Source organism: Schnuerera sp. xch1 (genome assembly GCF_019931165.1).
Taxonomy (GTDB): domain Bacteria; phylum Bacillota; class Clostridia; order Tissierellales; family Tepidimicrobiaceae; genus JAIOUP01.
Genome location: NZ_JAIOUP010000003.1, coordinates 1 through 57,671, shown reverse-complemented (window position 1 = coordinate 57,671; position 57,671 = coordinate 1). Strand labels below are relative to the sequence as shown.

At 30.3% G+C, this 57,671-nt stretch carries 59 protein-coding genes, 1 tRNA gene and 3 pseudogenes (1 of these 63 running past the window's edge); 14 read left to right on the top strand and 49 right to left on the bottom strand.

Translation table 11 applies throughout. The features are described 5' to 3' along the window. The 6 genes and pseudogenes from K8M07_RS04265 to K8M07_RS04240 form a co-directional block, all read right to left on the bottom strand. Positions 1-957, bottom strand: partial view of a hypothetical protein gene (locus K8M07_RS04265; RefSeq protein WP_223376656.1) — the 5' portion only. 117 nt of this gene lie to the left of the window's left edge; only the first 957 of its 1,074 coding nucleotides appear in the window; its start codon is at positions 955-957; its stop codon lies beyond the left edge, outside the window. Positions 958-1,442: 485 nt separating this feature from the next. After that, on the bottom strand, positions 1,443-2,483 hold the full coding sequence (locus K8M07_RS04260) for a S66 peptidase family protein (protein WP_223376767.1): 1,041 nt from the start codon (positions 2,481-2,483) through the stop codon (positions 1,443-1,445). Between the two features lie 88 nt (positions 2,484-2,571). After that, positions 2,572-3,057 (bottom strand): pyridoxamine 5'-phosphate oxidase family protein, encoded by a 486-nt coding sequence (locus K8M07_RS04255; RefSeq protein ID WP_223376655.1) that lies wholly within the window; start codon positions 3,055-3,057, stop codon positions 2,572-2,574. Positions 3,058-3,478: 421 nt separating this feature from the next. Then, positions 3,479-3,918, bottom strand: a pseudogene (locus K8M07_RS12770) (VOC family protein). A gap of 187 nt (positions 3,919-4,105) precedes the next feature. Then, positions 4,106-4,276 carry a hypothetical protein gene (locus K8M07_RS04245; protein ID WP_223376653.1) on the bottom strand — a complete coding sequence of 57 codons (171 nt, stop codon included), beginning with the start codon at positions 4,274-4,276 and terminating at the stop codon, positions 4,106-4,108. A gap of 94 nt (positions 4,277-4,370) precedes the next feature. Beyond that, positions 4,371-4,724 carry a nuclear transport factor 2 family protein gene (locus K8M07_RS04240; protein ID WP_223376652.1) on the bottom strand — a complete coding sequence of 118 codons (354 nt, stop codon included), beginning with the start codon at positions 4,722-4,724 and terminating at the stop codon, positions 4,371-4,373. Between the two features lie 476 nt (positions 4,725-5,200). On the opposite strand from K8M07_RS04240, the gene K8M07_RS04235 reads away from it, so the two are divergent. After that, positions 5,201-6,217, top strand: coding sequence for a GIY-YIG nuclease family protein (locus K8M07_RS04235; protein WP_317845469.1), 1,017 nt, complete (start codon positions 5,201-5,203; stop codon positions 6,215-6,217). A 185-nt stretch (positions 6,218-6,402) separates the two neighbouring features. Here K8M07_RS04235 and K8M07_RS04230 read toward each other — a convergent pair whose 3' ends face one another. Next, the gene (locus K8M07_RS04230; protein ID WP_223376650.1) at positions 6,403-7,641 is read right to left on the bottom strand and encodes a DUF438 domain-containing protein; all 1,239 of its coding nucleotides are present in this window, start codon (positions 7,639-7,641) and stop codon (positions 6,403-6,405) included. Positions 7,642-7,947: 306 nt separating this feature from the next. On the opposite strand from K8M07_RS04230, the gene K8M07_RS04225 reads away from it, so the two are divergent. Next, a complete protein-coding gene (locus tag K8M07_RS04225) occupies positions 7,948-9,336 on the top strand; it encodes an MATE family efflux transporter (RefSeq protein ID WP_223376649.1) in 1,389 nt (462 codons plus the stop codon). 60 nt (positions 9,337-9,396) lie between these two features. Here the strand turns inward: K8M07_RS04225 and K8M07_RS04220 are convergent, their stop codons facing one another. The 11 genes and pseudogenes from K8M07_RS04220 to K8M07_RS04165 all read right to left on the bottom strand — a co-directional run bounded on the left by K8M07_RS04220 (position 9,397) and on the right by K8M07_RS04165 (position 17,880). Continuing rightward, complete coding sequence (locus tag K8M07_RS04220) at positions 9,397-10,035, bottom strand: TetR/AcrR family transcriptional regulator (protein ID WP_223376648.1); 639 nt, start codon at positions 10,033-10,035, stop codon at positions 9,397-9,399. 30 nt (positions 10,036-10,065) lie between these two features. Further along, entirely contained in the window at positions 10,066-11,298 is a 1,233-nt protein-coding gene (locus tag K8M07_RS04215; RefSeq protein WP_223376647.1) for an efflux RND transporter periplasmic adaptor subunit, read from the bottom strand. A 15-nt stretch (positions 11,299-11,313) separates the two neighbouring features. Further along, a complete protein-coding gene (locus tag K8M07_RS04210; protein WP_223376646.1) occupies positions 11,314-13,662 on the bottom strand; it encodes an ABC transporter permease in 2,349 nt (782 codons plus the stop codon). Further along, the gene (locus K8M07_RS04205) at positions 13,662-14,372 is read right to left on the bottom strand and encodes an ABC transporter ATP-binding protein (protein WP_223376645.1); all 711 of its coding nucleotides are present in this window, start codon (positions 14,370-14,372) and stop codon (positions 13,662-13,664) included. The genes K8M07_RS04210 and K8M07_RS04205 overlap by 1 nt, the downstream gene beginning before the upstream one ends. 189 nt (positions 14,373-14,561) lie before the next feature. Continuing rightward, positions 14,562-15,077, bottom strand: a complete 516-nt coding sequence (gene cobO, locus K8M07_RS04200) for a cob(I)yrinic acid a,c-diamide adenosyltransferase (RefSeq protein ID WP_223376644.1) — start codon at positions 15,075-15,077, stop codon at positions 14,562-14,564. 44 nt (positions 15,078-15,121) lie between these two features. Beyond that, positions 15,122-15,662: pseudogene (locus K8M07_RS12625) on the bottom strand (DNA alkylation repair protein). A gap of 99 nt (positions 15,663-15,761) precedes the next feature. Further along, positions 15,762-16,199: a hypothetical protein gene (locus K8M07_RS04185; protein ID WP_223376641.1), complete on the bottom strand. Its 438-nt coding sequence runs from the start codon at positions 16,197-16,199 to the stop codon at positions 15,762-15,764. Positions 16,200-16,282: 83 nt separating this feature from the next. Beyond that, positions 16,283-16,903: a signal peptidase II gene (locus tag K8M07_RS04180; protein WP_223376640.1), complete on the bottom strand. Its 621-nt coding sequence runs from the start codon at positions 16,901-16,903 to the stop codon at positions 16,283-16,285. Between the two features lie 15 nt (positions 16,904-16,918). Next, positions 16,919-17,119 carry a hypothetical protein gene (locus tag K8M07_RS04175; RefSeq protein WP_223376639.1) on the bottom strand — a complete coding sequence of 67 codons (201 nt, stop codon included), beginning with the start codon at positions 17,117-17,119 and terminating at the stop codon, positions 16,919-16,921. Between the two features lie 28 nt (positions 17,120-17,147). Next, on the bottom strand, positions 17,148-17,411 hold the full coding sequence (locus K8M07_RS04170; protein WP_411741952.1) for an SOS response-associated peptidase family protein: 264 nt from the start codon (positions 17,409-17,411) through the stop codon (positions 17,148-17,150). Positions 17,412-17,436: 25 nt separating this feature from the next. Next, entirely contained in the window at positions 17,437-17,880 is a 444-nt protein-coding gene (locus tag K8M07_RS04165; protein WP_223376637.1) for a GNAT family N-acetyltransferase, read from the bottom strand. Between the two features lie 240 nt (positions 17,881-18,120). On the opposite strand from K8M07_RS04165, the gene K8M07_RS04160 reads away from it, so the two are divergent. Then, a complete protein-coding gene (locus tag K8M07_RS04160; protein ID WP_223376636.1) occupies positions 18,121-18,747 on the top strand; it encodes a hypothetical protein in 627 nt (208 codons plus the stop codon). A gap of 101 nt (positions 18,748-18,848) precedes the next feature. Here the strand turns inward: K8M07_RS04160 and K8M07_RS04155 are convergent, their stop codons facing one another. From K8M07_RS04155 to K8M07_RS04145, 3 genes are all read right to left on the bottom strand, one after another. Then, positions 18,849-19,571: an NAD-dependent protein deacylase gene (locus K8M07_RS04155; protein ID WP_223376635.1), complete on the bottom strand. Its 723-nt coding sequence runs from the start codon at positions 19,569-19,571 to the stop codon at positions 18,849-18,851. A gap of 104 nt (positions 19,572-19,675) precedes the next feature. Next, complete coding sequence (locus K8M07_RS04150) at positions 19,676-21,019, bottom strand: B12-binding domain-containing radical SAM protein (protein WP_223376634.1); 1,344 nt, start codon at positions 21,017-21,019, stop codon at positions 19,676-19,678. Between the two features lie 37 nt (positions 21,020-21,056). Next, a complete protein-coding gene (locus tag K8M07_RS04145) occupies positions 21,057-21,995 on the bottom strand; it encodes a dipeptidase (protein WP_223376633.1) in 939 nt (312 codons plus the stop codon). Positions 21,996-22,487: 492 nt separating this feature from the next. Between K8M07_RS04145 and K8M07_RS04140 the strand changes: the two genes are divergently transcribed. Continuing rightward, positions 22,488-22,712 (top strand): hypothetical protein, encoded by a 225-nt coding sequence (locus K8M07_RS04140; RefSeq protein WP_223376632.1) that lies wholly within the window; start codon positions 22,488-22,490, stop codon positions 22,710-22,712. A 145-nt stretch (positions 22,713-22,857) separates the two neighbouring features. Here K8M07_RS04140 and K8M07_RS04135 read toward each other — a convergent pair whose 3' ends face one another. Continuing rightward, on the bottom strand, positions 22,858-23,535 hold the full coding sequence (locus tag K8M07_RS04135; RefSeq protein WP_223376631.1) for a hypothetical protein: 678 nt from the start codon (positions 23,533-23,535) through the stop codon (positions 22,858-22,860). Positions 23,536-23,794: 259 nt separating this feature from the next. Between K8M07_RS04135 and K8M07_RS04130 the strand changes: the two genes are divergently transcribed. Beyond that, a complete protein-coding gene (locus tag K8M07_RS04130; protein ID WP_223376630.1) occupies positions 23,795-24,442 on the top strand; it encodes an HAD family hydrolase in 648 nt (215 codons plus the stop codon). A 32-nt stretch (positions 24,443-24,474) separates the two neighbouring features. Here the strand turns inward: K8M07_RS04130 and K8M07_RS04125 are convergent, their stop codons facing one another. The 14 genes from K8M07_RS04125 to K8M07_RS04060 form a co-directional block, all read right to left on the bottom strand. Continuing rightward, positions 24,475-25,233, bottom strand: a complete 759-nt coding sequence (locus K8M07_RS04125) for an acyl-CoA dehydratase activase (RefSeq protein ID WP_223376629.1) — start codon at positions 25,231-25,233, stop codon at positions 24,475-24,477. A 19-nt stretch (positions 25,234-25,252) separates the two neighbouring features. Continuing rightward, positions 25,253-25,474, bottom strand: a complete 222-nt coding sequence (locus tag K8M07_RS04120) for a DUF3343 domain-containing protein (RefSeq protein ID WP_223376628.1) — start codon at positions 25,472-25,474, stop codon at positions 25,253-25,255. Continuing rightward, positions 25,475-26,734 (bottom strand): double-cubane-cluster-containing anaerobic reductase, encoded by a 1,260-nt coding sequence (locus K8M07_RS04115; RefSeq protein ID WP_223376627.1) that lies wholly within the window; start codon positions 26,732-26,734, stop codon positions 25,475-25,477. Between the two features lie 214 nt (positions 26,735-26,948). Further along, a complete protein-coding gene (gene msrA, locus K8M07_RS04110; RefSeq protein ID WP_263282448.1) occupies positions 26,949-27,437 on the bottom strand; it encodes a peptide-methionine (S)-S-oxide reductase MsrA in 489 nt (162 codons plus the stop codon). A gap of 10 nt (positions 27,438-27,447) precedes the next feature. Then, positions 27,448-28,440, bottom strand: a complete 993-nt coding sequence (locus K8M07_RS04105; protein ID WP_223376625.1) for an alpha/beta hydrolase — start codon at positions 28,438-28,440, stop codon at positions 27,448-27,450. A gap of 105 nt (positions 28,441-28,545) precedes the next feature. Beyond that, the gene (locus tag K8M07_RS04100) at positions 28,546-30,300 is read right to left on the bottom strand and encodes a DUF4153 domain-containing protein (RefSeq protein WP_223376624.1); all 1,755 of its coding nucleotides are present in this window, start codon (positions 30,298-30,300) and stop codon (positions 28,546-28,548) included. 92 nt (positions 30,301-30,392) lie between these two features. Beyond that, complete coding sequence (locus K8M07_RS04095) at positions 30,393-30,935, bottom strand: hypothetical protein (RefSeq protein ID WP_223376623.1); 543 nt, start codon at positions 30,933-30,935, stop codon at positions 30,393-30,395. Positions 30,936-31,032: 97 nt separating this feature from the next. After that, positions 31,033-31,200: a hypothetical protein gene (locus K8M07_RS04090; protein ID WP_223376622.1), complete on the bottom strand. Its 168-nt coding sequence runs from the start codon at positions 31,198-31,200 to the stop codon at positions 31,033-31,035. Between the two features lie 56 nt (positions 31,201-31,256). Continuing rightward, positions 31,257-32,099 carry a S1 RNA-binding domain-containing protein gene (locus K8M07_RS04085; RefSeq protein WP_223376621.1) on the bottom strand — a complete coding sequence of 281 codons (843 nt, stop codon included), beginning with the start codon at positions 32,097-32,099 and terminating at the stop codon, positions 31,257-31,259. A gap of 139 nt (positions 32,100-32,238) precedes the next feature. Continuing rightward, a complete protein-coding gene (locus K8M07_RS04080) occupies positions 32,239-33,336 on the bottom strand; it encodes an NADH:ubiquinone reductase (Na(+)-transporting) subunit F (RefSeq protein WP_223376620.1) in 1,098 nt (365 codons plus the stop codon). 10 nt (positions 33,337-33,346) lie between these two features. Next, positions 33,347-33,937, bottom strand: a complete 591-nt coding sequence (locus K8M07_RS04075) for an NADH:ubiquinone reductase (Na(+)-transporting) subunit E (protein WP_223376619.1) — start codon at positions 33,935-33,937, stop codon at positions 33,347-33,349. Beyond that, on the bottom strand, positions 33,934-34,560 hold the full coding sequence (locus K8M07_RS04070; RefSeq protein ID WP_223376618.1) for an NADH:ubiquinone reductase (Na(+)-transporting) subunit D: 627 nt from the start codon (positions 34,558-34,560) through the stop codon (positions 33,934-33,936). Before K8M07_RS04070 ends, K8M07_RS04075 begins: the two co-directional genes overlap by 4 nt. Next, a complete protein-coding gene (locus tag K8M07_RS04065) occupies positions 34,560-35,174 on the bottom strand; it encodes an FMN-binding protein (protein WP_223376617.1) in 615 nt (204 codons plus the stop codon). Before K8M07_RS04065 ends, K8M07_RS04070 begins: the two co-directional genes overlap by 1 nt. Continuing rightward, positions 35,171-36,145 (bottom strand): RnfABCDGE type electron transport complex subunit D, encoded by a 975-nt coding sequence (locus K8M07_RS04060; RefSeq protein WP_223376616.1) that lies wholly within the window; start codon positions 36,143-36,145, stop codon positions 35,171-35,173. The genes K8M07_RS04065 and K8M07_RS04060 overlap by 4 nt, the downstream gene beginning before the upstream one ends. Positions 36,146-36,404: 259 nt before the next feature. On the opposite strand from K8M07_RS04060, the gene rpsD reads away from it, so the two are divergent. After that, a complete protein-coding gene (gene rpsD, locus K8M07_RS04055; RefSeq protein ID WP_223376615.1) occupies positions 36,405-37,001 on the top strand; it encodes a 30S ribosomal protein S4 in 597 nt (198 codons plus the stop codon). A 47-nt stretch (positions 37,002-37,048) separates the two neighbouring features. Here rpsD and K8M07_RS04050 read toward each other — a convergent pair whose 3' ends face one another. Both K8M07_RS04050 and K8M07_RS12825 read right to left on the bottom strand, forming a co-directional pair. Then, positions 37,049-37,798 (bottom strand): peptidylprolyl isomerase, encoded by a 750-nt coding sequence (locus tag K8M07_RS04050; RefSeq protein ID WP_223376614.1) that lies wholly within the window; start codon positions 37,796-37,798, stop codon positions 37,049-37,051. 608 nt (positions 37,799-38,406) lie between these two features. Then, positions 38,407-38,562: pseudogene (locus tag K8M07_RS12825) on the bottom strand (IS110 family transposase); the annotation flags it as partial. 195 nt (positions 38,563-38,757) lie between these two features. On the opposite strand from K8M07_RS12825, the gene K8M07_RS04045 reads away from it, so the two are divergent. The 3 genes from K8M07_RS04045 (at position 38,758) to K8M07_RS04035 (ending at position 43,141) form a co-directional block, all read left to right on the top strand. Continuing rightward, on the top strand, positions 38,758-39,915 hold the full coding sequence (locus tag K8M07_RS04045; protein WP_223376613.1) for a saccharopine dehydrogenase family protein: 1,158 nt from the start codon (positions 38,758-38,760) through the stop codon (positions 39,913-39,915). 208 nt (positions 39,916-40,123) lie between these two features. Then, complete coding sequence (locus K8M07_RS04040) at positions 40,124-41,605, top strand: Na+/H+ antiporter NhaC family protein (RefSeq protein WP_223376612.1); 1,482 nt, start codon at positions 40,124-40,126, stop codon at positions 41,603-41,605. A 642-nt stretch (positions 41,606-42,247) separates the two neighbouring features. Continuing rightward, positions 42,248-43,141, top strand: a complete 894-nt coding sequence (locus K8M07_RS04035) for a peptidylprolyl isomerase (protein WP_223376611.1) — start codon at positions 42,248-42,250, stop codon at positions 43,139-43,141. Positions 43,142-43,196: 55 nt separating this feature from the next. On the opposite strand, the gene K8M07_RS04030 is transcribed toward K8M07_RS04035, so the two are convergent. From K8M07_RS04030 to K8M07_RS04020, 3 genes are all read right to left on the bottom strand, one after another. Beyond that, positions 43,197-43,688, bottom strand: coding sequence for a pyridoxamine 5'-phosphate oxidase family protein (locus K8M07_RS04030; protein ID WP_223376610.1), 492 nt, complete (start codon positions 43,686-43,688; stop codon positions 43,197-43,199). 115 nt (positions 43,689-43,803) lie between these two features. Further along, entirely contained in the window at positions 43,804-44,730 is a 927-nt protein-coding gene (locus K8M07_RS04025; RefSeq protein WP_223376609.1) for a pseudouridine-5'-phosphate glycosidase, read from the bottom strand. Then, complete coding sequence (locus K8M07_RS04020; protein ID WP_223376608.1) at positions 44,724-45,818, bottom strand: carbohydrate kinase; 1,095 nt, start codon at positions 45,816-45,818, stop codon at positions 44,724-44,726. The genes K8M07_RS04025 and K8M07_RS04020 overlap by 7 nt, the downstream gene beginning before the upstream one ends. Positions 45,819-45,965: 147 nt before the next feature. Here K8M07_RS04020 and K8M07_RS04015 point away from each other — a divergent pair, with 147 nt between their 5' ends. Further along, positions 45,966-46,343: a hypothetical protein gene (locus K8M07_RS04015; protein WP_223376607.1), complete on the top strand. Its 378-nt coding sequence runs from the start codon at positions 45,966-45,968 to the stop codon at positions 46,341-46,343. A gap of 28 nt (positions 46,344-46,371) precedes the next feature. Here K8M07_RS04015 and K8M07_RS04010 read toward each other — a convergent pair whose 3' ends face one another. Beyond that, the gene (locus K8M07_RS04010) at positions 46,372-46,860 is read right to left on the bottom strand and encodes a phosphatidylglycerophosphatase A (RefSeq protein ID WP_223376606.1); all 489 of its coding nucleotides are present in this window, start codon (positions 46,858-46,860) and stop codon (positions 46,372-46,374) included. A gap of 186 nt (positions 46,861-47,046) precedes the next feature. On the opposite strand from K8M07_RS04010, the gene K8M07_RS04005 reads away from it, so the two are divergent. Then, positions 47,047-47,122 (top strand) — tRNA-Val (locus K8M07_RS04005). Positions 47,123-47,160: 38 nt separating this feature from the next. Here the strand turns inward: K8M07_RS04005 and K8M07_RS04000 are convergent. Beyond that, positions 47,161-49,272: an MASE3 domain-containing sensor histidine kinase gene (locus tag K8M07_RS04000; RefSeq protein WP_223376605.1), complete on the bottom strand. Its 2,112-nt coding sequence runs from the start codon at positions 49,270-49,272 to the stop codon at positions 47,161-47,163. Positions 49,273-49,443: 171 nt separating this feature from the next. Beyond that, complete coding sequence (locus tag K8M07_RS03995; protein WP_223376604.1) at positions 49,444-49,713, bottom strand: hypothetical protein; 270 nt, start codon at positions 49,711-49,713, stop codon at positions 49,444-49,446. A 165-nt stretch (positions 49,714-49,878) separates the two neighbouring features. On the opposite strand from K8M07_RS03995, the gene K8M07_RS03990 reads away from it, so the two are divergent. Both K8M07_RS03990 and mnmH read left to right on the top strand, forming a co-directional pair. After that, complete coding sequence (locus K8M07_RS03990; RefSeq protein ID WP_223376603.1) at positions 49,879-51,438, top strand: FAD-dependent oxidoreductase; 1,560 nt, start codon at positions 49,879-49,881, stop codon at positions 51,436-51,438. A 159-nt stretch (positions 51,439-51,597) separates the two neighbouring features. Continuing rightward, positions 51,598-52,659: a tRNA 2-selenouridine(34) synthase MnmH gene (gene mnmH, locus K8M07_RS03985; protein ID WP_223376602.1), complete on the top strand. Its 1,062-nt coding sequence runs from the start codon at positions 51,598-51,600 to the stop codon at positions 52,657-52,659. Here the strand turns inward: mnmH and hsp18 are convergent. The 4 genes from hsp18 to K8M07_RS03965 form a co-directional block, all read right to left on the bottom strand. Next, positions 52,656-53,081 (bottom strand): heat shock protein Hsp18, encoded by a 426-nt coding sequence (hsp18, locus tag K8M07_RS03980; RefSeq protein WP_223376601.1) that lies wholly within the window; start codon positions 53,079-53,081, stop codon positions 52,656-52,658. The genes mnmH and hsp18 overlap by 4 nt on opposite strands. Positions 53,082-53,234: 153 nt before the next feature. Further along, positions 53,235-53,753, bottom strand: coding sequence for an adenine phosphoribosyltransferase (locus K8M07_RS03975; protein WP_223376600.1), 519 nt, complete (start codon positions 53,751-53,753; stop codon positions 53,235-53,237). 86 nt (positions 53,754-53,839) lie between these two features. Then, positions 53,840-55,972: a stalk domain-containing protein gene (locus K8M07_RS03970; protein ID WP_223376599.1), complete on the bottom strand. Its 2,133-nt coding sequence runs from the start codon at positions 55,970-55,972 to the stop codon at positions 53,840-53,842. 120 nt (positions 55,973-56,092) lie between these two features. Continuing rightward, positions 56,093-56,338, bottom strand: coding sequence for a DUF2164 domain-containing protein (locus K8M07_RS03965; protein WP_223376598.1), 246 nt, complete (start codon positions 56,336-56,338; stop codon positions 56,093-56,095). 184 nt (positions 56,339-56,522) lie between these two features. Here K8M07_RS03965 and K8M07_RS03960 point away from each other — a divergent pair, with 184 nt between their 5' ends. Further along, on the top strand, positions 56,523-56,885 hold the full coding sequence (locus K8M07_RS03960) for a YmaF family protein (RefSeq protein WP_223376597.1): 363 nt from the start codon (positions 56,523-56,525) through the stop codon (positions 56,883-56,885). Positions 56,886-57,072: 187 nt separating this feature from the next. Here K8M07_RS03960 and K8M07_RS03955 read toward each other — a convergent pair. Beyond that, positions 57,073-57,671, bottom strand: a 599-nt coding sequence (locus K8M07_RS03955) for a transposase (protein WP_223376596.1), incomplete at its 5' end; no start/stop codon positions are given.

Below are 57,671 nucleotides of genomic sequence, written 5' to 3'. Positions count from 1 at the left end.
TATTAACTTTCCAGTTTCTCTTAAAATTCCCATTGTTGCAATTAATGCATTATCATCTAAACCATTACGTGAAATCATAAAACATACATTTCTAAGGGCTTTTTGAAATAGGTATTTTTCTGTTGTATATACTTGTGTTTGTTTAACTTTATTACAATAGTTTTTGAATTCAAATACAACATACCTTGAATGAAACTCATTAATTAGAAATTCCCAAAATTCATTTCCTCTTTTTACTCTACATACTAAGTCATATCGATTTAATTCATCATCTGTCCTTAATTGTTTATTCCAACCGTTCAAATTTTCATCAAATAAATATTTTATAATTTCAGTACATTTATTTTCATACTCAGTAAAAGATTCTTTTCCACAAGTTATATTTTCAAGTTCATTCCAAAGTCTTTGGCTAGCATTGTCTATACACAATTTTTCTATAAGTATATTTCCCTTATTCTGTTGAAATAAATATTTTAAATCAATTTCTTCAGCTTTTTCTTTGTCTTCTACTTTAACAAGAATATCACTCATTAAATTATTAAACTTGTTGCGAAGTTCTTCATTATCATTTATTAAAGATAACAAATTACTGCTATCTAATACTTTTATATTGTAGGCATCTGATAATTGTGATTTAATACTGTTGTCCAAAGGCATTCCAACTATTAACATTTGATTTTTAATACCAAACTTTTCACCAATTATTTTGATCTTATTAATTGCTTTTTCAAGCATAATCTTATTAGGTTTTCTTGTTCTGTAATATTTGGTTTCAACTATAATTTTTTTATTATTATTGTCTGTTAACATTAGGTCAACTTCCCAATGCATATTTTCTTTTTTTAATATCACGTCTCTTTCAACTGTAATTCCTTTTATCTCAAAAATCTTAGCACATAATATTTCGAATTCAAAAGCCTTAATAAGAATTTCAGATGTATGAATATGTTTTTGCATCAGATTCCCCTCCCCTCAACTTTAGTTCTTTTCATTTCCAAATTGCGTATCACGTCCCATATTTGCGATGTCCCTGAACTGGACATCGAAGGCATAGACCTCTATATATTCCTTATTGTTTTATCGTATTTTCCTCTAACACCATACAATTTTCATCTTCCTAATAATTTATAATTTCTTTAAGTACAATCAAATCCTTAATATCTTTCTAATTTATCTATAGAGCTTTCTTAATATAATATTCATAAGGTTAATTAGCAATGAATTTATAATTATTATGAAATCAACATTGTACTCGGGTGCCATTTCAAATAAGATAAATAACAAATCATAAATTTGATGAGTTGCTATATTTTTATTATTTATATTAGTTTTTAATTCTTCAAACTCCTTTTCAAATAACTCTATTTTCTTATTAAGCCTCTATCACATAAAATATAAAAATGTATCTTTCCCGAATTAAAAACTAAACCCATTTAGTGAGGTTATATTACACCTGATTCAAGTATTGAAAAAGTTCGTGTATCACAATTTATTTCGGCCAATGCACCGTAAGGCAAACACATCATCGGTTGGTTATGTCCAAATGTCATGTTATATATTATAGGTAAATCTATTAAACCAAGCTCATTTATAACTACTTTAATAATTGCATTCTTATATTCCTCATAATATTTTCCCTGATATGGTTTCCCCCATAATATAGCTTTTGCATTTTGCAGAATTCCTTGACTTCCATAATTTCTTAACCAATATTCTATATAAGTAGGTTCCGGCATATCTTCCGAAGTTTCGAAAAATAGAAAGGAATCTTCAAAAGCATCAATGGATGGCCATAAGGAAGTCCCTTTCATCATTTCAAGCACTTCGATGCAACCACCAATTAAACGACCTTGCACATTTCCTTTTCCTTGTAAAAACTCATATCCTTGATTTACTTCCATTGTTTTAGCAATATATTTATTCTTTTCCAGCCATTCAATACGTTCGCCAGTCCACATATCTGCTGCTGGAATATTACCAATAATAGAATCTTGAAATAGCGTTTTTTTAAACCAGTATTTCGTATAATCAAATATTTTGATATTTTCCGCAAACTCCGCTAAAATTGAAGGACCATAAAAGCTTGAAAGATTGCCTTTTATACACATAAAATGTGCAATTGTGCTATCTGAATATCCTATAAATATTTTGGGGTTATTTCTAATAATGTCAAAATCAATATAAGGTAACATTCTAATACTTTCCTCCCCACCAATACATGAAAAAATTGCTTTTATAGATGGGTCTAAAAAGGCATTCATATAATCTTCTGCTCTTTTTTCAGGATGATTGTATAGATATTCAGAACCTTTTAATGTATGGGGCATTTCTATAACTTCTAATCCGAATTGTTCGTTTAAGCGTTTTTTACCAAGTTCGTATCTCCATCGTAAATCAGCATCTCCTGCACCGCCCCAAGAAAGACTTACAGTAGCTACTTTATCACCTTTTTTTAATCTTTGTGGTTTTACTAAGTTTAACATTTTAAACACCTCATTTTTCTCCTATAAAGTCCACGCATGGAGGCGCAGCCATGAACTATCTGTCCTGTAACGTTCGTTCTTGCTATCGTTATCTTTTAGCGTTGACGTATTCAATGGCTTCTTTGCCAGTTATGTGCTCAACATCAATTGCAATAATATGAGCTTGAGTACATCCGGTTATTTTCTTATGTTTGTCTTCTTCAGGTTGATCTTCTGAATACTTTTCAACTAAAGCCTCAAAAGCCTCTAGCCTTTCATCCCCTTCTGCAATTCGTGTTTTACCAAAAGCAATAGCACTCCGGAAATAAGTAGTATATTCTTCACTTGCTATCGTATCATCATCTATTACTGAAAATGATACCTTTGGGTTTTTCATAATAGCATCGATTTTATGTCCATCTTTAGCTGAATGGAAATAAATTTTTTCATTAAAATAGACATAGCTAAGTGGAACTGCGTAAGGATAATCTTCATCACCTAAGCACGCTAAAACACCATTTGTGCATCTTTTCATTATAGATATGGTCTTTTCCATTGATAATAATTGCTTACCTCTTCGCATTTTTCTAAACATTAAACCAACTCCTCACTTTCATCGTATGATAATAAAATATTGATATTATGTAAACGGCATAAATAGACATTGTCTACTATAAAATATTTGGCCAATATGAAATTTCATTAAACATTACGTGGAATAGATTTCTCTTTCGTGAAATTTAAAACTTCCAAATCGCTATTTCACATAACGTTCCGTATTTGCAACATGTTTGAGCCGAATTCCAGAGATAGGCTCACTGGTGAAGCTTTGTGTTCCCAGCAAAGGAATGTGGAACCAACGCCTTAACACTGACACCTAAATGCACTTTTTGCGCAAATATATTGTTTTAGGGAGTGATGATATCTTTTACCCCTATAATTCACCGTGTAGTATAAGGATTATCTACACTAGATTCTATTTGATCCCTTCGATAAACTGTGATTTAGTATAGGACTTACCTATTAAATACAAGCATACCGTTATCATCATATTCAAATTTCGGATCCCAAGCAACTTCCCAATAATAACCATCCAAATCAGCAAAATACACATGATACCCTCCCCCCAAAAAACATTTTGGGGTTTTTTAACTATTTTTGCACCAGCTTTTCTAGCTAATTCAATAACCTTATTAACATCTTCTTTTTTTCAACATTATATACTAATGTAATCCCAGCAAAACCATTTGCTATTTTTTGGAGTATTCTCCTTACTAATGTCTTTAGCTAACAACTCCAAAGGAAACAGTTCAAATTTTGTCTCAGGTGTATTAAAAAATACTGCATCAGGATTATTTCCTTTTTCATCAGTTTGAAATCCAAGTTCATCTCTATAAAATTTTACTGATTTCTCCATGCTTCTTAAACCTAAACAGATACATGTAATTTTGTTCATCTTAAATTCCTCTTCAAATAAAAAACTAACATCCTATATTCTATAAATAAATCATAGACAGCTCCTCAATACATATCCCCCTTTTCAGCGTTTTTTCAAACAAGACTCCCAAAGAACTGCTCTGATATCATCCTTTCATCTAACGTTCTGCGGGTTCCCGAAGTCTAGTTATTACATTCATATATTCTCAGATTTTGGGAACCCGCTGTTCTACGACGTATCGTGCTCCCAAACTCAGCAGCTCCACGGATGGAGCTGCCTCTTGAACAGAATGACATGATTGACTAAATATTAATTGTTCTGCATATATGTTGTTTTCTACCATATAATTTTTAAGTTTTTCTTCATATTGTTTCATATTCCACCTCCGTAAAATATGCACTATCAGGCAATAAAGCACTTCAGATAAATACTGGTCTTACTTAAATTATCATTACTGATATATATTTATATCAGTCAATAGGTAAATCGTGTTGCTTTAAGAAAGATAGTTTATCCCAGTAGCCCCTCTGAAATAAAATCTTATCATTTACTATTTGAAAAAAACCACAACCTCTCAAACCTAATGGATCTCGCCATTCCAAAATTACCCATTGCCCATCTTCAAAAATATTTTCTACAATACAAACCATTTTTGCTTGAGAAAACTCTTGTTCAAACATTTTCTTTATAGCCTCTTTCCCAATAACTGACTCATTAGCAACCTGATGGTTTATTGCACTATCATCATATAAATTTGCAATAGTTTCCGCATCTGCATTGTTAAAAGCATCAATCCATTGATAAAGTATTTCTTTTGGCTTCATGTAAATTATCTCCTTTATGTAATATTTTTGCTTCACATTATCGTTGCTACTACGAAGAAATACTAAAAATTCCTTTCGCCCGCACCAAGAATGGCGCGTCCTTTGCACGATATGTCGTAGAACTTCTTTTTCCCAAACCATGGTTCGGGAATATTTCTATATAATGTTTTTCTCTCTATCTATTACTTCCCAAAATCATTAGCAACCCATTAAAAAATATCATCTAATGGACTTTTTATATTTCTTACACTATTTTTTGATACATGAGTGTATATTTCACTTGTCTTTGAGCTGCTATGTCCTAATAATCCTTGCATACTCTATTAAATACTTTTTATATCATATATATTCTACATTTTCCCACAAACTCCTTCTTTTTTCTTTACACGATCTTCCTCATTATCTAATTCCAAATTCCTTTCACCATTTGACAGAATTCATATGATATGGAAAAATAATTATATTAATATAGGTTGGTGATAAAATTGAGTATTCCCGAGCATTTAATAGATAAAGTAAAATCTATACCTGAAAAACCAGGAGTTTATAAAATGAAGGATTCCCGGGGAAATATAATATATATAGGTAAGAGTAAATGTTTGAATAAAAGAGTTAAATCTTATTTCCAATTTAATCCTAAGTCCAATAAGATAAAAACAATGATTTTTAATATTCATGATATTGATTTTGTGGTTACTGATACTCATCTAGAAGCTCAGCTATTAGAATGTGAATTGATTAAAAAACTCAAACCAATCTACAATACTCAATTTAAAAATGATAAAAAATATGTGTACTTAAAGGTAGAAAACTATAATAAATCTAATGCTCTATCTGTAACCTTAGATAGAGAAAATGAGCATAGCTTTGGACCTTACAGAAGTAGAAATCTTCTTTTGAAATTTGTAGACCTTTTAAAAAATTTATATCCATTAAAAAGATATGGAGATTTATATAATTTTAATTACAGTCCTCTATTAATTAATATGAAGAAGGAAGATTTTGAAGAGAATAGACAATGTTTATTACAGATACTTTCTCAAACGAAGTATATGAATAATTTTATGCTAATAATAAAAGAAAAAATGAAAGAAGCTTCTTCATCACTACAATTTGAGAGAGCTTCTTATTATAAAGACATTTTGATGGCACTAGAATATTTATATAATCTTAATAAAAACAATATATTAAAAGATAGAAAAATACTAGTGGGCGATAAGATAGACGATGGATATAAATTGTTCTATATATCAGATGGAAATTTAGTCTTTAAAAGAAAATTTTATAACCTAACTGCAAAAAATGTTAATAAATTTCTATCTGAAGTTAAATCATTAAAAAATAATATCGATTGTCCTAAAAGTGAAAAAAACAATCTGGATTTTAAATTAATTATTAATAACGAATTAAGGACTAACCCTTTAATTTCTACTTTATTCATAAATGAAAGCTGTAATTTAAAATTATTTGTAAATAACTTGCAAAAAATTTAATAATAATTATTCCTCAATAATTTCAATATCATTTGTAAGCAATATATCAAAACCCGATTCATCCCCGCATATTAACATAGATGAGGTTTTTTCAACTAAAATCTAGTAAACAAAGCTTACAAATAAGTCTCGTTACTTAAAACAAAATTAGTTAAAATTTGTATTATCCCTTAGACATATGTTTTCTACCAATCTAGCAATCTCTTTTCCCCCTCTAACTTTTGTATCTCTGTTATATCCTGAGTTACTTCTAATACTCCTTTGTATTCTTCTTTTGAGTTTCTCAATGCAAAATATTGTATCAATATCTTTCTGCCTTTAATCTCTATCCAAAATGTAGCTGAGTCCCTGTTTCCATTCCTGAACTCCTCTACTATTTTATTTACTACATGTAAACTCTTTGGAGGATGGCAGTTTTCAACGTCACGGCCTATAACAGCAGGTGAACGTGGAAATATCCTATCCTTTGGTCTTGTGAAGTATCGAACCTTGTTATTCTCATCTACAGGTGAACGTGGAAATATCCTATCCTTTGGTCTTGTGAAGTATCGAACCTTGTTATTCTCATCTACAAATGTCAAATCTGCTGGTAATGCATTCATCAACAATAACAACTGCTCAAAATTCAATTCTCCAGTATCTGTTTTGAATTTCATTCCGCTAAATTCTTGTATGTCTATCCTTTCTCCTCTTCTTAGATTTGGAGTTTCAATAAATGGGAATCCATATTCTGTACTCTGTTTATTCATATCATCCCATTCATCATCGTCAATAACTTCCATAGCTGATGGGAACAGAATTAGATTCTCCTTTTTCACTATTCCAAGCATTGCAAAGAACAGCTTGCCAATTTCTACATTGAATTTTGGTATTGAAGAATCATCTGACTCTAATATAGCTATAACTCTATTGATTCTTTCCCTAGCTTCATCATGTAATGACCACATAATGCTCAAACCATTAAATTTATCCATCTTTTTCTCCATGTATGGAAATAAAATATTCTCTTCCTTTTGGTAATGTTGGTCAAATTCTTTAAGAGACTGAACGATAGTAAGTATCTTATCTTTTCTCTCTTCTACCTCCTTATTTAATATAATTTTCTTTATCATATCTAATCTTTCTTCTAAAGCTTCATTTTCCTTTATCAATATGTATAGGAAACTATTTTCCTCTGGTTTTCGCCATTTGTAGGTGTTTAAAGATTTATAAAATACATTTATTACTTTATCCAATATATTAAGTATTTCTTCTTCTGAATATCCTCTTTCCAGTCTTGAATAGAATATTTCAAAGCATTCTTGGGGCGTTACGGATTCGATATCATCTTTATATTTAGTATACAAATCTTTTCCTCCCTTGTTTTCTAAAACCCCTTGTACATATTCCTTTAACCTTTCAACCTTTTTTTCATTCTTGTTCATATTAATCCCTCCATGTAATTAATTCTATGTTTATTATTGATATAGCATATGCTAAAACACTATCATAAACACTTGAATATACTTATCAGTTTCTTCTTGTTTAACTAATTCATGTAACTTTTTTTATAACTCTATCAATTCTTTAGATACCCTATGTTTTCCCAAAGGAGACAAAAAAATATTGCTAAAATCTATATTACCAATAGATTTATGAAAATAACTCATATTGACAATATACAATAACTAGTATAGACTATCTCTTGTCTGAATTAAAATAATAAATCTACTCTAGAAGGAGGTTGGTAAATGGTAAATTTTAAAAAACTATTTTCTCCAAAAGATTTAACTGACGGTACACCGTGGAAACGAATTGTTGAGTTTGCAATACCAATGTTAATTGGTAATGTAGCACAGCAATTCTATAATACTGCTGATTCTATTATTGTAGGTAAGTATGTAGGAGATAATGCTCTTGCCGCGGTTGGTAGTTCATCCCCTATATTAAATCTTTTACTGGTATTGTTTGTTGGTATTTCTGTTGGTGCGGGCATCATGGTATCTCAGTATTTTGGAGCTAAGGATAGAGAAAAACTTTCCCATACTATTGGTATATGTATATCTCTTACAGCTATTGCTTCACTAATAATTATGATTATCGGACCTATTGTTACTCGTCCATTGCTTAACCTTCTTAATACGCCAGAAACTATTATTGATTGGTGTGCAAACTATCTAACTATATTTTTTATAGGTATTGCTGGGTTTGCTTATTATAATATTTTATCTGGTGTTTTACGAGGACTTGGTGATTCACTATCAGCACTTATATTCTTACTTATTTCCACTGCTCTAAATGTAGTACTTGATATTTTATTCGTTGCTAAGTTTAATATGGGCGTTCCTGGCGTTGCACTTGCAACTGTTATAGCACAGGGAATATCAGCAATACTTTCTGTCCTAAAACTACTCAAAATGAAAAACAGTTTTGACTTAAACCGAAAAATGTTGAAGCTATATAAAGAATATTCCTATAAATTATTAAAACTTGGATTACCATCAGGCTTAACACAGGCAATATTCTCTCTTGCAATGATTGTAGTACAATCTCTAACTAATAGTTTTGGAGAAATGGTTATAGCTGCTAATGTTATTATTATGCGTGTGGATGGATTTGCTATGATGCCTAATTTCTCTTTTGGAAGTGCAATGACAACATATGCTGGTCAAAACATAGGAGCTAACAAAATAGATAGAGTGGAAAAGGGAACTAAAGATGGTACTACAGTTGCCGTAGGAATTTCTACTATAATAACTATCTTGATCTTAACTTTTGGTAAATATCTTATGAGTATTTTTACAGATACAAAAGAATTAGTCAATTTAAGTGTATATATGATGAGAATCCTTGCAGCAGGTTATATCGCAATGGCTGTAACACAAAGTCTATCTGGAGTTATGCGTGGTGCAGGAGATACAATGACACCTATGTGGATTTCACTTATTACTACAGTTGTTCTTCGTGTACCAGTAGCTTACGGTATTGCTTATTTGACACGAAGTGAAACGTATCCTACTGGAAGACCTGAATCCATTTTTATTTCTTTACTTACAGCTTGGACAATGGGAGCTATTATAACTGTACTTTTCTATAAAAAAGGTAAATGGCGTCAAAAGGCTATTATTAATACAAAATAGTATTGTATAATAGAATTTTATATCAATTATTTTAAATGCACTTCAATCTGAAGTGCATTTTTATCTAGTTTCATCATATAAACCTGCTTTTAATATGTGCATATACTCTTCAAAATCTTTAATGATTTTATCTGCATTTTGAATCATTTCCTTTTCTCTTCCTTTATATTCTGTGATGTATTTATCCGCAATTCCACCTAAAGAAATAAATAATAATTCTATAGCCTTCTTTTTATCTATATCCTTTCTTAATTTAGATGTATCAAATTTTTCAACTAACACTTTAAAGCTATCTTCATATAATTTAAAGTATCTATTCTTTATATCTTGCTCTATCTCCTCTGGTGGAGATAAAAAAATATTTGCCACAAATTTATACATCATGGGATCTTTTGAAAATGCTTTTATTTTAATTAAGCTAATCTCCTTTATCGTATCAAAAATATCATCACTATCCATCTTCCTTATTTCTTCTATAAATATATCGATATAATATTTCATAACATAATCTACAATATATAAGTATAAGTTCTTTTTGTTCTTAAAATAATGAAATAATATACCCTTTGATATTTCTGCTTTTTTAGTAATCTCATTGGTAGAGCCTTTTGCATAACCATGTTCTGCAAATTCTTCTATACAGACATCAATTATTCTCTTTTTCTTATCTTCTGGTAAATTTTCAAATTTCTCAAACAAATCAATGCACCCTCCATAATATTCTTTTAACTAATATTTGACTTCTACTCCTTCTCTTACATTCTCATCTGGACTTAATATAACTTTATCTCCTTCATTTAATCCAGAAGTTATCTCTATCATATCTTCTCCTCCTATGCCCGTTTCTACTTTTCTTAAAACTGCATTGTTCCCATCTACAACATATGCATAATCTCCATCTTCAAAATCAAATATAGCACTATCAGGAACTACAATTGAATCTTTCTTCTCATCTGTTACTATTTTAGCATTTACTTCATAACCTACCTTGAGAACATCAATATTGTTATTTAAATCTATCTCTATTTTAACCCTCTTTTGCTCTATTCCAAGGTCTGATACTTTACTAAAGGCTTTAGGATGTATTTTTGTCACTTCTCCTGCAATGTCTTCAATTTCTAAATCATCACTATACACTATAACCTTAGCCCCTTCTTTTATATCACCTACTTCACTCACCAAAATGTCTGATTCTAAATATAAGTTTTCATCATTTCCAATTTCTATAACCGGTGCACCTGGTTGTAGATATGAGCCTTCTTTTACATATGTTTCTAGAACTACACCATCAATAGGAGCCTTAACAAAAGCATTTCCTTTATTCTCGTTTAATATGGCAATCTGATAATCTAACTCAGATAATTGAGCTTCATATTGTTTTTTTATATTTTCAGATGGTCCTTTTTTTATATTTGCAAGTTCATTTTCAGCTACTTTTAATGCTTCTTGTTGAAGTTCAAGATTATCTAATGTATCCTGATAATTATCCTTGCTTATAGCTCCTTCATTAAATAATTTTTCAGCTTTTTCAGCATCACTTTTTGCACTTTCTACTAATATTTCCTTACTTCTCACATTAGCCTCTGCATTATCTATTATCTCCTGTGCTGGAAGTTTTATAGCTTCATTATATGTAGCATAAAGTGCATTTTTCTTAGCCTGTAAGCTTTTTATTTGCAACTCTGCTTCTTCAGTATTTAAAACTGCTATTATATCACCCTTTTTAATGCTTTTCCCTGCGCTAACATCTAATTTGAGCACTTCTCCGACAGCTTTCGAGTATACAATCCTCTGATTATTTGCTTTAACCGATGCTATTTCATCTATAAAACTTGTTATATTGTCAGTTTTTACTGTATATACTTCAACTTCTACTGAACTACTACCCTTTGCTAAGTATACTACTACACCTAAAGCAACTAATATTCCTATACCTATAATAACATACTTCAATTTTTTCATCTAAAGCCCCCCTTTTTAAGAGATTCTATTTTTTAAAGCTTCAATAAAATCGAGCTTATTTATTTTCTTATAAGTAGCCAATTGTGCTATTACTACAAAAACAATTGTAATAACTGCTGTAATTATATAACTAGATAACGTTGGACTCATATCAATAGTATATAACTCAATACTAAAGGTTTTTTCCAATGACGACATCATAAATTGACCTAATGGAATTCCTAATATTATCCCAAAAACAGTCATTACCGCATTTTCCTTGGTTATAATTTTGAAAATCTGGTGTTTTGAAAATCCCATAACTCTAAGTGATGAAAACTCCAACCTTCTTTCTGCTATATTCATAACAGTTGAATTATATACTATAGCAAATCCTAGTATTCCTGCAAATAGTATCATCATGCTTATAGAAGCCATCATCAACCCCATAAATTCTTCAAATACTGCTCTCATATCCTGTAGCGACTGTATTGATGATATATTTTTTACATTCTCTAGCTTTCCTTTTACATCGTCACTAGAATCTATATAAACTCCGGTAATAAGGTTTTTATTAAGAAGTTCATTACTCATTGTTTCTATATTCATATAGCCATTTGTCCCCAGTGATTGTTTTATTATATCTTTTACTTCAACATAAACATCATCCTTATTAGGAATAAATGTCTTTATCTTTATTTTATCACCCTTTTGAACTCCTATAAATCTTGCTAAGCCTTCTGAAAGCACAATCCCTTCACTAGGAAGATCTATACTTTGACCGTTCATATTTTTGAATCCATAGAACTCTGTATTGCTGCTCAAACCTATAATATTAGTCGCCATCTTACTATTTCCGTATACTATTTCAAAAGGAAACTCAATCTTAGGTTCAATTCTTTCTACGTCTATAATGTGTTTAATCTCATTTACAGTATTAATACTTAATGGAACATTAAAGTTAATATTGTACTCCATCTTCTGAAATTCTGAATAATGGCTATCGAACATATCCTTTGATGCATCATTTAACACAGAAGGCATAAGTGTTATAGCAAATGTCATTGCTATTCCTGAAGAAATAAACAGAAACCTCTTTTTGTTTCTGAATATATTTCTAAGTACCATCTTCCAACTAAAGGATAGTCTCTTCCATATTATAGTCGCCTTATCTAAGAATACTCTTCCCCCCTGCTTTGGAGGTTCAGGTCTCATTGACTCAGCAGGTAAAATTTTAAGTACCCTTCGTGCTCCCCATATTCCTGCTATAGTACAAAAAGTGATTGAAAGTGAAATAGCTGTAAACATGTATCCGTAATATAATTTAAACTTTAACATGGGTATATTAAAAAACTGTGCATATAACTTTGCCATGCTACTTGATAAAATAGTACCAAGTATAACTCCAAATATCGAGCCTATAAGTCCTATCAAAATACTAAACTTGGTATAGTGTATAAGTATACTCATATTGCTATATCCAAGTGCTTTAAGAACTCCAATTGACATTCTATCGTTTCGTACCATCCTTGACAGCATAGCTGCAATTATAACCGCTGCTACCCCTAGAAAAATAACCGGTATAGTACTAGACATCTGCTTAACTCCTATAATTTCCTCTGTTACCATGCGATTACTCAACTGGTCATCACGATCATATATTCTTTTAATCCCATATTGATCTAATTCATTTTCTACTTGATCCTTTATCCTATCCATATGTTCTTTATCTTTTACTGTAATCAAAATCTCATTAAAGCTGTCCTTAAATCCAAAGTTTTGTCTTGCAAATTCCTCTGAAACAAATATGATACCAAATTTATCTGGCATAGGTAATAAACTTTGTTCATCCTCCATAAGATACACATATTCTGGACTCGCTGATATACCACTAACCCTTAGATCAAATATTCTTCCTTCTATGTAAGGTTTTATAGTATCATTTATTTTAATATTTCTTGCATTTGCAAACTGTTCAATTACTATAGCGTCTTTATTTTTAGTTTCAATCTCATTGCCATCAACAATATGCAACTTATTTATACTACTGTTATCTGATATTGAAACAATCCTAGCCTTTACTTTTTCATCGCTATTATCAGATTCCATTTTTATATCAAAAACAACTCTTCCTTCTACTTCCTTCACTCCATTAATCTTTTTCACTTTGTTTAAGGCAGATTCAGGAATCTTTGTGGACTGGACAAATATATGCGCAAAGTTTTTTTCATCATAATAATAATTCAAGGTATCTTCTAGGTTTACTATAGCAGTACTTAGTGCGGTATATATGGTAAGTCCAACTATTACGAGTATTGTTATAGCTATAAACTGTCCTTTTGAATTTTTTATAAGCCTTAGGAGTCTTAAATCTAGCCTTTTCATTACCATACAATCCTTTCCGGTTCAATTGGATTTGGATTTACACTGTTTTCAATGATCTTTCCGCTTCTCATTTTAATAATTCTGTCTCCCATATTGGCAATAGGGGAATTATGTGTAATGATAATTATCGTCTTATTGTACTGTTTGTTTATCTTATTTAATAATGATAATATGGATATTCCAGTTTGAAAATCTAATGCTCCGGTAGGTTCATCGCATAGTAATAATAGTGGATTTTTGGCAACAGCTCTGGCTATGGCTACTCTTTGCTGCTCCCCACCACTCATCTGAGAAGGAAAGTGTTCTTTCCTTTCCCCTAGTCCTACATCTACTAATATTTCATCAATATCCATCGGACCTTCACATATTTCTGTAGCTAACTCAACATTCTCCTTGGATGTTAAATTAGCCATAAGATTGTAAAATTGAAAAACAAATCCGACTTTATCCCTTCGATAATTAGTTAACTCCTTATCGCTATAATCAGTTATTTTTTCATCTCGTAATAAAACTTCTCCAGTTGATGGTTTGTCCATACCCCCAAGTATATTAAGTAAAGTACTTTTGCCAGAACCACTAGGACCTAGTATTACAACAAACTCTCCTTCTTTGATTTCAAATGAAACCTCCTGTAATGCATTTACTGTTATCTCTCCCATTCGATATTTCTTTGATAAGTTTCCTACCTTCATTAAAACATCATTATCCATCATTTCACCTCAGATATAACTTGTTTGACCGCATGGTCAACCTGAAAATATTTTACCATTTATTTATTATGTAGTCAATGATAAGATACACATAATAATCTTAATATAATATATATTCTATATATCAAACTAGAATCCATTAAATATTAAAATTCCTACAATAATGCATTACTGTAGGAATTTTAATATTTAAAACTCAATACCTTTTCTTGCCTTCACTCCGTTATTGTAATAGTGTTTAATCTCCTTCATTTCTGTTACTAAATCTGCTAACTGGATTATCTCTTTATCTGCATATCTTCCCGTTATAATTACTTCTACATCGGGAGCTTTTTCTTTAATTACCTTTACAGCTTCTTCCACAATAAATAGATTATAATGTATTGCAATATTCAATTCATCTAAAATTACTACATCATAATTGCCCTCTTTTAATATATTTCTGCATTTTGCTAACCCAGCTTTAGCTAATGCTATGTCCTCATCCTCTGGCTCCTTATATATAAAGCAATCTCTTCCAAATTGCTCTATTTTAAGGTTAGGTAGATAATCAACACATTTAAGTTCACTATACTCCATTCCCTTTATGAATTGACCAACAAATACCTTTTTCCCTGCACATATAGCTCTGAGAGCTAGTCCTAATGCTGCAGTAGTTTTACCTTTCCCATTTCCCGTATACACATGTATATATCCTTTATTCATCTACATCCCTCCTTGATACAGTTAGCTTAATTATAGCATATAAATTACCCAAGTTTATTATCTAAATATTTACTTCCCTCTCTTATGCTTAACTTAGAAAGTTCATTGTTTTGAATAAACTCCTTGATCCATTCCTTATCAGTCTTTGAATATTCCCTTAATGCCCAACCTATTGCTTTATTTACAAAAAACTCATCAGTTTTGGAATTGCTTATGATTGCTTTATTCAAAAATTCGGTATATGTTTTCTGAGCAAATCCACTTTTGAATTATATCATCTTTTAATTCTGGGTATTTCATAACGATATAGCCTACTATTTTATTTATATTATCTACAGTATCCCACCAAGATTTTGTAGTAATTAGCTTCTCTATATTGTCCATATCATCTGGCGTAAATAGATTCTTGACCTTGTCCATATAATCTATAGCCAAATAATGAAATTCCCTTTCAAGCATATCATAGCATTTAAAGATAAAATCCCAATCTACTCTAGTATCCTTTTTCCTTAACTTTAAAAACTCTTTTGCTAATGCAGCTCTTTCTGGTTTTTTAAGTCCAAGAAAAGGAAATTTATTTTTCATATACTTCGCCATTGGTATCGCATTTTCCTCATTTTTATTACTATAAAATATTTTGAATATGTTCATTTAAACCACTCCGTCTCATTTTTTGTAACTCTATTAATACCTTACATTTTCTTTTATTCCAAATAACGTGTATATAAAATGCATAAGTATACTTGGAATAATAGCTATGAATATATTGATATTCGTGGTTCGTAATAAAATAGTATGTAATACACTATATATATCCACTGGTATAAATAAAAGTGACATTAATGTTAAATAATATCCATTTGCTAAAAGTGACTGTTCCAATAATAAAATAATCAAATAGTAAGCAGAAACAATAAGTGCAGATCTAGCTATCTCTTCTCTTGTCATATCATTGAAGCAATATATACCTGTACCAATGAAAAGAACAAAAGAAACAATGCTACTAATCCATAATAAGGTTGTCGTCATACTAATTGTCCATACTGATGTATCCCTTGTCATAATATATACACTTATTGTAGAAATAAATGAAGAAATTATGCCAGTTGCTATTGATATCAATGGAACCCTCCAAATCTTATTTCTCACTTCATCACCTTACTTTCTTTCAAACAAATACGGATAATTACACGTATTTATAAAACTTACATATATTTATTGTAATCCTTAAGAAAGCTAATGTAATCCATTATTATATCTTTACCTTGAATGATGCTCATAACTCTCCAATTTTTCAACAATAGTATTGAAATTATTACTGTAAAAACATATAAATAACAGTCCTTTAAATCAAAGATAAAAAAACCATCTAACAGAACATAATCTAGACTTCCATTCCAAAAAGTTTTATCTATTAGTGAGCATATGGCCCCTGACATAAAAAATATTTTTAATATATTAATCCATAAATGCTCATCAATCTTATACTGTAAATATTTAAAAACATAGTATCCAAAAATTAAAACTATTTCAACCAAAATTATATGAAAAACCCTTCCTAAACCAAGTTCAAATAATGAATTAACCCAAGAATAATCTGTATTTTGAGTAGGCATGAAATATAGTATATCTTCCATTATCGGTATCTTTATTCCATAGTATTCCTTAACTATTAGTTTAATTATCTGATCGATAATTACTAGTAATGTAATCGTAATTCTATTAATTTTATTCTTGCTCCCATAATTATTCCACCAATCATAAATAATTTCTATATCATTTTCATTAGTATTTTTTATAACTAACCCCCCATTTTGCAAATACATCTCATTCCCCCTATTTTACTTATGAGTATGCTTTTTAATAGAAGCAAAGCCACTATTTATCATATCTTCAAGGCTTTTAGTGGGTATCTGTCTATAAGATCCATTCTCATCAAGAAGCTTGACCACATTTCCATCAACCTTTGATATCCTAGATCTATATATCTTATCTGAAGCTTTAAGAATTACAATATCCCCATTTTCAATATCTAAATTCACCACCTCTACCCCCTTTCTAATTGAATGATTAAAACATGCTCATTTGCTCATTATCGCTCTTTTTTGATTCATCTACATATCTTTCAATTATAAATTTATTATTATTGGTATTAAGGATTTCTTCAACAAGCTTCATTGATGTATTCTTATTTAACCATAAATTCAATTCATCATTCTTTATTATGAGTGGTGCCCTATAATGTATATCTTTTATATTCCCTTCTGCTTCAGTAGTTATGATTACAAAAGCCAATTGTTTCCTTAAATCTTTATCTAAAAATACCTTATAAATCCTCTAAGTAATATATTTATTATATTTATAGCCTTACGATATACTGGCAGGTTTTTCTTCGCCCACTTTTATACATCTCATGCCACGTTGGCACATCAATAATGTCGACTAGTTTAGCACCACAATATTCACAAGTCTTTCTGGATGCTATATTTTCTAGTGAACATGTGATAATAACTTTATCCAACTTGTGCTTTTTTGCTAATATAAATAACAACTTACAGGCTTTTGAGGCGTAATGATTTCCTCTGAAAGATTTATAAATTTCATATCCTATATTTCCAGCATATTTTGTGTTAGCATTATGTCCAATACGTAAATCGCACTGGCCTACCTCGGTATCATCAACACATCTGATAATCTTAAAATAATATGCAGGAACATACTCTTTTTCGATGTTTTCATCAGCAGTTTTATATAGATGCAAATAAATTTCTTTATTCCGCAAATCCGTTGTATCAAAAAACATTTTACACCTCCACAGAATATAATTCTATATCAAAAATCCTATTATATATTTATTCTAGATATATAAGCAAAGTCCTTCAAATTTAGAATTTATTTTAAATTTGAAGGATACTACATATGGTAGTCAAAACATATGAGCTAGAAGAATAGATTTTATTATTTTATTAATCACATATTGACATATTATTACTAATATGATATTTTATGGTTGAATTTGTATATTATAAAGGGGGTATGTGCTATGAAAAAACTTTTAGTATTAGCATTAGTTTTAGTTTTTGCAATAAGCCTTATAGGGTGTACTGCAGAAAATACAGAGGGAGAAGATAATAACTTACCAACAGAGGAATCATCTGAAGAAGTAAATAATGACTTATCAGCAGAAGAATCATCAGATGAAAATTCAGCACAAACTGAAGATATCAAAATGGGAAGAGCTAATTATGCTGCCCACGGTGATAAATCGTTTGCAGTTGCAGTTGTTGCAATGCAAGGTGATACAATTGTAGGTGCTTCTTTAGATGAATTCCAATTCTTACCTGCAGACCAAATTGCCGCTCCTGTTCCAAATTCAGATGGTGAATTTGGAGAAAACTATAAGGATCCTAATTCTGTTTTAGGATCTAAAATAACCAATAATGAATACTATAGCACACATATGGCAGAAGAAGCTAATGCTACAAACACATATGCAGAGAACATAAATGCTATTGAGTCTTATGTAAAAGGTAAAACAGTAGAAGAATTACAAACATTAGTGAATAATAATGAAGCAAGCGATGTAATAGACGCTGTAAGTGGTGCTACACTTGCAGATACCTCTGGTTACATTAAAGCGATTATTGAAGCAGCAAATAATGTTGAATAGTCTATAAAAATATAAATCCACATGTTAGTAAAAAACATGTGGATTTATATTTTTATCTTTATCTTCAAGCTCTAGTAGCCATTGATATATTTGTATTTATTTTAGACAACTTGCTTAAGTATTTTACCTATACTCTTATTAAAGGTTAAAGCTGCTCTATAGTCATACTGAGTTTGAGTTTTATTTATCAGAATCAATTTATTGCCATTATAATATTCTACTAATCCTGCTGCAGGATAAACAGTTAATGAACTACCTCCGATAATTAATACATCTGCATTCTGAATATATTCTATGGATCTTTTCAATACATTCATATCCAGACCTTCATCGTATAGAACTACATCAGGTTTTATAATCCCATTGCACTCATCACACCTTGGTACCACATCAGATTCTAAAACATAGTTAAGGTCAAAGAATTTATGACACTTAGTGCAATAATTTCTGTATATAGATCCGTGTAACTCAAATACATTTTTTGAACCTGCCATTTGATGGAGTCCATCAATATTTTGAGTAATCACTGCTTTAAGCTTACCTGCTTTTTCTAATTGTGCAAGGGCAATATGGGCATCATTAGGCTTTGCATCTTTATATATCATTTTGTCTTTATAAAAATCATAGAAATCTTCAGTGTGACTTATGAAAAAGTTATGGCTTAACATCGTTTCTGGTGGATACTCCAGGTTGTTATTAGTTCTATAAAGCCCTGTACTAGACCTAAAATCAGGTATATTACTTTCAGTGGAAACTCCTGCACCTCCTAAGAATACAATGTTATTGCTTTCTTTTATGATACTTTTTAGTTTTTCAATACTCATATACTAATGCCTCCTAAAATAATCTTATTAATTCTTTAAATGCTGTACGTGTATTTCTGCCTAACAACCCAACATAACTTATATCACTCAACGCAGTTTAGTTATTATAAACGGTAGGAAAGCTTTTCTGCAATCTTGCCAACACGTTCATAAGTAACCAATTCACATAATCTTTCAGTTGCTTTTCCAAATTTGCGGTATAGAAAGTTAAAAAGAAAATATGGTACTCGCTGTTTATGTGCCTTTGGCATTCTTTTAAATATATTTTTCATAGAATAAATTTGTTTGTAAATCCATATGTATCCATTATAAAGTTCTTCGGAAGTCATATTTTTGGGTTTAAATACAACATTTGCAGTATTATACTTTGAAAAATCAAAGTCTGTGATTCTTCCATTTTTGACGAATTCATCGTAAACTTTAGTCCCAGGATATGGTGTAAGTATATGAGATGTGACAGTTTCTATCTTATTTTTTATAATCCAGTCTAATGTGGTCTTAAATGTTGTAACGTCATCATCATCAAGTCCAAAAACAAAACTGGCGTTTATCATTATTCCGCGCTTGTGAATTTCTTCAACCAAAATCTCATACTTTCGAATATTGTTCTGACTTTTATGGACATTTTTTATAGCATTTTCATTCAAGCTCTCAAACCCAATAAATAAACTTTGACATCCTGAAATAGCCATTTCATCCAGCAAATCAAGCATATCCACTATGTTCGCTGAAACTGCTGCATTCCATTTCAACCCCATTGGCCTAATGGCTCTAACAAATTCTAATGTCCATTTCGGATTACCAATAAAATTGTCATCTATAAACATTACATGCCGCTTACCAATTGTTTTTATATCTGCGATTACATCTTTAATTGGTCTGTTAATATATAATCTTTTGTAAGCTTCACAGCTATTGTAACAAAAATCACATCCAAATGGACATCCTCTACTTGTGCTAATAATATTACAGTATAAGTACTTTCCCGTATCAATCAAATGATATCCTGGAGAAACAATTTCACTGCCTTTAACTTCACCATTACACCGATATACTTTTTTTAATTTTCCAGTTTGAAAATCTCGAATAATATCGGACCATGTTTGCTCCGCTAATCCAACAGCTACAACATCAAAATACTTTTTTGCCTCTTCAGGAAATGCGGTAATATGTATTCCACCTGCTACAACTAGAATCCCTTTACTTTGGTAGACCTTTGCAATTTCTATTGCGCGATCAAAAACATCAACCGTAATAGTAATGCCTACAATGTCTACGATTTCGTTAAAATTGATATCTTCTATATTTTCATTTTCAATTATAACTGTATGTTCTTTATGAAACATATTCGCTATCGTCAATAATGCAAGTGATGGAGCCATTCTAGTTTTAAGTCGAGTATCCATTGGCCTCATTATCATTTTTGGTTGTATCAATTTAATAATCATATCAGTATTTTTTCTCCATAGGAATATATGCCACTATCTATAATACTTCCTTAATTACTCTTAATGCATTCTTATAAAATACCTTTTCAATTTCATATTCAGTAAACTTAGCATCCTTTAATGCATATACAAGCTTTTCTATTTCTCCTATATTATCTATTTCACAATTAGGATGAGATCCATCATAGTCAGACCCTAATGCTATTACATCTATTCCACCGATATCTCTTATGTGCTTAATATGTCTAACTATATCTTCTATTCTTGTATTTTTGCTATCACCTAAAAAATCCCTTTCAAAGCATATTCCCATTACTCCTCCATTTTCAGAAAGAATCTTTATCATATCATCAGTAAGGTTTCTGAAATGGCTTTTCATAGCCCTTGAATTTGAGTGAGAGGCAATAAAAGGTTTTGAGCTTAATCTTGATACATCGTAAAATCCTTTATCTGAAAGATGAGAAACATCTATAATCATGCCTAACCTATTCATCTCATGTATAACTTCTTGTCCAAATTCAGTTAGCCCTTTATCTCTATACTTTTCATTTTTATTAGGAAAACCTATTTCATTAATTTCATTCCATGTGAGTGTCATAGCTCTTACGCCTAATCTATAAAAGTTTCTTAAATTATATAACTTTCCTTTAATCGCCCCACCTTCCTCTATAGTAAGAACTGCAGAAAGTTTACCTTCCTTATTGTTTTTCATAATATCTTTATAATTAGTTGCTAAAGAAATATGATTACAGTTTTTTTCAATTTCTATGTAAAACTTATCAGTCATCTTAAGACACGTTTCCATAGGATTTTTTGCATTTTTTAAATCTATCCACATAGCAAAAAATTGAGCTAGGGAATTCCCTTTTTTCAATTTTTTGATATCTATACTTAAGTTATTTTCATATAAATCTAAGCCATCCTTATTATCCATTAGTCTTAAAATAGTATCACAGTGCATATCAATTGTTTTCACATTTTCACTCCTTCTTTATCTATATACTCATATTTACCGTTGACTTTAACTAAAGCCAGTTCTCCATAAAAAATTGGCTTCTTCTATTACTATTCTTTATTGCATGATGCTAAGAATAATAATACCAATAATAAACTAATACATATATATTTCTTTGTTCATAAAAATATCTCTTACATTAAGTTATATCATATATAAATATTTTGTGATGGTAATCCATGACTCAAATTTCAAGAATAGGCAACAATTCTTAATATACTTATTCTATATGAAGAACTATAATCCTCTATATTAAAATTAAATTCACATTTAGTAATACAATTGTCGTATTCCCTGAATCAATTATTCTACTTAAAAACACAAAAAAAGTTTTTATAACAATTGGATGTAATCCCATTGCTGATTCATCATTATATCTTTCATTTTAGAATATAAAAACATCTATATGGTGAATATATTTATTGAACAAATTAAGTATTGGAGGTATTAAAGATGAAGAACACTTTAAAATCACAATTGGAAACTTACAAAAGGGATAATACTCAAAGTAGCAAAGAAGCAATGTTATCTACAATAAACTCAATTTCTAACACCATGGATAACAACAGTGCAACACAAAATACAATAGAAGAAGCTAAACAAACCTTAACAGCTAGTAATAGCAATAAACGTGGGATAGTTCAATCGGTAGAAAATGTAATATCAAGCTTGAGTTAGAACTGTATAGCTTATACATCAGTAAACTACATGAAGGGACTGTTTCAAAATAAAAAGCCTCTAAAAGAAAAATAGGTCAAAGAGCAGTAGCTCTAAGGCCTGTTTTTTAGTATAATTTATCTGAAAGGATAAATTATTTACGGAATTATATAGTCCACTCTCCATGAACAATTCCTACCAGATACCATTCCCCGTCATACTCTTCAAATACTAGCCATAAACTTCGCCAATCCATTCCCTTATATTGAGGTTCAATACCTTTAAAGTGAAATTCTATGAAATCTCCGTCTGGGTAAGCTTCTTCAATGTTGTTTATTGTATTTCCACTTCCTATAACTACATTATTTCCTAACATATTGGGATCAGCAAAATCTACATCGTAGATGAATCTATCATAATAGTTAGTAAAATTTAATTCTATTGGTTTACCAGAACCATCATAATTTCCCCATGTATATACTTGTTCATCATCTAATAACCTTTCAATCTCATCTGCTGTGAATACCCTATGTGATTTAATGTCTATGTATTCATAAGGAGAAAACCTAACTCCAGCCGTTGGATGAATATAGGAAGTTAATTCTTCCATATCCTTATTTTTTATAAGGTTCACAACCTTAATAGCTTTTACCATTAAATCATTTGAAAAAGCTCTTTCCTTATTTAATTCTGTTTTCAATTCAGTAACCCTTTGTTCTAATTCAATAATTGTTGAATTCTTAGATTCTAATTCTTCTTCCAGATTAATATCCGATGTACAAGCTGATAACGATATAACCAACATCAAAACTAGTGAAGTAATCAAAATTAAGTTCTCTTTCATATATACCACCTTCCGTTATGTAATACTAATCTTTTTAATACTTTTTATTTAATTCATATTATACTTTTACAAAAAATTTCCGAAATTATTACAATAATTATTTTTTAAATGACATATAAACATATCATTAATTTAAAAAAGCTAATAAAATAGTGCTTATTATTTTTTGTTTTTGACTTACTATTGATTATAATATATATTAGTTACGAACAATTTATCCATAGATACTAATATTTAAATCAATTAAAGGAGAGATATTTTGAAAGCTATAATTTTTGATATGGATGGGGTCATTGTAAATAGTGAACCTCTACATTTTGAATTGGAAAGAGAATTACTTAAAGAGTTAGGAGGAAATATAAGCAAAGAAGAGCATGATAAATTTGTAGGAACTACAGATTATAATATGTGGACTGCATTTAGAAAACAATTTAATTTAAAACCTTCAGTTGAAAGAATGATTGAAATGAAAAAGGAAAGATTCATAAAAAGTATTCATAGAATTGAATTAATTGATAATTTTAAGGAGTTCATGTTAACTATATATAATGGAGGATATCCAATGGCTATAGCTTCATCCAATAATAAAAAAGCTGTAAATGAAATCGTCAAAAAATTTGATTTGGATAGATACATGAAATTCGTAATAAGTGGCGAGGAAGTAAACAAAGGCAAACCAAATCCTGAGATATTTTTAACTGCAGCTAATAAAATGAATGTAGATCCTAGTGAATGTTTAGTAATTGAGGATGCGGACAATGGTGTAAAAGCTGCTAAAGCTGCTGGAATGAAATGTATTGGATTGGATCTTGGCAATTCCGGAAATCAAAACCTATCAAGAGCAGATTTAGTAGTAAAAAACTTCAATGAATTAAGTTTGGATATTGTAAAAGGATTATTTAAATAATGGAATAGCCTGTTTTGGCTATCCCATTATAATTAAATATTCTTGGCCATAAGTGCCCCTCCTATAGAGCCAGCATATCTTGCAAGGGGATCAGTACTTATCTCTTTATTGAGATTCTCACATAAAAGCTGTGTAAAATGTTTTAATTCACAGAGGCCACCAGTTAAATATATATTACCTTTAATTCCATGCTTATTAAGTAGATTTTTAATTCTACCAATTATGGAATTTATCACGCCCCGTGCAATGTCCTCTCTTTTAGCTCCACTTCCTATGAGACTTATAACCTCTGATTCAGCAAATACTGTACACATACTGGTTATTTTAATGTTTTTCCCGTTTAAGGCCATTTCAGTCATTTCATTTAAAGAAACACCTAATGTATTTGCCATTAATTCAAGAAACCTTCCTGTACCAGCTGCGCATTTATCATTCATTATAAAATTGGTAACATTTCCATCTTCAATAGTTATTATCTTCGTATCCTGTCCTCCTATATCAACTATTGTTACTAAATCTTTGTTTGTTAAGTAAAATACTCCTTTTCCATGGCAAGTGATCTCTGTTATGGTTTTATGTGCATAAGGAACAGAAACTCGTCCATAACCTGTAGCTACTACTTTAGCTTTTTCAACATCTATACCTTTTTCTCTAAGTCTCCCTTTTATATTATTTGAAGTATCAACACTACTCCAACCAGTTGGCATAACCATATTAAGCATCAGGTCATTTTCATCAAAAGCAGAAACTTTTGAAGCCGTCGAACCTATATCTATCCCAACATAATACATTTTATCGCATCCTTTGTTTCTATTCTAACGTGTATAAGCCTTTAATTTCTACGGAATTATTCTTTATAATTGCTTTTATATCATCCTCGTCTTTCTTATTGTACATAATAGAAATTCCACAACAAGTTGAAAGTTTCCTAGGAGTTGGTGATATAACATATTTAATATTATTGTCATTTAAAAAAGATTCTAATTTTAAACCTTGACTATAATTTGGAAAAAGTATGTAGTTCTTTTCCAATTAAATCATCTCCATGAATGCCTCTACTCTAGTTTTTATCTGTCCTGTATCTTCTTCTGAATAGTCAGTATCTATATTTAATAGTGGTATATTCTTTTCTTTAAGAGCTTTCTCAACCTTTTTATATTCTATCGCATAGGTATGACAAAATGATAGGTTGTAGTATATTACTCCATCAATATCATATTCTTCTGCATATTTTACGATGTCATCCATTCTACCTTCATTTGGTGTAAAGCATGCACAATTTATATTCATATATCTTTCTGCCATATTTTTTACAAGGTCATCAATTGTATCACCTTCATCAGGTACTTCATTTTCAAAATATCTAGTTCCTGTGCAAGTTTCCTCTACCACGACTTCTGCATCTAAACCTTCTACTATTGAATGAAGTTTCCAATTTGGAATAGCCATAGGAGTTCCAGTTATCATTATTCTCTTCTTTCCACTTGCTTTTAAATCATTAACTCTCTTTTCTAATTCATCGCATAGCTTGTTTGTGTTTTCAATAAATCTTTCTGGATCATCCATAAAGGCAACTTGACTTACTAATAATGCATCTAAACCGCTTATTGGAGAGGGAATGTTTTTCCTCAAATCATAAAGTCTCTTTAATGCTCTCCTCTTTCTATTGCTTAAATCAATGCCTTTTTTTAAATTTTCTACTGTCACTTTATTTCCTGTAAGTTCTTCCATCCGTTTTATGAATATCTTTATTTCATCTTGCCACTCAACAAAATTTTTCTCTCTTTTCATTTGAGGAAGTTCCATCACATGAACTGGCATATATTCTTCAACTATTTCATAAGCCTTTTTCTTTCCATCACAGGTTGTCTCACCTACTATCATGTCACATGATTGAAAATATGGACATGTACGGCTTGTTTTAGCACCTACAAAAGCTTTAACTAATGGACATAAATTTCTAGGTAATACTTTTTCGCCATCTTCTATCCAAAATTGGCTTCCTGAGCAAAGCCCAACGCTTATTGCATCTGTAGCATATATTACTTCATCAGGTACGAACACACAGAAAGTTCCTACTACCTTTTTACCATTGTCTTTTTCATGTTTAATTTCCTCTATTCTAGCACCATGAATTTCAGCAAGTGTGTAGTTGAAGTAGTTCATAGCATCTGGTCTATTTTTTTGAGTTAAATATATGTCTCCAAAAGACTCTGGTAAAGCTTCACAAAGAATATCATGTTTTTCTAAATCCATATTTAAATTCTTCCACATTTCTCTATAATCGCCCACTATAATTCCTCCTTTAATTTTCATAACATAGGAATTATATCATTTACAATTTCAAGATAGAACGATTATAAGAATAATTGATGAAGTTGTTTCATCAATAAATACAATCTATAATTTAATAAATAAATTATACAAAATAAGAAGATAAGAAGAGCTTCTAAAGGTTGGTATAGCAGCCAACCTTTCTCTCTACGTTAATTGTAAATTATCTGAATTAAACATCTAAATTTATATGGCAGTACCCCCCTGGATTTTTCTTCAGATAATCTTGGTGATATTCTTCTGCATCGTAGAATACCTTAAGAGGTTCTACTTCTGTGACTATTGGTTTATCGTACTTTTTCTTCTGCTCATTGAAAGTTTTCATTATGATGGGTAAATCATCTTCACTCATATAGAATATTCCAGTTCTATATTGACTTCCTACATCTGGTCCTTGTCTGTTTGCTATAGTTGGATCAATTATCTTCCAAAATCTATTGAGAAGTTTTTCTAATGAAATCACATTTTCATCAAATTTTATATAACAAGCTTCAGCATGGCCAGTTGTATTTGTGCATACTTCTTCATAGGTAGGATTTTCTGTATTGCCATTGGCATATCCCACTTTCGTTTCCACTACTCCATCTATTCTAGACATGTATTCTTCTACTCCCCAAAAGCATCCTCCTGCTAATACTATCTCTTTAGTCACTTTTATCATCTCCTTATATTTATAGTTCGTTAATAAATGTGGTTAATTCCTCTATTAGCTGTTGATTTAAAGGTAACTCTGGGTCACTATAAGTGGCTAAGTTTTCTTCTCTATCTTCTGGTGCATCCTTTAATATATGATTCATCCCTCTTAAAATTACCAATTCAGCATCAGGATTTCCCTGATTTAATAGTTCAGCATCTTCTATTGTAATCTGTATATCGTTATCTCCTTGTATTATCAGTATTGGTTTTTCAATTTTTGATATTTCCTCTACTGGATTATATTTAAACCACGATATCATATAGGGTTGAACACTCGGTCTGAATAATGAATGAAGACCTTCAGGTACATCATCTACTAAATTTCCCTGTTTCAATTCTTCAATTATTGGTTCACTTATTTGATAAACTTCTTCTGACTGTTCCTTTAATTGTCTTGCCAATGTATCATAAGCGGAGTATCCCATTCCTGCTATTGATACAAATCCATCTACATCAGAACTATATGCAGCAGTAGCTCCAATTAGTGCCCCTTCACTATGCCCTATTATTACTACCTTATCAAACCTAGTATCTTCTTTTAATCTATCTACCCAATCTACTACATCATTAATATAGTCTTCAAATATAAGATCCTCTTCTTTTTCAACTAAAGCTGCACTTTCCCCTATTCCTCTTTTATCATATCTTACTGAAGATATTCCTTCATTGGCTAAAGCTTCTGCTATCATCTTTAGACTATCATTCTTCCCTGATATAGTTGGATTATTTCCATCTCTATCAGTTGGACCTGAACCTGCTATTATTACAGCTACTGTTGACGATTCTAGATCTTCAGGCATCATCAATGTGCCAAATATGGTTCCTGCTGAAGTTTCTAGATTATATTCTTCTTCTATATAATTTGTGTCAGTATCACTCTTTTCATTGTCACTTTGACTACAACCTACTATACTTATCATTGAAAATATAACAATTAATAATACAACTGACTTAATTACTTTATTCATTAAATCACCTCTTGTAATTATTTAATTATATTAATTTTATACATTCTATAATTTCTTTTTTTAATCACCTTATATGAAAAATAATCAATAGTCACTAATTTCTAGCTATTTAATTTCAATCAACATATAGTATTCTATACTTTTTATTAAATTCTTATTAGCATTATAGTCTCTTCGTCCAGAAAAACCATTTATTATTATTTTAACCCTTACTTTATCATTTTCATTGATAAAAATAGTATCTTCTGGATTGAGTAGATTTCTATTATTAGCTTCTTCATTGATATTATCTAGTATGTTATCAACATAGGTTCCTATACTGACTTCATGCAAAATTTCATTAGTTTCTTTTATTATAACCGTATTATCATTATTATTATATGAAATATTTAAATCATCAATTTTAATAGAACCCTCGTTCAAACCAAATCCATCAATAAAATAATCATATTCATTCACATCTACAACTGATTTTGCTCTAGGTTCAACATAATAGTAGAAATAATTATTTGCATACATATTTTTCTCTGTATAAGGAAATCCAAAAACTTCTTCCATATCATCAATTTTGAAATCATTTGGAATATATTTTACATCTTCCAATGAATGATTATTTTCAAAATAGTTAAGAATCATGCTAATTTCCTCTTTGTCCTCTTGGTCAATACTACCTTTAGATGCTACTATTTCATTATCCTCTAACATTTCATTTTCTACTAAAATAGATTCAAGCCTGTTGTTTTGACTGAATTTAGATATAGAAAAACTACTTAATGGCCCAAATACAGATACTAATGCAATAATAGATAAGGATGTAGGAATTATAATATTTTTTAAATTCTTCTTAAATGAAAAATAGATCATTATCCCTAGAACCCATATTCCCAATATCAATCCAAAATATCTGTTTTCCGTTATACCATAAGCATTAATCCTGATCCCTATGGCTACAAACATCATTATTAAAATCGGAATTATGAACTTCGGAAATAAAGACTTAAATCTATTTGCCCATTTATTACTATCCAATATAGGTGTTAAAAAGAAAATTACTATAATACTTACAACTGAATACCACAATACTAAATGAGAAACTAACCCTTGAGGCCAATTTCTTGTAATAATAATTCTAAAAAAGTAAACATATAAGATAATAGAATACACTGTAATCAATGGAATCACAATATATAGTAACAATACTTTTAGTGCTTTAGGGTACTTTTTCTCATAAAAGTCTTTATCTATCTCAGGTATTCGTGCTAAAAACAATGAAATTGCAAATACTCCTGCTATTACTAAAAATGTATAATAAAAATACTTTCCAGTTATATTTGCATTAAATAACTGATCGATGGTAAAAAATATAGCCGATATACCTAGAAAAAGCACAAAGGAATATATTATTGTAAGAAAAAAGCTTGATAATAATTCGATTATATAATGCTCATATCCTTCCTTTTTATTAATCCATGGTATATAGGAAAATGCTAGATATAAAAAGATCGAAACTCCTATGTATCTTACATTATTTATCAGATTAAATTCGTTTAGCAAAATAAAATAATACAATATTAATATAATTGCTCCTATTATGTATCCAATTATCCTATGAACCCTATTGGTAATTTTCTTTCTTTCAAATATCAATTTAAGACATACAGAAAGAGGTATTCCAAGTGCAATAATCATACACACTCTTTCAATAATTTCTCTTACATTCGATGAAAGTGTTGGTCCTTTCTCTGAAAGTATAATTAGCATAATGACTAAAGATGATGATATAGCAATAGTTACAGGAAATCTTTCAAAACTTTTTCTAATATTCTTCAACATATCTTGTAATCTTATAGATATACTCATTATTCAACCTCCTTATATTCTCTTATTCATTCTATCACAAAAAAACTTAATGAAAAACCTCTTACTCAAATAGCAAAGTAAGAGGTTCATGTCTATCTATTGATTAATTCCATTAATTTTTCTTCTATATATTCATTCAAATCCTTATCTCCTATTGTTGTTTTGCCTTCTTCATATAGACTTGGCATAACTCTGAAAAAATTTATAATTAACTTATTATCATTAATAATATATTCATCTACATGTTCTGGTATGAATATTACTTCTAATTTTTCATACTCAATATCACTATTTGCTTTATTTAACTTATCAACAAGATTTCCTAAATTTAGAACCTTTAACGGATGTATCATCATGTTTGTAAATTCCATATCCTCTAGCATCCACATATTATTATTCCAAAACTTTCTTTCCTTTTTGCTTCCACTATTCAACATTTCCCTATTAGAAATAGCACTGAGTACCTTTCTCACAGAATCCTTATCAAAATCTTCTCCGTATGCATATTTCATTTCTTTAAAATCAGCTATACTCATTATATATTGTTCGCCTACTTTTCCCTTTTCACTAGTTGCTTGCCAGTAGTATAGCATTGCTTCCACTACATCTAGATTAACCTTTATTGTTTTTATCATGTTAACACTCCCTAAGTATTTAATATTATATTTTCTTTAGTATTATACACCTAATAGAAATATACTTTCCACTACTTATGCAAAATTAATATGTTTTTTATTCTCTTTCTTCATAAGTAATTGTTGCTAAATACGTATTTCCATTCTCAATATATTCAATGTCTATTATCTCTAGTACTGAATCTTCATTCTCTAAAATCCATTCATCAACCTTTTCCTCTATAGTAGAGCTATCACCATATTCCATAATAGTTACATGTTTCATCTAACCACCCCTATAGATATAGTTATAATAATATATTCCATAGGACTAGTATAGTTTCATGATAATTTTATGCCCCCTTCAATGAACTTAATTTTTCTTTCTTTTAGAAGCCTTCCTACTGCCTTTTTGAATGCTGATTTACTCATATTTAATTCTCTTCTTATCCTTTTAGGAGAACTATGATCATTTAATACGAGCATGCCTCCATTTTCCTTAAGCTTTTTTAGAATTATTTCAGCGTCTTTATCTATTTGTAGATAGGCCTTATCTCTTAAACTAAGATCTAACTTCCCATCTTCTTTTACTTTTATTATCCTTAAATCAACTTCCTCTCCGGGTTCATAGACTCCAATTAGCTCTTTCTTTGGTATCAATCCTTCATATTTATTATCTACTGCAACAAAAGCTCCTATTTCATCATTTATACTATATATAATGCCTTTTACCCAATCATTCCTTTTATATGGGGAATCAGTTCTTAGAAAATCTCTTATCTTCATTGTAGCACATAGCCTGTCACTTTTATCTATGTAAAGTCCTATTAAATACTCTTTTCCTTTTTCTAATCTCATTGTTTGTTCCTTAAAAGGTAAAAACAAATCCTTTTCCAATCCCCAATCCAAAAATGCTCCTATTCTTGTTATATCTACTACCCTTAAAAGTCCTATTTCTCCTAGGGTTACCTTTGTTTTTTTTGTAGTTGCAATCAACCTATCTTCAGAATCTTTATAAATAAATACTTCTAATGTATCTCCTATTTTTGTACCTTCTGGTACTTCCTTTTTAGGCAATAATACATCTTCTCCGCCTCTTCTATTTTCCTCCTTAGTATTTAAAAATACCCCTATAGACGCCTCCCTTTTTACCTCTAATTTTTGCATTTCTCCAAGATTAATCATATATACACCTCTTTATCTTATTGGTTATAATTGAATATTATCATATTTAGTATACGTTTGGCTATTAATGTTTAATCATAAATGAAATATTTAAAGGGGTAAAATTGATTAGGGCATTAGATAATAATGCCCTGTCTTATCAAAACTTATCATAATAAATTACATCTTCTGTAAAACCCTTTTCAGTTAAAACCTTAATTACAGAATCTATCATGGGTGGGCTTCCACATAGATATGCTTCCTTGTTGCCTGCACCTTGTATATACTTTTCTAAGGCAACATTAACTCTGCCTTCTTCTCCTGTCCAGTTATGTTCTTCCTTTACTCTAGATAGGGTTGATATGAATCTAAAATCATATAGTTCTTCTTCTAAATTCTTTATTAAATCCAATTCAAACAGATCATCTGGTGTTTTAGCTCCAAAATAAAAGGTAACTTTTCTCTTTATATTATTCTCCTTTATGTGACGAAGAATTGAAAGTATAGGAGCTATCCCCGTAGCTACTGCTATTAATATCATTTCTCTATTGGTTTCCCCATGATAATAAAAGTCCCCATAAGGCCCATTTATTTTAACCCTATTACCTTCTTTAAGAAATTTATGAATATAAGTAGTTGCTATGCCTCCAGTATATCCTATATATAGATCAATATAATTCTTATTCATAGGTGATGAAGCAATGGAATAGGCTTTAAATACTTCTTCATCATTACCTTTATACGTTGGTACTTTAAGCTGTATATATTGACCAGGTTTAAAGTTGATCTCTTCACCTTCATTTAATCTTAATCTCAATTTTTTTATCTCAGGTGTCATATCTTCTATCAATTCTACTGTAGTTTCATATTCCTTAACATTAAATAATTCCTCCGGTACTTCAATCTTCATATCTTCCTTTACTTTACATTGACATGAAAGTCTTATATTATCATCGAGTTCTTCTTCTGTAAGCCAAGGCAATTCTGTTGGTAGAATTGGTCCTCCGCCTTCTAATACCTTAACCTTACAATAACCACAAGTTCCTTTTCCACCGCAGGCAGAAGGTATGAAAATCTTCTCATCTATTAAGGACGATAGTAGAGAACTTCCACCTTGCACTATATGTTCCTTTTCATCATTTATAGTAATCTTTAACTCTCCATAATTTGCTATGGTCTTATTAGCAAGAGTCAGTAAAAAAGCTAGTATTCCTGTAAAAGCTGTTACAATTGCTGTTGTAGTCAATATAGTCTGCATATAATCCCTCCTATTGAATCTGTACTATACCTGAAAATCCAACAAATGCTAAGGCCATTAATCCTGTTATTATTAATGTTATGCCTGGTCCTTCTAGTCCTTTAGGGAGTTTGTTGTTTTTAATTCTCTGCTTAGCACCAGCCATAGCAACTATTGCCAATGTCCAACCTAGTCCTGATCCTACAGCATATCCAACGGATTGAAGGAAGGTATAATTTCTAATTACCATGAATAAGGAAACACCCAATATAGCACAGTTAACAGTAATCAAAGGCAAGAATATGCCAAGAGTATAATAAAGGTTTGAAAAATATCTTTCTATGATCATCTCAACTAATTGTACAAAAGCTGCAATGCTTACAATAAATACTATAAATCTTAAGTACTCTAAATTTAAAGGCACTAATATATTGTGATATATAATATAATTTAGCATTGTCGTGAATGTCAAAACAAAAGTAACAGCTTGCCCTAATCCCAAAGATGTAGGTATTTCGTTAGAAACTGAAATAAATGAACACATCCCTAAAAAATAACTAAAAATCATATTATTTGTAAATATTGCTGCAATGAATATTATGAAAGGATTGAGTTCTATCATGATGTTGCTTTCCTCCTTTCTCTTTCTTCTTTCTCATATCTACTTCTAGCCCACCATACTATCACTCCCAGTATAAAGAATGCAGATGGTGGCATTACCATTATAGTCCAATTAGTCCACCAATCACTTAAGACTTGAAATCCAAATATAGTCCCAAACCCTAGTAGCTCTCTAACAAATGATATAGCAAGAAGTATTATTGTATAGCCGATTCCTGAAGCTATACCATCTAAAAAAGAATTGAATGGAGGATTGTTCTGTGCATATCCTTCGCATCTCCCCATTATGATACAATTTGTTATTATAAGGCCTACATATGGGCCTAAAGCTCTACTCATTTCAGGATAATAACCTTTTAAAAACAAATCTACAATTATTACATAAACCGAAATTATAAGCACCTGAACCATCATCCTAATATGTTTAGGGATATACTTTCTAATCAATGATACTGTTAACTCAGAAAAGGCTGTTACAAATGTCAATGCTAATCCCATTATCAATGAATTAAGCATTAAATTGGTCACCGCTAAAGCTGAACATATTCCTATAATCTGCCTAACTATTGGATTATCTTCCCATATTCCTTTATTAAAAATTTTCTTTGTACTATCCCCTGTCATTACATTTCTCCCCCCTCTTTATTGATAAATTCATGTATATTCTCGTTAAATATATCTCTTACTGCATTTGAAGTTATTGTAGCACCTGTTATAGCATCAACATTACCATTGGGAGCAGGTCGGTACTTAATATATTCTTCATTATCTGATTTGGTCAGATCCAATCCCCTAAACTGTTCCTTAAACCATTCTTCGGTAATCCTTCCTCCTAATCCTGGAGTTTCATTGTGGGATATGAAATCAATTCCCAATAATTCTGTAAAATCTGCAGATACTGACGCATAAGCTTGAATGGATCCCCATAGAGCTACACCATTTACGGGGAAAGCATAGGCAATAATTTCACCATTTTTTTCTATATAATAAATTGTTTCATCTCCTATCTGCTTAGATTCTACATATTTATCAAAGGTCTCTTCTATTATCTTAGGATCATTAGAATTTGGATTTATATCAAATACGTACAGTATAGTGCTTCTTAAATCTGTCTCTTCATTTAGAGCTATCGCATCTGAAGTCATATGATTTAGACCAGCTAGTAAAAAAGTGAAAAATGCTGTGATTAATATCATGAATAATATAGTATATACAAATGAATTCTTTGAATTTATCATGCTGTCACCTCTTCTCGTTTTTCCTTTTTCATCTTCTTTACATATTTAATTCCTTCATCAATAATCGGTGCAAATGTATTGCCAATCAATATAGAAAACATCATACCTCCTGCGAACAATGCATATCCGCGTATTATTACTGTAACAATTCCTATAAGGATACCATATATCCATTTCCCTCCTTTAGTCTTAGGTGAAGATATAGGATCTGTTACCATAAATACCGTTCCAAAAAGAAATCCACCAGATAATATACCAAAAATGGGATTTGGAATTTGAGAACTTCCCAATATATAAAAGACAGTATTAGCTATCATAAACCCAGCAATAACCCCTGTCATAGTCTGCCAAGCAGCTACCTTCTTATAGAGCAGATATATACCCGCAATAATTATCAAAATAGCACTAGTCTCACCTAAGGAACCCGCTACATTGCCTAGTAACAAGCTATCCAAAGGTTCTATAAATCCTGTTTCCCTAAATGTTAACATGGGAGTAGACTGCGATAATACATCAATATTTTTTGTTAGGTACTTTACAAATCCTCCTGGAAAACCAACTGCAGGTATAGACCATTGAGCTGTTAATGGTTCGGGAAAACTTATATATACAAAAGCTCTTGCAACCAATGCTGGATTAAATAGATTCCTCCCAAATCCACCAAATACCTCTTTAGCAAAGAACACTCCAAATACAATACCTATACTCGCTATCCAGAAAGGTGTACGAGCAGGTAAAGTCAATGTGTAAAGTATACAAGTCACCAATATTGCTTCTGATATTTTTTTATTTTGCTTTTTTTCATAAATCCATTCAGTAGAAATCCCAAATATTGTCACTACCATAAGAAGAATTAAAGATCTCCATCCAAAAAAATATATAGATGTTAAAATCAACGGTATTAAAGAAACAATTACTGTTCTCATCATCTTTTGCTTTATAAAATGCGCCTTTAAAAATTCGGAAATCAAGCTACCACCTCCACAAATTTTATATCTAATCAAATTTCTAAGCTATATACAATATATTCCCTTTATCGTCTAATAAAAACATATAGGTCGATAAATATAAAATAACTTATTACATATTATTCAACTTCATTTATATTGGAATATAATCCATTTCTTTCTTCTTATTGATAATAATTATCATTTACTTTTTGATCATTTTATGCTATATTATTATTGGCTTAAAATTATCGCGGCAAAATATAAAATGGAGTTGATAATTTTGGCAAAGACAATGAAACCTAGATTTAAAGAATGTAGAAGATTAGGATTGAATATATGTGGTCATCCAAAGGCTATGAATAGAGCAAGAAAAGGTACTTCAAGAGCCGATAAAAGGCTATCAAATTATGGACAACAATTACTTGAAAAACAAAGGTTAAAAGCTTATTATGGAGTAATGGAAAAACAATTTGCTGGATATGTACAGGAAGCTAAAAGTTCAAGTGAATTAACTGGACACGCTTTAATTAAAATATTGGAAACAAGATTGGATAATTTGGTATATCGACTAGGTTTTGCTTCTTCTATAAGACAAGCAAGACAAATGGTTGTACATGGCCATATTAGAGTCAATGATAAAAAGATCAATATACCATCTTACAGAATAAACATAGGAGATACAATTTCTTTAAAGGAAAAATCAAGAAACGTGGAATTATTTGAAGAAAATTATCTTTCAAGTTTTCCCAATGCATATCCTTATCTAGAAAAAGATGAATCAAGTTTTTCAGGTAAATTAATTAGATTGCCAGAAAGAGAAGAAGTACCAATTGAAATTGAAGATCAATTAGTTGTAGAATTTTACTCAAGTCTATAAAAAAAGACACCTGCTATTAGGTGTCTTTAAATCTATTATGCATAATTTTATAAATATGTCTTTACCTCATATTTGTCCTTTAGCTCATTAGTTTTATTTAAGTACTTTTCCTGTTGTTTTAGTCCTACTAGATGTTTTTCAATTTGATCTTTTACCTCTTCAAATGAACTAATACTTGGTTCCTTCTTTCCAGTTACTTTTATTATATGATACCCAAATTGAGATTTAACAGGTTCGCTTATTTCTCCTTCTTTCATATCAAAAGCAGCATTTTCAAATTCTGGTACCATTTTACCTCTAGAAAACTCTCCTAGGTCTCCTCCATTTTCTTTTGAAGGGCAAGTAGAATATTTTTTGGCTGCTTCTCCAAAAGATAAGCCATCATTTATTTCACTAAGTATACTATTGGCCTTTTCTTCATCATCAATCAATATATGGCTTGCTCGTACCTTTTCTGGAACCTTAAAGTTTTCTTGTTGAGTATTATAGAATTCTTCCATCTCTTCTTCAGAAGTTGTTGTTCCAGACATTAATTTGTTAATAGCATATTGTTTCAATACATTTCCTCTAACTTTTTCTAATTGTTCCTTAAATTCCTCTTCCTTATCTAATCCATTTTCAATTGCGTCTAAATAAAGAAGTTCTTGATTTACAAGTTCATTTGTTAATCTTTTCATACCTTCTGATGAATTAAACTGTGCTGCAGTTTGTGGTGGTAATTGATTTAGAAAAGCATATACATCCTGTTGTGTAATATCTTTTCCATTAATTGTTGCTAATACTTTTTTTTCATTCATATTTTGATTCTCCTTTTGGTTTTTTACCATCAGCTATTAGTAAACGTATCATATTTAAGGTATTATTGTCAAACAACATAGTCCTTATGATATAAAAATTTTTTAAAAAAATATATAAATAAGAAGGATAATGTAAATTTTTATAGAATATGTAATAAATGAACATTTTTGAATATTCTGATATAATTTTATTGTGTTGCTTTGCTAGTTAGTTATATTCTAATGGCTAACACAGCAATCATGTAAGTGACTAGCTAATAAAAATCAAGTCTTTTTGAAAAATAATTGTGAAAGGCTATTAAATTATCTTGCAATGTAAAATTTAAAAGAAGTATAACGACAAAACTATCTAGTGAAAGTTAACGTGAAATAGTTGGTCAAATAAACAAGATGAACTTTGAAAACTAAACATCAAACACAAGTACTACTAAGTTGCAATATGCTTTGTTTCTAATATCCTAGTATGTTCTTTAAGCATACGTAGTTCAAAGGGATTCTTGTCTCTAAGAATGGCGAAGATAATATAAATAAGCTTATGCATAACAGTTCCTAAAACTAATTTTCTAGGCTTTAAAAAGCAGAGAAATCTCTAATTTGAGCGAGATAAAATTAGTGATAGAGACCTCATATCCAAATCCGTAAAGTGAATGGAAAAAATTTTTGTAATAATGCTCATAAAATTCCATGACAACAAAAGGTCTTAAATCAAAGTCCTTTTACACTTTTTGAGTTTTGAGTAATTCAACGGCTCTTTCAATCCAAGTCTAAGTATATTATACATGACCATTAAGGTTCAGACCAACATGTGCTGGAAAATTGGCTAAGATAAGAAGCCAAATGATATTTTTGGTGTTTAGAAAGGAATTGATCTTTATTATAATTAGATATAAAAATTAAGAATAGGCAGTGATTTCATTCACTGATTTATTCAATATTAATTGTACAAGGAGGAAATATATATGAAATATTTGGTACTAGGTTGTGGACTCCAAGGAAGAATCGTGGCATATGATATATTGCAATTCGAAAAAGACTCCAAAGTAATAATAGCAGATATTGATGATAAAAATCTACAAACAGCTAAAAGTCTTATGCAAAACAATAGACTTTCAGTAGAAAAATTTAATGTTTTTAATGAAAAAGAAACTGTCGCTCTAATGTCAAAAGTAGATGTAATTGTCAATAGTTTACCTCATACCTGGGAAATTACAGAAAGCTTTTACAAAGCACTGGCAAAGACAAAAGACAAAAAGGCAGTATTTACTGATTATTGGATGTGGGAGAAACATTATAAATTTGATGAAGCATTGAAAAAGGCAAACGTTTTAGCAGTGCCAGGACTAGGTATTGTCCCTGGATTTGGAAATATATGTGTAGGTCAGTTAGCTTATGAATTTGATCAACTAGAAGAAGCAGCTATTTACTGTGGCGGACTTCCAACTAAAAGAGGTGTGGCACCTTTAGATTATATGATTTTATTCAATGTTGAAGCATTATTGGATTTATATCTAACTCCTCCAACTGTTATCCAAGATGGAAGACCTGAAGTTGAAGATGCTCTTGATAATTTTGAAACATTCTTGATACCTGGTTATGGAGAGGTCGATGCTTTAAAAACAGATGGTCTATATAGTTTAAATAAGACCATGGTCGAAAAAGGTGTAAAAAAAGCAGCCGAATACACGCTACGTTATCCAGGGCATTATCAAACAATGCAAATATTGAACGATGCTGGATTCTTCAGTAAGGAACCAATAAATGTAAATGGAATGGAAGTAATCCCTAGAGATGCCTCAGAAGTTATTCTTAACAAACTAATGAAAAAAATACCTGGAGTTAGAGATTTTACTTATTTATATGTAATAGGAAAAGGATTAAAAGACGGAAAATATGTTCAAAAAGTATATGAATTATTAGATTATAGTGATGAAGATATGGGAATCACCTCTATGGAGAGAACAACAGCTTATCCAGCATCAATAGCAGCTATAATTATTGCTCATAATCACGGTGGAATGAGAGGAGTTGTAGAACCTGAAAATATATTTGTAGGAGAGCGCTTTGAAAAAATGATAACAGAACTTGCAAAAAGAAGAGTTATAGTATACGCGAGATAAAAAACTATATTTATAAAAAGGAGGTTATGTATTTATACGCGATTATAGAGATATTAAATTATGAAAAAATGTAAAAGAGGAAAAGTGGAATGATTAGCACTGGCAGGTTAGAAATAGAATTATTAGTTTTAAATAAATCCAATTCTAAATAATTCCAACGTTATTTAGGTTAATATAAAATACTAAGAATTAATAAGGAGGCGGAAAAATGATAACATTATTAAAGCTGTCCCCAATTTTCCTATTAGCAGGACTTATGATGGGTAGTAACATAGGAGATCTTGGACTAGATATCGTGGTTATAGCTCCTATTGCAACGATTTATGCTGCAATAATAGCTTATTTAACTGAAAAGATTACGTTCAATGAAATTATTGATGCAGCTATAAAAAGTGTTAAAGGAACCACATTAGTTATTTTTATTTTAATGTTTGCATATGCCATGGCAGAAGTATTCATGTCAACAGGAGTAGGAGCAGCCATTATTAATATTGCATTAGGTATTGGCATTACTGGTAAAACAGTCGCAGTTACTTCATTTTTTGTAACAGCAGTTTTATCTGTAGCAACTGGCACATCCTGGGGTACATTTGCAGCCTGTGCACCTATTTTCTTATGGTTAAACCATATAGTAGGTGGAGATATTATTCTCACTATTGGAGCTATAGCTGGTGGTTCTTGTTTCGGAGACAATATTGGATTAATATCCGATACTACTGTAATCAGTTCAAGCATACAAGATGTTGAAGTAATACATAGAATTAGACATCAAGGTGTATGGTCTATTCTATGTTTAATATTAGCAGCAATATTATTCTTTGTTTTTAGTTTGGGATTACCTAGTGAAGTTGGTAGTGCAACTGAAGCCATAAATCAAATTCCAGAGGAAGTATGGACTAATCTAGCTGCAGAGAGACCTGCAGCAATAGACTTACTTAATCAAGTAAAGGAAGGCGTTCCATATTACATGATTTTACCACTAATAATAGTACTAGGATTTGCTATAAAAGGACTACCAACCTTGACATGCTTATTCTCTGGTCTCCTTGCTTCGTATATATTTGGTATGTTTACAGGAACTGTAGAATCAACTCATGCATTCTTAGACCTAATATATACAGGATTTACTGACGCAGGTTCATGGGTTATAGTTATGATGGTATGGATTAATGCATTTGGTGGAATAATGTCTAGGATGCAAGCTTTTAAGCCATTGTCACAATTAATATCAAAATGGACAAAAAATGTTAGACAATTAATGTTTGCTAATGGTGTTTTATCTATATTAGGAAACGCAGCTTTAGCAGATGAGTTAGCCCAAATAGTAACTATTGGGCCAATAATCAGGAATTTAACAGAGGAAAATATAGAGGCCAGTGAGGAGGATATGTATACACTTCGTCTAAGAAATGCTACATTTTCTGATGCACTAGCTGTTTTTGGTTCCCAACTTATACCATGGCATGTGTATATTGGATTTTATGTTGGTATTGCAACAGCAGTATATCCATTACATCAATTTGGAGCATTTGATATTATTAAGTATAACTTTATCTCTATTATTGCTATAGTATCAATCTTGTTATTAACTTTAACTGGATGGGATAGATTTATTCCTCTATTCCGTATGCCTGCTGAACCAGACGTTCAATTAAAGAAAAATCTTAAGAATGTAACGGAGAGTAAATAATATATAAATAAAAGCCTATTAATAAACAACCGACCTCCCACACTATCGTACGTATAGTTCTCATATATGGCAATCTCATAGTTTACACTCTAACTTCAAGATAATAACTTAAATATGCTTATTGTTCAAACCTGACCTCGGTTAGGGTTGTGTCAAAAATCTAGCTATTGGCTATATACCAATAGCTTTTCTCGTGTTTTGGTGTTTTGTCATTCCCATGCCCTTGCTTTAGCTACATCTAGCTTCTGAACGTTTTCAAACTTTATCTTGACTTTCTCAGTAATCAATGTGGCTATTGTACTAGTTCCATATAGGAAATGTTTACCAAGTTCATTCTTATTGACCTTTACCTATTGAATAATTTCGTCCTTCCTATTTATAATAGGCTATTAAAGCTGTACGTTTCTTTTTCTCCATTTTCACTTTTGTAAATTCATCTTTTTCATTCATATCAACAGACTCTCAGATATTCTATGTATTAATACTTTACACAAATTTTCAAAAATAACAACGATAAATATTAATCAATAGAGATTTTTATAATAATTATGGGAAATTGTCAAATTTAAATAAAGGGTTAATAAATATAGTTTAGTATGATATAATTTAAAAAACAACTTTAAATAGAAAGGTGAATGACTATTGATTAGACAACTAAGTAAGAAAAGGATAGTCGCATTAGTTATCGCTGTAGTACTAATTGCTACAACAATAATTACTATTGCGGTGAATCAAAAACAAAATGGTTCAAATAACAGCGTAGTCGCTTCTGTAGGTGGCGAACAGATTACTAAAGATGACTTATATGATCTATTAGTTAAACAATATGGCCAGCAAGGTGTAAATACATTAGTAACCAATAAAATTATTGAATTAGAAGCGAAAAAACAAAAAATAGTAATCAAAGATGAAGAAATTCAAAAAGAAACAGATACGATGATAGAGAGTCTTGGAGGAAAAGAATCCTTTGATATGGCACTTGAATATTCAGGTCTTACGCTAGAAGATTTGCAAGACAATATAAAAACAGAATTATATCGTAAAAAATTGCTAGAGCCTGAAATCAAAATTACTGAAGAAGAGATGAAAAACTACTTTAAGCAAAACAAAGATTCTTTCAACCAACAAGAACAAGTAAAAGCTCGCCATATATTAGTCGACACAGAAGAAAAAGCTCTGGAAGTAAAAGAAAAACTTTCTAACGGAAAAAAATTTGAAGACTTAGCAAAAGAATATTCTACAGATAGTAGCAGTGAAAATGGCGGTGATCTTGGATTCTTTGGGAAAGGTCAAATGGTACCAGAATTTGAAAAAGCTGCATTCTCAATGAAAGTTGGAGAAATCAGTGATCCGGTTAAGACTGAACATGGATATCATATTATTAAAGTAGAAGATAAGAAAGAAGCAAAAGAAGTTAATTATGAAAGTAGTAAAGAAGATGTAAAAGATGCTATATTCCAACAAAAATTACCACAAGTATTTAATACTTGGATTCAAGAAAAAATGACTGAATATCAAGTGCAGTCATTCTTATAAAAAAGAGACTGTTTCGTAACTGATAAATTAGTTATGAAACGTCTCTTTTTTATCTCTATCTATAAATCAATCTCTCATCTTCCTTTATTCTTACTCTATCATTACTTAATATCTGTTTGGTCCTATCCCCATCTCCTAGAGAGTCTAAATATACTATTTCCACAGGCTCTATCTTTATTATCTTTATCTCTCTTTTTTCATGATCAAGTTGGTAAGGATCCGAATAATATCTTTTTGCTTCATCAAATAGATGTGCATTATCTAAACTAGTAGTAGCTCTCCCAAATACTTGAACCCCTTTTATCTGCCTATAATTGATATAGTCTGTATTCACCAATAGACAAACATTAGGATTTTGTTGTATAGCTTTAAACTTCTCTCCTCCGGCTGAGATTATATAAATATTTAAATCTTCACCGACAAAGTATTGTACAGGACTGCTTCTAGGTATATCATTCAAACAAGTCCCTAGAGAACCTTCCTTATGCTCCTTTAAAAATTGTAATATATTATTCTTTAATTCCTCCGTTGTCATATTATCATTCACGTATTTCACCTTCCTATTTATATGATAGAATCTATACACTACTATTATTTTACAATTATGAATAAACTATACAGACTCGTTTTATATAATAGGAATTAATAAATATGCTTCTTTACTAATTATCTCTATATAATTTTGAAAGCTCTATAGACAGCTCACTAGCTATTCTTGCATTATTATAAACCAATTGAATGTTAGCATCTAAGCTATTCCCTTTGGTAATCTCCTTTACTTTCGAGAGAAGAAATGGAGTAGTTTCTTTGCCTCTTATTCCCTTTTGTTCTAATTCTTCTATCGCTTCGTCTATAGCTTTATTTATAGTTTCATAATCTATTTCAAATTCTTTAGGTATTGGATTTGCTACAACTAATCCTCCATTCAGTTTTAAATCCCATTTAGATTTTATAGCTTGTGCTAATTCTTCTGCTGAATCTACCTTATAATCTACTTCATAGCCTGACCTAGTAGTATAGAAAGCAGGCAGTTCCTCTGTCTTATACCCTACAACAGGTACTCCAAGGGTCTCTAAATATTCCAAAGTTAGCCCTATGTCCAATATGGATTTAGCACCTGCGCATACTACTGCTACATTAGTACGTGCCAATTCCTGTAAATCTGCTGATATATCAAAGGTTTCCTGAGCTCCTCTGTGAACTCCTCCAATGCCACCTGTTGCAAAAACTTTAATTCCTGCAAGAGAAGCAATAATCATAGTTGACGCTACAGTGGTAGCACCATCTAATTTATTGGAAACAATAAACGGAATATCTCTTCTAGATGTTTTAATCACACCTTCCGTCTTTCCTAGATATTCTATCTCATCAACTGTTAATCCTACTTTAAGTCTTCCATTTACTATACCTATTGTTGCAGGTACTACACCTTTATCTCTAATTATCTTTTCAACATTAAATGCAGTCTCTACATTTTGAGGATAAGGCATACCATGGGATATGATTGTTGATTCTAAAGCAACCACAGGGTCTCCTCTTTTAATTGCTTTTAATACTTCTGGATTGATATCTAAATATTTTTTTAACATGGTTCCACTTCCTTCATATATAATTTAATATTTTCAATAGACATACTTGGATTTATGGTATTTTCATGGGAAAGGGCAAGTAGAGACGAAGCTATTCCCATCTTTGCACTTTCTTCAATATCAAGCTGATTTATATGGGCATAAGCTAAAGCCGCCATAAATGCATCACCAGCTCCAGTGGCATTGACAACTTCTATATTAGGTCCTCTAATATGGCCACTATCAATTCCATCATCATAAAAAACTCCTTTTTCCCCTAAACTGATAAATACCCTCTTAACTCCTTTTTTCAAAAAATATTCGGTAACTCTTTTAAGATCATCTTTTTTTTGTATCTGAATACCTGAAAGAATTTCTGCTTCTATTCTATTTGGCTTTATTGTATGAAAATGCCCAATTAATTCTTTAACCTTTTTTGCCTTCGTAGTAGATACAGTATCTAAAAAAAATTCCTTGCTCTTATAAGTAGTTACCAAATACTCTATAACATCTTTAGGTATATTTGTATCTATTATGGATAGCATTGAATTTTCAATGGCATGATCTTTATTCTTAATAAATTCCACTGTCATCCTATCAAAGATATCCATATAGGATATAGAAAGAGCCATGTCCCCATTTTCATCTAAAATGGACATATATGTAGAAGTAGACTCTCCTTCTAATATTAGTGAATCTAATAAATCCAAATTGATTAGTTTTGATTCATCTATTATTTTAGTACCATAGATATCCTTCCCAATTACAGATATTAATTTGGTAGGGATCCCTAATCTCACCAAATTTTCTCCTATATTTCTCCCTACACCACCAAGAGATACTTTAATATTTCCAGGATTTGAATCCTTATAGATCAGTTTATTATATGGAAATCCTTGAATATCTATATTCACTCCTCCAATTACCGTAATGTACGAATCTTTGCGAACAATATATCCCCTTCCAAGAATATATCCCTTTTTAATAAGATTTGTAATATGAACAGCAACCGAGGATCTAGTTATACCTATTATTTCTGCTATTTGTTTTTGAGTTATCATAGGATTCTTTTCAATTAAATTTAATATTTCTCGTTCTCTATTAGTCATCTTTATCCCAACTTTTGTTTATAAAATTAATATTTGCTTATATCATATATTATCCAATCTACATTGTCAACTATTAATAATAAGTATAATATAAATTTTATTGCACAAAATATGTTTAAATACAACTATTATAAAGGATGATCAATATTGGAAATTCGTGAAAATACTCTTATTCCATTAGGATATGGAAAGTTTATACGTTCAGATAAAATTGTAGCTCTTGATCCAATCGAAGATAACCGTGGCCCAGGAAGACGTACCTTAGTATATGTGGAAAATCTCAATAATCCTATGGTAGTTTCTCGAACAGAAACTTCAATTTTAGCCAACATGTCAAAAACACCAGAGGACATTTTAGAAGCTACTGCTGCATTAGAACTCTTACAGGATATATTAGATGATATTGAACAAGTTGGACATATGCTAAGGAGAAGTATTCTAGATGAAGCTGGTTTAGATTTAAATAGAATAGAAACGAAAATTCAAGAAATTTTAACACATGATATTGATGATACAATGCAATGAAATAGTAGACTCTACTATTTCATTGCATTTATTCCCTCGCATGAGCAATTCTACTAGCAGCAGCTGCAGCAATTGCAGCAACTAAATCATCCAAAAAAGTGTTCACCACTTTTCCCTTTTCAGTATCTAATTTTTTTATAATACCCTTCTTTTCCTTATCTAGATATCCATAATTAGTCAATCCAATAGTTCCATAAACATTTACTATAGATAATGGGATGATTTCATCGATACCATATAATCCTTCATCAGACTCTACTATACTCTGTAGGGGTTCTGATAAAAGATTCCTCTCTGCTAATTCATCTAATGCTATGCCAGTTAGAATAGCATGAATTATTTCTCTCTTCATGAGTACCGCTTCGACATTTTCTATACAAACTTCTAGTGTTAAATCTGGATAATAATCTTTTTGTAATTTATATACTAATTCTCCGATGTCTCTAACCTTTACTCCTCTTTTTTCTAACACTTCTATGGTTTTTTTATTTAATTCTCTCATATTGTACCTTTTCATAGACCTTCTCCTATCTAAAATCTATTAACGCTTAGATTAAACATATTACAACTTAATATTATTATATTATATCCTGAAACTAATTATTTAGGCGAATATATATTATTATTCCTAAAATGCACAAAATAATATGATAAATCAAAATTGAAAATTGAAAAAAATTATGTTATTATATATTTAACTTATGGGCGATTGGTTCAGGGGTTAGAGCGCCACGTTGACATCGTGGAGATCGTTGGTTCAAATCCAATATCGCCCACCACAATACTAGGGCATCTACAATTGTAGATGCCCTAGTATTTATGAACTTATTTCATATATATCAGAAAACTCTATTCCTACTCTATCGATTATTACATCTTTGCTACGATTCACTTTAGTTGAATTTTCATCATCATCTACCAAATATACTGGTAACTCAATGATAAACTCACTTCCCTTTCCTAATTGACTATTTAAAAATATCTTCCCTCCATGCATTTCTATTATTGACTTAACAATAGATAATCCGATACCGCTTCCTTCATTATTCCTATGTAATGATGAATCAACTTGTTCAAATCTATCAAATATTGTATTTATCATGTTCTCTGGTATTCCCTTACCATTATCTTTTACCGATATAACAACTTTATCATCTTTATTCCTTATATTTACTTTAATCTCTTGATTTGATTCTTTAAATTTTATAGAATTTGAAAGCAAATTCAGCATAACTCTTTGTAACTCATAATCATCACAAGCAATAATACGTTCCTCCACTTCTGTATCAAATATTAACGAAATATCTTTATCTTTAACGTATTCTGCTACAGATAGGGTAATGTCTTCAATTATAGAAACAATATTATGATTTTTTAAGTTTAAATGCATATGTCCCGAATCTATTTTTGTAATATCAATAAGGTTATCAGCAATTTTAATTAGCCTGTAACAATTCTGCGTTAATATCTTAAGATATTCATCGGGTACAACATTTTGTTCTTCTGCATCATTCTTATTTATATTTGGCAAAAGTTGTATTATGCCTAAAATAACATTTAGAGGTGTTCTGAGTTCGTGTGATACTGTTCTAAAAAATGAATTTTTCATATCATCAATTTCCTTTGCCTTCTGTAGTAATGCTTGTCTTATATCTATCTTTTTTTGTAATTCTTCAACCTTCTCTCTTTGGGTAATATCTCTACAATTAATTATATTCCCTTTCTTTACCCCCTTGTCAATAAAAGGTAAAACAGATACTTCAAATAATTTCTCGTTCTTAAACTTAAAATAATAAGTCTGATTACCTTTTGATTTCTGAAAATCTTTGATACACCTTTTAAAGTCCTCAGGATTATACAAGTTTTTTCTGATATGAGTAATTACCTGATTAAAGTTTTTACTTGAAACTTCTTTATATGAAATATTCATCATCCTTGCAAATTGTTTATTTACGTGCATAATATCTTTGTCATTGTCTACAACTAATATACCATCCAGTGATGATTCTAATATACCAGTCAATAATTCTGTTTTTCTCAAACTTTCTATTTCTGATCTTTTTTCCTTTTCGGATTGTGATTTATATCTATGAATTATCCTTTCTAAATTTTGGTTCTTATTACATAAAATATTGTTTATTTTAGCTACACTCAAGCTGGGTTGTTGAAATCCTGATTCAACCAAAGCGGTATAGATTAAATAAAAAGAAATTAATTTTAAAGCATGTCCTAAAATATTGGTTAAGTTGTATATCTCAATATAATGAATAAAAAATGCTTCAGATATAATTGTAGTTGTTACAGATAATACTAAGAATATGTCAGTTTTATTCAAATCCGTATCCTTTGAGTTGATAAAGTATGAAATCCCTAGCAATAATATGCCACAAATAATATATTCACTAATTTTTCTAAATGAAGTTAACCCTACACCTTTCACGAAACAATCTGGAAAAATGTTAAAATACAATATCGAAATCAACAATAAGGCTGAAATGCCAAAATAGTTTAAAAATACTTTCTTAAGACTAATTTTTTTATTGACCAACATAAAAGAAGTTAACAAAGATATGCTTTCCAGATATCTTGCAATAATCCATAATTGTGTTGAGATATTAGTGGTATTACTTTCAAAAACTCCAATATCCATATATGTCAATATATGAATTAAATCTAAACACCCAATAAAACCATAAGCTATTCCTAAAAATATCATACTATCATTTTCACTTATATTATAGGCAATTAAAGCTATAGTTGCCGTCAATAAAACTATAAGTGTACTTAACAGTTCAATTGCTGTATGATATACCAAAAAATTATTATACGCTAAAAATAATACGCTTATCAAAACTAACATATATATAAATATGTATTTTACCACGTTATTACTTTCGCAATCTGAAACTTGATACTTAATATGATCCATTCCAAATAAAACCTCCTACTAAATTATTATATATTTGCTCACAAACCCTATTATACAAAATACAAATGTTATATTTTGTCATAACCTGTCTTTTATATAAAATTTTTTGATAAATTTTTGTCTATACATGCAACTACATCCATTTAGCCATGGGTGTAGTTGCATTAAGTACTACATTCTGTATGTAGTATGATCATTGCCTAAATAGTGGATATCTGCAAAAATTCTTACAATATTATTCTTATAATCATAATCAATCTGTATATTCGTAGGTCTTCCGTCATCGCCTCTATATTGTAGATGCCTTTCTAAAATATTTGAAGCATAATCATCGTTATACTCTTCGTAGTCCTCCTTATATTCATCGGCTGAAATCTCTAATACTAAACTATGAAGTCCATTTTTTACTATTCTCCTCTCCAAAATATTATCAAAATTCATCCATTAACCTCCTATACCATTTTTATAAATATACTTTATATTATCTTCTCTTTAAAAAATTTTTTTATGTCCTTAATTTCTCAATTTAATAAACTTGCATACTTTATATCATTAAAGTAAAAAATAATCTATAGAAAATTTTATGTTAACTTCTGGAGGGATATTATGAATAAACAAAATAATTCGAAAAAATTACCTCAATCTTACTGGTTAGCATCTACACCTACTACTAATTATCCAACTTTAAACGAGGATATAGATGTAGATGTTGTAATAATAGGTGGGGGTTTAGCTGGCATATCATGTGCATATTTACTACAAAAGGAAAATTTAAACATAGCAGTTCTTGAATCTGATCATATCTGTCAAGGAGCAACTGCACACACTACAGCAAAGATTACATCACAACATGGTCTTATTTACGATAAAATAAAAACACAAGCAGGAAAAGAATTTGCAAAGCAATATGCACATGCAAATGAATCAGCAATCCATAAAATTAAAGAAATAATAGAAGATAACCAAATCGACTGTGATTATATATCTCAACCAGCCTTTGTATATACTCAACGAGAAAAATATATTCAACAGATTGAAAACGAGGTTAAAACAGCATCAAGTTTAGGAATTAAAGCTTCCTATGTAGAGGAGATACCTTTTAATATGTCTATTAAAGCAGCAATCCGCTTTGATAACCAAGCTCAATTCCATCCACGTAAATATGTTTTAAGTTTAGCTAGTATTATACATGATAACAACGTTCGTATATTTGAAAATAGTAGAGCTGTAGATATTGAAAAGGACAATAATTATGTAATTACTACTGAAAAAGGAAACAAAGTAAGGGCAAAAAAAGTAATAATCACATCACAATATCCTTTTTATAATAAACACGGAATGTACTTTGCCAGAGTATTCCCTAAGAGGTCGTATATCGTTGGGATTAAAGCAAAAGAAAAATATCCAGGTGGAATGTATGTAAATGAAGAGGATCCGACAAGATCACTTCGTTCTCAAAATACAGAAGATGGTGAGCTTATTCTAGTTGTAGGAGCTAACCATACAACTGGCCAAAGTGATAATACAGATGAAAGCTACCAAGAATTAATAAGTTTTGCAAATAGTATATTTACTATAGAAGATATTCCTTATAAATGGTCTACTCAGGATTATATTACCTTAGATGGAGTACCCTATATTGGAAACTATACTTCAAATACTCCTGATATGTATGTTGCTACTGGATTCCAAAAATGGGGTATGACAAATAGTATGGTCTCTGCTATGATTCTTAGAGACTTGATAGTTAAAGGAGAAAGCAAATGGCAAAATGTTTATAATCCATCACGTAAAAACATTATTTCATCAGCCAAAAATTTTGTGGTTGAAAATTTAAATGTTGCAGAACACCTATTAAAAGGAAAACTTTCTTCATTGCCTAAGAATATTGATATAGAACCTGGTGAAGGTAAGATTATAAAAATTGATGGAGAAAGAATCGGAGCATATAGAGATGAAGAAGGAATGCTCCATTTAGTTAATACTACATGCCCACATATGGGTTGTGAATTAAATTGGAATTCTGCTGAAAAATCTTGGGATTGCCCTTGTCATGGCTCAAGATTTACTTACGAAGGTGAGATAATAGAAGGACCATCAATAAAACCTTTAAAATTTAGCAACGATGTAAATACTATTGAAAAATTATTTAAAGATGACTATTAAAAGACGATGAAATAAAATTAGTATGCACCAAAGATGGATCTTAGCAAAATATTTAATTTTATTAATAGTTTGTCTGACATAGATTTCTAGCCTTTTGTAAATGAGCATAGTAGTGTATAATATATACTGTTCTTATTTATTATAAAAAAGGAGAATTCTATGTTTAAAGTAATCGATTATGAAAAGATAGATAAAAACAATATGAGTAAAACATTTGCGCTAATAGATGTTAGAAGTCCTAGTGAATATAAAGCATATACTATTCCAAGTGCTATTAATATCCCAATTTTCACTGATGATGAAAGGGAAATAGTTGGAACAACTTATGTTCAAGATAGTGTTGAAAAGGCTAAAAGATTAGGAATAGAAATTGCTTCAGAGAAACTTCCTGATATATATGATAAGTTTAATTCATTAAGTAAACAATATGAAAGCATTATACTCTTCTGCGCTAAGGGTGGATTTAGAAGTACATCCTTAGTTTCACTTTTTGCAACTCTTGGAATGAATGTATACAAACTTGATGGTGGATATAAAAAATATAGAAAATATATCAATAATGCACTTCCAAATGCATGTAAGGGTATAAAATTTGTAGTTCTTTATGGTAATACTGGCACTGGTAAAACAGACATATTAAAGGCACTTAAAGAGGAAGGTATGGATGTTCTCGATTTAGAAGGTTGTGCAAATCATAGAGGTTCTTTTTTTGGAAGTATTGGTTTAGGTGAACAAAATACTCAAAAGATGTTCGAAAGCCTCCTGTATGAATCCATTAAAAATAGAAAATCCAATATCATCTTTACAGAAGGTGAAAGTAAAAGAATAGGTAATGATATAATTCCTGATTATATATTTAATTTAATGAAAAGTGGAATTCATATAAAGATCCATGCTGACATTGAGACAAGAGTCAATAATATATTGAAAGATTACGTTCATGATACTGATGATGAACTTCTTAAAGCATTAAAACCACTAAGAAAATATCTAGGCAATAAAAACATCGATAGATATATAGAGATGGTAAAAAAGTCTAAATATGAAATAATAATTGAAGAACTAATGACTAAATATTATGATCCACTTTATGAAAACAAAACTAAAACATATTGTGCCACTTTTTATAACAAGGACAGTAGAAAAACAGCAAAGGAAATAATTAAATGGATGAAAAGTAGCATAATTAATGATAGTGTAATTAAATTACACTATCATTAATTAATATCAATCTTTCTTCTTTTATTATTTCCTTTATTTAATTTTGGAAGGGTAATTTTTAAAACGCCATTATTAAAAGTAGCATCTATCTTACTTTCATCTACGTTATCCATATAAAATCTTCTTCTAAATTCACCATAATGTCTTTCACGGCGAACATAATCTTCTTTCTTATCTTCTACAGTTCCTTCTCTCTTCGCATTGATTATTAAATAATTATTGGAGAAATCTATATCTATATCTTCTTTTTTAATCCCAGGCAAATCCGCTTCTACAAGATAATTATCGTCTGTTTCTTTTAAATCAACTCTAAAATTCTCCTGCATATTGCTCATCGCTGGAAAATAATCGTCATCAAAAAAATTTCTAAAAAATGATGGAAAAAAGTCACCCTTCCTTCCAAAAGGAACTATATCACGCATTCTCAATCTCCTCCTTTGTAATTTTAATTTTAGTTTTCCTTTGTACTATATAAAATATTCAAATTTCTATTTGTATTAAGTTAATAACATAAAATGTAAATACTTTATATTTATAAATATAAAAAGAATGGTTAAATTCAACCATTCTTTCGCTTATCTTTCGTATTTAACTAAAGAATTAATATAATAATCTTTCAATTTTTCTCTTCCTTTCAAGCTTTCCAACTCAATTAAAAATTCCATAGCGACTACTTCTCCACCAGCAGATTCTATTAATTTCGCAGTAGACATAACAGTTCCGCCTGTGGCTAATAAATCATCTACAATTGCAACTCTTTTTCCTCTTCCTATAGCATCTTTATGTATTTCTAATGTGTTACTTCCGTATTCTAGTTCGTATTCATAGCTAACAACATCTGCAGGTAATTTCCCAGGTTTTCTAACTGGTATAAACCCCACTCCTAAAGCATATGCTACAGTAGCTCCAAATAGAAATCCTCTAGCTTCTGGCCCAGCTATATAATCTATATCTTTATCTTTTAAGTCTTTAGCTAACAGATTGACTGCTTCTACAAATGCATTATTATCCTTTATTAAAGTTGTTATATCTTTAAAACTAACACCTTTCTCTGGAAAATCTTCAATTACCCTTATTTTTGATTTAAGATCCAAGTTAATTCCTCCTATGTTTTAGATCAATATTATTAGTATTTAAGTTTATCATATTTAGATAATTTTATAGTAGTCTAACAAAATTTTTAAATTCCTATTTTATCAAGCTGCTTTAGATTATATTGATTTATAATTCTCATCAATTTAGTAGCATATTCCGGATCAGTTGCATAACCTGACCTTTTTAATGCCCATGCTCCCTGAGTACTATCATGCATTACTTTCTTAAAAGATTCATATCTACTAGAATCTAATAAAAAACTTTTGTGGTCAATCCAACTTTCTTCAACGCTATTATAAGCTCTAAACTCTGCATCAACATGATATGTTTGGCCATTATATACTTCCCAAGTATTTATAGTAACCGAACCTACAGGACCTTTACCTTTTATTCCAAATAAATTGTATGACAATTTACCACTATATTTATCTACAGGTACATTTTGTCCCCAACCAGTTTCAAGAATGGATTGAGCTGTTTGTAAAGCAGCAGACATTCCTGTATCTTCCCAAAAATCTCTAGCTAATTTAGAAGCTAACTGAATATATTCATCTACATAATTATTTTTATTAACTATAGAAACAGGCTCATATATTTTCCCCAGATACACTCTAAATGGAATCTCCTCGCTACTGATTTCCTCATTATTATACTTTGCAACCGCCTTTATACTCCAGTATCCAATGTCTTGTTCCGCTGGATTATATATTTGTTCATCCAAAGAGTCTGCATCAGCAATTATTGTTTTCTGTTTTCCTGTTTCCTGATTTGTAATAATATATTTTACACTGTCTAAATCAACGTTACTTTTAATCTTTAAATTTGTAGGTTCTGTTAATACCTGGTTAGGTCCTATACAATCCAATAATACTATTGGCGTCCCTTTTAGCGTAACAGTTATAGGCTCACTTTCATATGTTGCCCCTTGTGTATCCTTAACCCTAACAAAGACCTCTTTAGATCCCTCCAATTCTGGTCCAGGAAACCATGTATAATTTCCATAGGGTATTTCTGCAATAATCTCCTCTACATCTGTATTAGGATTTCTCAATACATATTTCGTTTCGCTTACATCAAAATTCCTTGAAGCCATTAGGTTAACTGGTTTATCTATTATTTGTCCATCTGTAATCCCTGTTAAGGACAATTTTCGGTCTACTCTAACTTTAGCATTAACAGGATTGCTTTCATGAGTTTCACCATTGGTATCATATACAATAGCCTTAAATAAATAATTTCCATTTTCATCTATCTTTGGTTCCCATTTGTATTGACCATAAGGATCTTGTGGGATATCTTCACCAATAATTATAACTTCTTCCGTATCTAAATTTGTGATTTCATATTTAACTTTACTTGCAACAAAATTAGTATCTATTCCTAAACATATTGAATCATCAAACGTTTCATCTTCAGTTACTCCCTCTAGAGAAACCTTAGGAGCTACATCTACATTAACTGAAATTGAATCGCCAGCTATAAATTGTCCATCTTTATCATAGATAGCAGCTACTAGAACTTTATCACCAGTTTCATCTAAATCTGGAACCCACATATATTCACCTGTAAGATCCTCCCCCCTAGCAATTACAATACCTTTAGCTGTATCTGGATTTAATAAAAGATATTTTATCTGGTTACCATTTTTTAAATATTTATCCGACAATGCTGTTTGCAATTTAGTTTTCCCTGTTATGGCCTGTCCAGGTTCTAGTGATGTAATCTCAACATCAAAGAAAGAAACTATATTTGATGATTGACTAGTATCAATATACGCGGTCCTAGTTAATTTGTTCCATTCAACTCCTACACCCAACGCATTGCTAACCAAACGAAGAGGTACAAATGTATGACCATCTATGATTTTTGGTGCTACATCGGTTAAACCATAAACTACTTCTTCATCTTTTTTATATTGAACTAATCTACTATCTATCTTTAAACGCACTGTAATATCATCATTTTTTATAGTTACAACTCTATTTTCACCATCCCAATTAACATCTGCTCCCAATTCTTCTGAAATAAAACGAATCGGTATAAGCGTCCGTCCATTTTCAATAAAAGGACTAGATGATGATGTAAACTCCTCTCCATCTATCATCACTTTAACCAAACCAGTAGCCATAGATTTTGTTGCAAACAAATATGTAAATACAAGTACTGTAATTAGAAAAAATAAAAAATAGCTATTTGACAAACTATCCTTCGTCTTCATCCTACTACCCCCTTCTCTTTATAATAAAATAATTATACCATATATAATAAACTAAATTAAGAACAATTTAAGGATAAGATATTATACAACTGAAAAGAAATATATTTAGGTTTTCATTAATTAATGCTTTTCAATCTCAAATAAATCTTGAATTTTTTCATTCATATATACATAAGAATCGCGAACAGCTTGGTTATAAATTTCTGTACCTAATTTCTCTATAAAAAAATCTAATATTAAACTGGCTGCAAGATCACCCAAATCCTCTTCCCTTTCATTTGCAAAATATTCTTTAATAGCATTAATCATATGAACTCGCTTCTCATTATCCAATTTGATTTTATTCGTACTATCTCTAGAACTCATTATTTATCCCCTTCCTTAAAATAAGCTTTTAATTTATATTACCATATATAAATGAGAAAACAAAAATAAATTTCATCACATAATAATTAAAGAATTCATTAATATTTTTCTTTTATCTTTAACTTTTGAATGCACTTTTCAGACAAGTTTTTAATACTATATACTACAGGAGGTGAAAATATATATGCAAGATGTAAGCACTTATTCAAAAAATACACACCCAGATGATCCAGGAATCAATGCTCAAACTCATGTTCATGAGTTCTTAGGGAGCACTCAAATAGATATTTTACACAATCATCGTTTTGCAGGAGTTACTAGTGAAGCAATTCCATTAAAAGGTGGCGGACATATACACGGAATATTCACAAACACCGATTTCACTAGAAATCATCTTCATGAGCTTGCAGTTGAGACAGGCCCTGCTATCCCCGTAGGTAAAGGTAGACATGTACACTTAGTCAAAGCATCAACTACGGTAGATCTTGACCATTTCCACAACACTGTTTTTGCTACACTCATTGATGATCCTATAGCAGAATACTAATAAAATTAAAGGGGCTGTTTCATAACTTCTAAAGAAGTTGTGAAACGCCTCTTTTTTATGTTCTTGTTATCAACTGTATTATATAGAATTCCATAATTTATAATTTGATTTTTTCACCTCTAATTTTAGGTATACTAAATAAACCTAGAGATTTTCTAAGGTTAATTTTATCTAAAATTTTTTATAATTAAATCGCTTCCTTATATCTAATAAATCCTAATTTATTTTCTATTATTTTATTGCTTAATTTTCTTATATTTATCGCTAGGGCTAATAACTTCATTTCTGCAATAATCTTATCCATACTTCTATGTCTGAATCTTAAATATCTCATTCCCGATTTAATATATGAAAAAATTCCTTCTGCTTGAATTGAGCGGTTAAGTCTCTCAGCAATTCCTTCTTTTGTAATTATATTTTCTTCTGATTTTCTTCTTAAACTTTCAAATCTTTTCGAAACATATATACGTTTTAACCCAGATTTATTTTTGGACTTAATGCACTTATTGGAATAATTACAATCCAAGCAATCTTTACATAAATAAACCCTAGATTCGCTTTTAAATCCATAATTATTTTTTCTATATATTATTTTTTCAAATTCTAGTTTTTTATTATTAGCACAAATGTAGTAATCATCAGTATCACAATATAGCATGTTCTCCTTTCTAGAAATATCACTTTTATATTTTCTTGTCCTTTTAATTTTATAATTTGATGGTTTTATGAAGGATTCTATTTGTTTTTCCTTTAAGTATAGATAATTTTCTTCACTTTCATAGCCTG

Bases quoted from the DNA above. Each gene is read 5' to 3' on its own strand.
- K8M07_RS04225 (WP_223376649.1), top strand. From the start codon at position 7,948: ATGGTAAATTTTAAAAAACTATTTTCTCCAAAAGATTTAACTGACGGT.
- K8M07_RS04025 (WP_223376609.1), bottom strand. From the start codon at position 44,730: ATGTTAAAAAAATATTTAGATATCAATCCAGAAGTATTAAAAGCAATT.
- K8M07_RS04040 (WP_223376612.1), top strand. From the start codon at position 40,124: ATGATAACATTATTAAAGCTGTCCCCAATTTTCCTATTAGCAGGACTT.
- K8M07_RS04095 (WP_223376623.1), bottom strand. From the start codon at position 30,935: ATGATAAAAACAATAAAGGTTAATCTAGATGTAGTGGAAGCAATGCTA.
- K8M07_RS04210 (WP_223376646.1), bottom strand. From the start codon at position 13,662: ATGAAAAGGCTAGATTTAAGACTCCTAAGGCTTATAAAAAATTCAAAA.
- K8M07_RS04065 (WP_223376617.1), bottom strand. From the start codon at position 35,174: ATGATAAATTCAAAGAATTCATTTGTATATACTATATTATTCATGATA.
- K8M07_RS04085 (WP_223376621.1), bottom strand. From the start codon at position 32,099: ATGATTAATCTTGGAGAAATGCAAAAATTAGAGGTAAAAAGGGAGGCG.
- K8M07_RS04205 (WP_223376645.1), bottom strand. From the start codon at position 14,372: ATGGATAATGATGTTTTAATGAAGGTAGGAAACTTATCAAAGAAATAT.
- K8M07_RS04075 (WP_223376619.1), bottom strand. From the start codon at position 33,937: ATGATAGAACTCAATCCTTTCATAATATTCATTGCAGCAATATTTACA.
- K8M07_RS04000 (WP_223376605.1), bottom strand. From the start codon at position 49,272: ATGGATCATATTAAGTATCAAGTTTCAGATTGCGAAAGTAATAACGTG.
- msrA (WP_263282448.1), bottom strand. From the start codon at position 27,437: ATGATAAAAGTGACTAAAGAGATAGTATTAGCAGGAGGATGCTTTTGG.
- K8M07_RS04080 (WP_223376620.1), bottom strand. From the start codon at position 33,336: ATGCAGACTATATTGACTACAACAGCAATTGTAACAGCTTTTACAGGA.
- mnmH (WP_223376602.1), top strand. From the start codon at position 51,598: ATGTTTAAAGTAATCGATTATGAAAAGATAGATAAAAACAATATGAGT.
- K8M07_RS03960 (WP_223376597.1), top strand. From the start codon at position 56,523: ATGCAAGATGTAAGCACTTATTCAAAAAATACACACCCAGATGATCCA.
- K8M07_RS04100 (WP_223376624.1), bottom strand. From the start codon at position 30,300: ATGAGTATATCTATAAGATTACAAGATATGTTGAAGAATATTAGAAAA.
- K8M07_RS03995 (WP_223376604.1), bottom strand. From the start codon at position 49,713: ATGAATTTTGATAATATTTTGGAGAGGAGAATAGTAAAAAATGGACTT.
- K8M07_RS04215 (WP_223376647.1), bottom strand. From the start codon at position 11,298: ATGAAAAAATTGAAGTATGTTATTATAGGTATAGGAATATTAGTTGCT.
- K8M07_RS04140 (WP_223376632.1), top strand. From the start codon at position 22,488: ATGAAGAACACTTTAAAATCACAATTGGAAACTTACAAAAGGGATAAT.
- K8M07_RS04070 (WP_223376618.1), bottom strand. From the start codon at position 34,560: ATGACAGGGGATAGTACAAAGAAAATTTTTAATAAAGGAATATGGGAA.
- K8M07_RS04245 (WP_223376653.1), bottom strand. From the start codon at position 4,276: ATGAAACAATATGAAGAAAAACTTAAAAATTATATGGTAGAAAACAAC.
- K8M07_RS04180 (WP_223376640.1), bottom strand. From the start codon at position 16,903: ATGTATTTGCAAAATGGGGGGTTAGTTATAAAAAATACTAATGAAAAT.
- K8M07_RS04135 (WP_223376631.1), bottom strand. From the start codon at position 23,535: ATGAAAGAGAACTTAATTTTGATTACTTCACTAGTTTTGATGTTGGTT.
- K8M07_RS04255 (WP_223376655.1), bottom strand. From the start codon at position 3,057: ATGTTTAGAAAAATGCGAAGAGGTAAGCAATTATTATCAATGGAAAAG.
- K8M07_RS04160 (WP_223376636.1), top strand. From the start codon at position 18,121: ATGAAAAAACTTTTAGTATTAGCATTAGTTTTAGTTTTTGCAATAAGC.
- K8M07_RS04105 (WP_223376625.1), bottom strand. From the start codon at position 28,440: ATGAATAAAGTAATTAAGTCAGTTGTATTATTAATTGTTATATTTTCA.
- K8M07_RS04090 (WP_223376622.1), bottom strand. From the start codon at position 31,200: ATGAAACATGTAACTATTATGGAATATGGTGATAGCTCTACTATAGAG.
- K8M07_RS04155 (WP_223376635.1), bottom strand. From the start codon at position 19,571: ATGAGTATTGAAAAACTAAAAAGTATCATAAAAGAAAGCAATAACATT.
- cobO (WP_223376644.1), bottom strand. From the start codon at position 15,077: ATGAATAAAGGATATATACATGTGTATACGGGAAATGGGAAAGGTAAA.
- K8M07_RS04010 (WP_223376606.1), bottom strand. From the start codon at position 46,860: ATGAAAAGGTACAATATGAGAGAATTAAATAAAAAAACCATAGAAGTG.
- K8M07_RS04240 (WP_223376652.1), bottom strand. From the start codon at position 4,724: ATGAAGCCAAAAGAAATACTTTATCAATGGATTGATGCTTTTAACAAT.
- K8M07_RS04050 (WP_223376614.1), bottom strand. From the start codon at position 37,798: ATGAATGAAAAAAAAGTATTAGCAACAATTAATGGAAAAGATATTACA.
- K8M07_RS03990 (WP_223376603.1), top strand. From the start codon at position 49,879: ATGAATAAACAAAATAATTCGAAAAAATTACCTCAATCTTACTGGTTA.
- K8M07_RS03965 (WP_223376598.1), bottom strand. From the start codon at position 56,338: ATGAGTTCTAGAGATAGTACGAATAAAATCAAATTGGATAATGAGAAG.
- K8M07_RS04260 (WP_223376767.1), bottom strand. From the start codon at position 2,483: ATGTTAAACTTAGTAAAACCACAAAGATTAAAAAAAGGTGATAAAGTA.
- K8M07_RS04165 (WP_223376637.1), bottom strand. From the start codon at position 17,880: ATGTTTTTTGATACAACGGATTTGCGGAATAAAGAAATTTATTTGCAT.
- hsp18 (WP_223376601.1), bottom strand. From the start codon at position 53,081: ATGCGTGATATAGTTCCTTTTGGAAGGAAGGGTGACTTTTTTCCATCA.
- K8M07_RS04150 (WP_223376634.1), bottom strand. From the start codon at position 21,019: ATGATTATTAAATTGATACAACCAAAAATGATAATGAGGCCAATGGAT.
- K8M07_RS04230 (WP_223376650.1), bottom strand. From the start codon at position 7,641: ATGAACAAGAATGAAAAAAAGGTTGAAAGGTTAAAGGAATATGTACAA.
- K8M07_RS04125 (WP_223376629.1), bottom strand. From the start codon at position 25,233: ATGTATTATGTTGGGATAGATATAGGTTCGACGGCTTCAAAAGTTTCT.
- K8M07_RS04045 (WP_223376613.1), top strand. From the start codon at position 38,758: ATGAAATATTTGGTACTAGGTTGTGGACTCCAAGGAAGAATCGTGGCA.
- K8M07_RS04020 (WP_223376608.1), bottom strand. From the start codon at position 45,818: ATGACTAATAGAGAACGAGAAATATTAAATTTAATTGAAAAGAATCCT.
- K8M07_RS03970 (WP_223376599.1), bottom strand. From the start codon at position 55,972: ATGAAGACGAAGGATAGTTTGTCAAATAGCTATTTTTTATTTTTTCTA.